This window comes from Spiroplasma endosymbiont of Megachile willughbiella (genome assembly GCF_964273395.1).
Taxonomy (GTDB): Bacteria; Bacillota_I; Bacilli_A; order Mycoplasmatales; family Mycoplasmataceae; genus Spiroplasma_A; species Spiroplasma_A apis.
This window is the reverse complement of record NZ_OZ187005.1, coordinates 57,672-115,342: the sequence shown is the minus strand read 5'-3', so window position 1 is coordinate 115,342 and position 57,671 is coordinate 57,672. Positions and strand designations below refer to the sequence as shown.

At 30.4% G+C, this 57,671-nt stretch carries 42 protein-coding genes, 1 other RNA gene, 1 pseudogene and 1 riboswitch (2 of these 45 cut by a window edge); of the genes and pseudogenes, 2 read left to right on the top strand and 42 right to left on the bottom strand.

The genetic code is table 4. The features are described from left to right. From ACI2WZ_RS00505 to ACI2WZ_RS00425, 17 genes and pseudogenes are all read right to left on the bottom strand, one after another. Nucleotides 1-1,252, bottom strand: partial view of an ATP-dependent helicase gene (locus tag ACI2WZ_RS00505; RefSeq protein WP_500244900.1) — the 5' portion only. It extends 914 nt beyond the left edge of the window; 1,252 of the gene's 2,166 nt are visible here — the first part of the coding sequence; its start codon is at nt 1,250-1,252; the stop codon falls past the left edge of the window. An 82-nt stretch (nt 1,253-1,334) separates the two neighbouring features. Further along, the gene (gene pflA, locus ACI2WZ_RS00500; RefSeq protein WP_500244899.1) at nt 1,335-2,084 is read right to left on the bottom strand and encodes a pyruvate formate-lyase-activating protein; all 750 of its coding nucleotides are present in this window, start codon (nt 2,082-2,084) and stop codon (nt 1,335-1,337) included. A 54-nt stretch (nt 2,085-2,138) separates the two neighbouring features. Further along, nucleotides 2,139-4,478: pseudogene (pflB, locus tag ACI2WZ_RS00495) on the bottom strand (formate C-acetyltransferase). An 80-nt stretch (nt 4,479-4,558) separates the two neighbouring features. After that, nucleotides 4,559-6,415 (bottom strand): serine hydrolase, encoded by a 1,857-nt coding sequence (locus tag ACI2WZ_RS00490; protein WP_500244898.1) that lies wholly within the window; start codon nt 6,413-6,415, stop codon nt 4,559-4,561. A 16-nt stretch (nt 6,416-6,431) separates the two neighbouring features. Then, nucleotides 6,432-7,397: a glycosyltransferase gene (locus tag ACI2WZ_RS00485; RefSeq protein ID WP_500244897.1), complete on the bottom strand. Its 966-nt coding sequence runs from the start codon at nt 7,395-7,397 to the stop codon at nt 6,432-6,434. 412 nt (nt 7,398-7,809) lie between these two features. Then, nucleotides 7,810-9,174, bottom strand: coding sequence for an asparagine--tRNA ligase (asnS, locus tag ACI2WZ_RS00480; protein WP_500244896.1), 1,365 nt, complete (start codon nt 9,172-9,174; stop codon nt 7,810-7,812). Nucleotides 9,175-9,225: 51 nt separating this feature from the next. Further along, complete coding sequence (locus ACI2WZ_RS00475; RefSeq protein ID WP_500244895.1) at nt 9,226-10,161, bottom strand: alpha/beta fold hydrolase; 936 nt, start codon at nt 10,159-10,161, stop codon at nt 9,226-9,228. A gap of 79 nt (nt 10,162-10,240) precedes the next feature. After that, a complete protein-coding gene (locus tag ACI2WZ_RS00470; protein ID WP_500244894.1) occupies nt 10,241-12,697 on the bottom strand; it encodes a PTS fructose transporter subunit IIABC in 2,457 nt (818 codons plus the stop codon). Between the two features lie 81 nt (nt 12,698-12,778). After that, on the bottom strand, nt 12,779-13,855 hold the full coding sequence (locus tag ACI2WZ_RS00465) for an alpha/beta hydrolase (protein ID WP_500244893.1): 1,077 nt from the start codon (nt 13,853-13,855) through the stop codon (nt 12,779-12,781). A 4-nt stretch (nt 13,856-13,859) separates the two neighbouring features. Then, entirely contained in the window at nt 13,860-14,774 is a 915-nt protein-coding gene (locus ACI2WZ_RS00460) for a type I phosphomannose isomerase catalytic subunit (RefSeq protein WP_500244892.1), read from the bottom strand. Between the two features lie 12 nt (nt 14,775-14,786). Then, nucleotides 14,787-15,572, bottom strand: a complete 786-nt coding sequence (locus ACI2WZ_RS00455; protein ID WP_023788869.1) for a MurR/RpiR family transcriptional regulator — start codon at nt 15,570-15,572, stop codon at nt 14,787-14,789. 2 nt (nt 15,573-15,574) lie between these two features. Next, nucleotides 15,575-16,543, bottom strand: a complete 969-nt coding sequence (gene tsaD / locus ACI2WZ_RS00450) for a tRNA (adenosine(37)-N6)-threonylcarbamoyltransferase complex transferase subunit TsaD (RefSeq protein WP_023788868.1) — start codon at nt 16,541-16,543, stop codon at nt 15,575-15,577. 14 nt (nt 16,544-16,557) lie between these two features. Beyond that, on the bottom strand, nt 16,558-17,268 hold the full coding sequence (gene deoD / locus ACI2WZ_RS00445) for a purine-nucleoside phosphorylase (RefSeq protein WP_023788867.1): 711 nt from the start codon (nt 17,266-17,268) through the stop codon (nt 16,558-16,560). Nucleotides 17,269-17,378: 110 nt separating this feature from the next. Then, nucleotides 17,379-18,275, bottom strand: a complete 897-nt coding sequence (locus ACI2WZ_RS00440) for an ABC transporter permease (protein WP_500222526.1) — start codon at nt 18,273-18,275, stop codon at nt 17,379-17,381. Next, on the bottom strand, nt 18,265-20,397 hold the full coding sequence (locus tag ACI2WZ_RS00435; protein ID WP_500244891.1) for an ABC transporter permease subunit: 2,133 nt from the start codon (nt 20,395-20,397) through the stop codon (nt 18,265-18,267). Before ACI2WZ_RS00435 ends, ACI2WZ_RS00440 begins: the two co-directional genes overlap by 11 nt. Nucleotide 20,398: 1 nt before the next feature. Beyond that, nucleotides 20,399-21,892 carry an ABC transporter ATP-binding protein gene (locus ACI2WZ_RS00430; RefSeq protein WP_500245174.1) on the bottom strand — a complete coding sequence of 498 codons (1,494 nt, stop codon included), beginning with the start codon at nt 21,890-21,892 and terminating at the stop codon, nt 20,399-20,401. A 96-nt stretch (nt 21,893-21,988) separates the two neighbouring features. Beyond that, entirely contained in the window at nt 21,989-23,371 is a 1,383-nt protein-coding gene (locus ACI2WZ_RS00425; protein ID WP_500244890.1) for a BMP family ABC transporter substrate-binding protein, read from the bottom strand. A gap of 106 nt (nt 23,372-23,477) precedes the next feature. Beyond that, nucleotides 23,478-23,541, bottom strand: a riboswitch (nucleoside riboswitch). A gap of 191 nt (nt 23,542-23,732) precedes the next feature. On the opposite strand from ACI2WZ_RS00425, the gene ACI2WZ_RS00420 reads away from it, so the two are divergent. Then, nucleotides 23,733-24,263, top strand: a complete 531-nt coding sequence (locus ACI2WZ_RS00420; RefSeq protein ID WP_500244889.1) for a hypothetical protein — start codon at nt 23,733-23,735, stop codon at nt 24,261-24,263. A gap of 18 nt (nt 24,264-24,281) precedes the next feature. On the opposite strand, the gene trmB is transcribed toward ACI2WZ_RS00420, so the two are convergent. The 14 genes from trmB to secG form a co-directional block, all read right to left on the bottom strand. Then, nucleotides 24,282-24,932, bottom strand: coding sequence for a tRNA (guanosine(46)-N7)-methyltransferase TrmB (gene trmB / locus ACI2WZ_RS00415; protein ID WP_500244888.1), 651 nt, complete (start codon nt 24,930-24,932; stop codon nt 24,282-24,284). A gap of 8 nt (nt 24,933-24,940) precedes the next feature. Further along, nucleotides 24,941-26,392: a magnesium transporter gene (gene mgtE / locus ACI2WZ_RS00410; RefSeq protein WP_500244887.1), complete on the bottom strand. Its 1,452-nt coding sequence runs from the start codon at nt 26,390-26,392 to the stop codon at nt 24,941-24,943. Nucleotides 26,393-26,411: 19 nt separating this feature from the next. Beyond that, nucleotides 26,412-28,358 carry an EAL domain-containing protein gene (locus tag ACI2WZ_RS00405; protein WP_500244886.1) on the bottom strand — a complete coding sequence of 649 codons (1,947 nt, stop codon included), beginning with the start codon at nt 28,356-28,358 and terminating at the stop codon, nt 26,412-26,414. Between the two features lie 43 nt (nt 28,359-28,401). After that, nucleotides 28,402-28,810, bottom strand: a transfer-messenger RNA (tmRNA) gene (gene ssrA / locus ACI2WZ_RS00400). A gap of 312 nt (nt 28,811-29,122) precedes the next feature. Further along, nucleotides 29,123-30,994: an ABC transporter ATP-binding protein gene (locus ACI2WZ_RS00395; protein WP_500244885.1), complete on the bottom strand. Its 1,872-nt coding sequence runs from the start codon at nt 30,992-30,994 to the stop codon at nt 29,123-29,125. Between the two features lie 12 nt (nt 30,995-31,006). Beyond that, complete coding sequence (locus ACI2WZ_RS00390) at nt 31,007-32,812, bottom strand: ABC transporter ATP-binding protein (RefSeq protein ID WP_500244884.1); 1,806 nt, start codon at nt 32,810-32,812, stop codon at nt 31,007-31,009. A gap of 527 nt (nt 32,813-33,339) precedes the next feature. Continuing rightward, complete coding sequence (locus ACI2WZ_RS00385) at nt 33,340-34,296, bottom strand: L-lactate dehydrogenase (protein WP_407636227.1); 957 nt, start codon at nt 34,294-34,296, stop codon at nt 33,340-33,342. Nucleotides 34,297-34,383: 87 nt separating this feature from the next. Beyond that, on the bottom strand, nt 34,384-36,582 hold the full coding sequence (locus tag ACI2WZ_RS00380) for a glycosyl hydrolase 53 family protein (protein ID WP_500244883.1): 2,199 nt from the start codon (nt 36,580-36,582) through the stop codon (nt 34,384-34,386). Then, nucleotides 36,566-36,955: a hypothetical protein gene (locus ACI2WZ_RS00375; protein ID WP_500244882.1), complete on the bottom strand. Its 390-nt coding sequence runs from the start codon at nt 36,953-36,955 to the stop codon at nt 36,566-36,568. The genes ACI2WZ_RS00380 and ACI2WZ_RS00375 overlap by 17 nt, the downstream gene beginning before the upstream one ends. 424 nt (nt 36,956-37,379) lie before the next feature. After that, complete coding sequence (locus ACI2WZ_RS00370; RefSeq protein ID WP_500244881.1) at nt 37,380-39,182, bottom strand: PTS transporter subunit EIIC; 1,803 nt, start codon at nt 39,180-39,182, stop codon at nt 37,380-37,382. A 443-nt stretch (nt 39,183-39,625) separates the two neighbouring features. Further along, the gene (locus ACI2WZ_RS00365; protein WP_023788854.1) at nt 39,626-39,874 is read right to left on the bottom strand and encodes a hypothetical protein; all 249 of its coding nucleotides are present in this window, start codon (nt 39,872-39,874) and stop codon (nt 39,626-39,628) included. 13 nt (nt 39,875-39,887) lie between these two features. Then, nucleotides 39,888-40,334, bottom strand: a complete 447-nt coding sequence (smpB, locus tag ACI2WZ_RS00360; protein WP_500244880.1) for an SsrA-binding protein SmpB — start codon at nt 40,332-40,334, stop codon at nt 39,888-39,890. A gap of 11 nt (nt 40,335-40,345) precedes the next feature. Continuing rightward, the gene (gene rnr, locus ACI2WZ_RS00355; RefSeq protein WP_500244879.1) at nt 40,346-42,442 is read right to left on the bottom strand and encodes a ribonuclease R; all 2,097 of its coding nucleotides are present in this window, start codon (nt 42,440-42,442) and stop codon (nt 40,346-40,348) included. A 33-nt stretch (nt 42,443-42,475) separates the two neighbouring features. Further along, nucleotides 42,476-42,769 carry a preprotein translocase subunit SecG gene (gene secG, locus ACI2WZ_RS00350; protein ID WP_023788851.1) on the bottom strand — a complete coding sequence of 98 codons (294 nt, stop codon included), beginning with the start codon at nt 42,767-42,769 and terminating at the stop codon, nt 42,476-42,478. Between the two features lie 213 nt (nt 42,770-42,982). Between secG and ACI2WZ_RS00345 the strand changes: the two genes are divergently transcribed. Next, entirely contained in the window at nt 42,983-43,378 is a 396-nt protein-coding gene (locus ACI2WZ_RS00345; protein WP_500244878.1) for a rhodanese-like domain-containing protein, read from the top strand. An 84-nt stretch (nt 43,379-43,462) separates the two neighbouring features. Here ACI2WZ_RS00345 and ACI2WZ_RS00340 read toward each other — a convergent pair whose 3' ends face one another. From ACI2WZ_RS00340 to secA, 11 genes are all read right to left on the bottom strand, one after another. Further along, complete coding sequence (locus tag ACI2WZ_RS00340) at nt 43,463-43,681, bottom strand: helix-turn-helix domain-containing protein (RefSeq protein ID WP_023788849.1); 219 nt, start codon at nt 43,679-43,681, stop codon at nt 43,463-43,465. A 2-nt stretch (nt 43,682-43,683) separates the two neighbouring features. Next, nucleotides 43,684-44,631, bottom strand: coding sequence for a DNA-binding protein WhiA (gene whiA / locus ACI2WZ_RS00335; protein WP_023788848.1), 948 nt, complete (start codon nt 44,629-44,631; stop codon nt 43,684-43,686). Between the two features lie 10 nt (nt 44,632-44,641). Beyond that, complete coding sequence (locus ACI2WZ_RS00330; protein WP_023788847.1) at nt 44,642-45,964, bottom strand: prolipoprotein diacylglyceryl transferase; 1,323 nt, start codon at nt 45,962-45,964, stop codon at nt 44,642-44,644. A 135-nt stretch (nt 45,965-46,099) separates the two neighbouring features. Further along, nucleotides 46,100-47,032, bottom strand: a complete 933-nt coding sequence (gene trxB / locus ACI2WZ_RS00325) for a thioredoxin-disulfide reductase (RefSeq protein WP_500244877.1) — start codon at nt 47,030-47,032, stop codon at nt 46,100-46,102. After that, nucleotides 47,016-48,386, bottom strand: a complete 1,371-nt coding sequence (locus ACI2WZ_RS00320) for a prolipoprotein diacylglyceryl transferase family protein (RefSeq protein WP_500244876.1) — start codon at nt 48,384-48,386, stop codon at nt 47,016-47,018. The genes trxB and ACI2WZ_RS00320 overlap by 17 nt, the downstream gene beginning before the upstream one ends. Continuing rightward, nucleotides 48,379-49,308, bottom strand: coding sequence for an HPr(Ser) kinase/phosphatase (gene hprK / locus ACI2WZ_RS00315; protein ID WP_023788844.1), 930 nt, complete (start codon nt 49,306-49,308; stop codon nt 48,379-48,381). Before hprK ends, ACI2WZ_RS00320 begins: the two co-directional genes overlap by 8 nt. A 63-nt stretch (nt 49,309-49,371) precedes the next feature. Beyond that, the gene (locus ACI2WZ_RS00310; protein ID WP_500222500.1) at nt 49,372-50,049 is read right to left on the bottom strand and encodes a folate family ECF transporter S component; all 678 of its coding nucleotides are present in this window, start codon (nt 50,047-50,049) and stop codon (nt 49,372-49,374) included. Then, on the bottom strand, nt 50,049-51,143 hold the full coding sequence (locus ACI2WZ_RS00305; protein ID WP_500244875.1) for a bifunctional folylpolyglutamate synthase/dihydrofolate synthase: 1,095 nt from the start codon (nt 51,141-51,143) through the stop codon (nt 50,049-50,051). The genes ACI2WZ_RS00310 and ACI2WZ_RS00305 overlap by 1 nt, the downstream gene beginning before the upstream one ends. Next, complete coding sequence (uvrA, locus tag ACI2WZ_RS00300; RefSeq protein WP_500244874.1) at nt 51,136-53,979, bottom strand: excinuclease ABC subunit UvrA; 2,844 nt, start codon at nt 53,977-53,979, stop codon at nt 51,136-51,138. The genes ACI2WZ_RS00305 and uvrA overlap by 8 nt, the downstream gene beginning before the upstream one ends. A 10-nt stretch (nt 53,980-53,989) precedes the next feature. Further along, the gene (uvrB, locus tag ACI2WZ_RS00295; RefSeq protein WP_500244873.1) at nt 53,990-55,966 is read right to left on the bottom strand and encodes an excinuclease ABC subunit UvrB; all 1,977 of its coding nucleotides are present in this window, start codon (nt 55,964-55,966) and stop codon (nt 53,990-53,992) included. A gap of 85 nt (nt 55,967-56,051) precedes the next feature. After that, on the bottom strand, nt 56,052-57,671 hold the 3' portion of the coding sequence (gene secA / locus ACI2WZ_RS00290; protein ID WP_500244872.1) for a preprotein translocase subunit SecA. The gene runs 1,302 nt beyond the window's last position; only the last 1,620 of its 2,922 coding nucleotides appear in the window; its start codon lies beyond the right edge, outside the window; its stop codon occupies nt 56,052-56,054.

Sequence of the window (57,671 nt, the reverse complement as noted above, 5' to 3'; positions counted from 1 at the left end):
CCACTTTTGGAGTGAAATCAAATATTCTTTCAAATGATAAATCATCTTTGATTGAGATCGCTTTTAATAACGCTGTTGCATCTTTTATAACTTTACGTTCCCTAAATTGATAACCACCAACTAAACTGAAAGGTATTTTAGCATTGGCAAATTCTTTTTCAATTTCTTGTGACCAAGCATTTATTCTGAAAATCACATAAATATCTTTATATTCGTATTGCTTGCCTTTAACAAGTTCTTGAATTTTCTTAGCAACAAACTTAGCTTCAAAATTTGTGGAAGACGCTTCTTTGATGGATACTCTACTACCCTCGGTTTTTAATGTATAGATTTCTTTGTCTTCACGATTTTTGTTTTTTATAATAAAATTGTTTGCTAAATCGACAATGGGTTTTGTTGATCTATAATTTTGCGTCAATAAAATTGTTCGTGCTTTTGGGTAAACTTGTTCAAAGTTCATAATAATCCTTAACTTAGCACCCCTTCAAGAATAAATTGTTTGATCAGGGTCACCAACAACTGTTAAACAGTTTCTATCACCAAGTAGTCATTGAATTAAGTTAAATTGTATGTCATTGGTGTCTTGAAACTCATCGACAAGTATATAATCAAAGCGGTTTTTTCATTTTGTACGAATTTCAGTATTTGTTCTAAAAAGAGTGTGAACTTTCAATATAAGATCATCAAAATCAAGCAAGTTTTTATTTTCAAGGTACTTTAAGTACTCTCGGTAAATAGTAGCAAAATGTTTTTCTTGATGAGTATATAAAGATTCTCTTGCCTCTTCTCAATCTATAAAATGGTTTTTTCAACCACTGATTTTTGATGCACACTTTCTTGTAAAACTTTTATCATCGATATCAATATTCAGTTCTTTGATAATGTTTCTAAAAATTTTTGCTTGGTCAGAAGTGTCTATAATCACGAAATCTTTTTTTAAGTTACAGTGTTCAAAATCTTCTCTAAGGACTCTTACACAAAATGAGTGAAACGTACTTATGAAAGGCTTGTCTGAGCCTGGACCTATCATTTTTTCTACTCTTTCTTTCATCTCGTTTGCCGCTTTGTTAGTAAAAGTCACTGCCAAAATCTTGTAAGGAGCTATATTCTCTTGTTTAACTAGATATGCAATTTTAGTTGTTACTACTCTCGTTTTACCACTACCTGGACCCGCGATAATTCTTACAGGTACGTCTGTTGTAATAACACTATCTAACTGTTGATCATTTAATATGTTTAATAAATTTTTCATATACTCACTCCTTGTAACTTTTTTATAATAACAATTATTTATAGAAAAAATCAAAAAATCAAAAAAAAGACCGAAGTCTTTCTTAACTATTGTTTTTCTTTATATCCAACATTCCTAATTTTATTATGTCACGACATTCTTTTACATATTCTTTGCTTGGTGGAATGACATCTTTTAAATGAAACTTCATTTTAAGGTTTTCATATTTTGGAATCATCAGGTTATGATAAGGTAGCATCTCAAGTCTTTCCATATTTTTTAATCTGCCGACAAATTGTCCTAACTTAAATAAATCGTCTTTGTCATCTGTCCACCCAGGAACTAGTACGTGTCTGACTCACATTTTTGCCCCGTTTTTGTCCAAAAAATTGATAGCTTCCAGAATATTAATGTTTGGTCTTGAAGTCAAATTTATGTGTTTATCATTGTCTATGTGCTTTAAGTCCGCTAAAGTTAAATCCGTATACTTCAAAAGCTCCAATCATTGCGCCTCAACTTTCGGTATGCTTTGAAAAGTACCAAAACAAGTATCTAGGCAAGTATGTATATTTCTAGACTTAGCCTGTTTGAAAAGTTCAATACAAAATTGCATCTGAGTTGTTGCTTCACCACCAGACAAAGTTATTCCTCCTTTTTCATAAAATGATCTATTTTTTTCAAAAAGTTCTAGGACTTCATCAACGGTAATAGTTTTTTCTTTGCTAAACTCAAGAGTCTCAGGGTTGTGACAATATTTACAACGAAGTAAACAGCCTTGTAGGAATATAACAAGTCTTATACCAGGACCATCAACAGCACCAAAAGTCTCTATACTATTATAATAACCAACCATATTACACCTTCCATTTAAAAAGGACTAATCTTAGTCCTTTTTTATAAATTTATATTACATTGACTGGTGAAAAGTTCTTGATATAACTTCATCTTGTTGTTGTTTTGTTAGTTTGACAAAGTTAACTGCATAACCAGATACTCTAATAGTTAATTGTGGATACTTGTCAGGATTCATTTGAGCATCCTTTAGGATATGACGATCTAAAACGTTTACATTTAGATGGAATCCTCCGTTTTTCATATAACCGTCAAGCATGTTGACTAAGTTTTCTTGTTGTTGTTTTGACATATATTTATCTCCTTTACGTCTTAATACGATTTATTTTATTTTTGCTTCTTCTGGTATTTCTCCAGATACTTTGAAATCTCCTGCTATAACTAAATCTTCGTCTTTACCTAAGGCGTTAGGTATTACAGAAAATGTATTAGAAATTCCATCTGATGCATGTTTGAATGGAATTTTAGACACTGATTTTAATGAAGCTACTGCACCAGTGCAGTCTCTTCCGTGCATAGGGTTAGCTCCTGGGGCAAAAGCTTCTGGGAACTTTCTTCCACAAGGAGTATCACCTGTTGATTTTCCATAAACAACATTTGATGTAATTGTTAGCACTGACATTGTAGGTTCAGAACCTTTATATGTTTGGTGACTTCTTACTTTATTCATAAATATTTTTACAATATCTTTGGCAATTGTATCTACTCTATCGTCATCATTTCCATATTTAGGGAAATCACCTTCTGTTTTATAGGATACAACAATACCGTCTTTATCTCTAACTGGATAAACTTTTGCATACTTAATTGCAGAAAGTGAGTCTGCTACTACGCTCAGACCTGCAATCCCTGTAGCGAAGAATTTGTGCATTTTAGTGTCGTAAAAACACATTTCGGCACTTTCATAATAATATTTATCATGCATATAATGTATTACGTTTAAAGTATTTACATATTTATCAGCAACTCAAGACATCATATTATCAAACTTGTTTCAAACTTCATCAAAGTTTAAACTTTTATCTCCTGTAGTTACTGGTTCGAATCTTGGTGAAATTTGTTCCTTAGATATTTCATCAACTCCACCGTTAATTGCGTATAATAGTGTTTTCGCTAAATTAGTTCTGGCACCAAAGAATTGCAACTGTTTACCAACCTGCATCGGACTAACACAACAAGCTATTGCATAATCATCTCCGTGAGTGGTTCTCATAATGTCATCATTCTCATATTGCATTGAAGAATACAAGATTGAATATTTAGCACAAAACTGCTTGAAATTATTTGGTAAGTTTTGAGCCCATAATATAGTTAAATTAGGCTCTGGTGAAGGCCCCATATTAGATAAGGTATGAATAAACCTATAACAATTTTTGGTTACTAGTGTTCTACCATCTAACCCCATTCCACCAATTGATTCTGTAGCTCAAACAGGGTCTCCTGAGAAAACTTCATTATAGGCGGGTGTTCTTGTAAATTTTACAATTCTTAGTTTCATTACTAAATGATCTACTAGCTCTTGAGCTTCGGTCTCGGTAAGTATTTTGTTTTTTAAATCTCTTTCCAAATAAATATCTAAGAAAGTAGCTACTCTACCAAAAGATTCGGCTGCCCCGTTGTTTTGTTTGATCGCCGCTAAATAAGCTAAATATGTGAACTGAAAAGCTTCTTTTGCATTTTTGGCAGGTTTAGTTACATCAAAACCGTAAGACTTCGACATAGTTACAATGTCATTTAATGCATTAATTTGTTCAGCAATTTCTTCTCTTAATCTAATTTTATCTTCTGTCATCTCTCCATCAATTAAAGCTGCATCACTTATTTTTTCTTGTATCAGAAAATCAGTTCCGTAAAGAGCCAACCTTCTATAGTCACCAATAACTCTACCTCTTCCGTAAGTATCAGGTAGACCTGTTACAATATGACTTCTCCTAATTTTACGCATATCTGGAGTATATGCATCAAATACTCCCTGATTATGTGTTTTTCTATATTTGGTAAAAATTTCTTTAACTCGTTCAGTTACTTCAAAACCGTAAGATTCGTTGGCTTGGACTGCCATGCTAATCCCACCCCATGGCATTAGAGCTCTTTTGAAAGGCTTATCAGTTTGAAGACCCACAATTTTTTCTAGACTTTTATCGATATAACCAGGACCGTGAGAAGTTACAGTGGATGGAACGTCATTATCAACATCCAAAACCCCACCAGCTTCTTTTTCTTTCTTAGTTAATTCCATGATTTTATCTCAAAGTATTTTGGTACCTTCTGTTGGACCCATTAAAAAGGTGTCATCCCCAATGTACGGTTCATAGTTAGCTTGAATAAATCCTCTAACATCAACCTCTTCCGTTCATTGACCTTTTTTAAAGCCCTCTCATTCTTTGTATCTCATATTTATCCTCCTCGTATCTATTATCACATATTTTGGAAAAAATACCATTTATTTAAAAATAAATGGAAATAAAAAAAGTTTTACTTAACATCTTTGTAAAATGCTTCGAAAAACTCTGTTGATATTTTTTTATTATGCCCTGGAAACGAGCTTAACATTATATTCATTGTTATATTATTTTTCTTATCTACTAATGATGCGGACCCTAAAAGACCATCTCAACCAAACTCGCCGATCTCTGTCAAAGGCGACTCGTTGTTGTCTATTCTAACCCTAACTCCGTAACCATAAGAATAATCCGCATTTAAAGTTCAAATAAAACTTTTTTTAAGTGCCCCAAGTTGGTCTTTACACATTTCATTTAATAATTTTTCTGAGATTAATTGCTGACCTTCAGAGTTTTTACCATCGAGTAAAAAAATTAAAAACTTATTGTAATCGGTCGCAGTTGTGAATAAGCCAGCTCCGCCCATAGGGGCATTAGGAACTTTGTCTATTTCTTGTGAAAGATATTTGAAGTTATTTCTTTTTCTTAAAGTGTTTCCATCTTCTCCGGTATTTCATACATTAACAAATGCTTCTCGACTCTTATCAAATAAATAGAAATCACTATCTGACATTCCTAAGTCTTTGAATAATGTATCTTTCAAATGATCTCTAAACGATTGATTAGTTATTTTTTCAATTGCAGCTGCCAATACGTCAATTTCTAAACCGTAATTTCAGTCAGTTCCTGGTTGAAATAAAAGAGGTATTTTACTTAAATTAGTGCAGAAATCATCGTAATTCCAATACTTGCCGTTTTCACCAACAACATAGTTTTTTAGGAACTCAGAAGTCAATATTTGTGTTTTATTTTTATTACCATGATATGTAAAACCGGCCGTCATTGTAAGTAAATGTTTAAAAGTTATTGGATTAGATAGAGGAACTACATTATCACTTGTTTTAGTTTGGAGTACATTAACACTTTTGAATACCGGTAAAAAATTTGAAATTTCATCGTCGATACTAACTATACCTGCATCGACTAATCTTAGAAACGCGATAACAGTAACTGGTTTAGTCATTGAATAGGCTCTAAAAATTAAATTTTCGTTCATTGGTGTGTTTTCTTTGACATCATTTATTCCAAATGACTTTAAAAAAACCTGCTCTTTGTTTTTTGACACACAAAAAACAGCACCACTAAAGTATTTCTCTTCTATCATTGTTTCTATTGCATTACAACTATTTTTAAACATATTTGCCCCTTGCATAACATTCAACTCTTCTAGGTTAATAATTCCTGGTTTTTTATTTTCCAAATGAATATGTGTCTCTTTTTTTATGTTAGGTTCATTGTACACCTTTATTGTATGCAAAACTCTTATTTTTAATTTTAAATCTATCGCAGCTATATGATCAACTTGTAAATATATGGTGATGAGTAAATACAAAAATCAGCCCACATAGAACGCATAACCAATCCTTTGCAAAATAAAGCTTGTTGTGGAGGCCATTAGGTTAGCATTTTCTTCACCATCACTTGTGAATAGTAAAAAAATAGATACGGCTGCAATTTGACATAATAACTGAAAAAGCAACGGGATATATAAAAAATAAAGTTCTCTAATAAATAAGATTTTAAATGTTATTTTTTTGTTTTCTAAATGTATAACTTTTAATCCAAACATCAACTTTGCTAAAGTTTTTCCTTTAAAAAATAAGGGTAATATGTTGAAGTAAAGAAAAATAGTTAACAAACCTGAACTCACAGCAATTAAGGCTGTTTTACTATCCACCACTCTATAAAAAATAAAAACTATTAACATCGGAACTGAACTAATCACGATATCGAAAAACCGTGCAAAAAAGACTCTTCCTAGATGAGCAGGCACTCAATTTTGTGAAGAGTCTGAATTAAAATTATCGATAGTTTTAGGTAATTTACCCATAATTTGCACCCCTGAGTTATTTAACGACTTTGTAAATCTCTTTTATATAATCATCAAAATTAACACAAATTTCAGTAAATCTTTCGTCTCTTTTTTCTAAAAAAACGGTGTTATCAGTAGTGAACTCTGCTCGTTTATCTTTAAATTTTCTTATAGCAAAATTTGTTGCTTTTTTTATCAATAACTTATTATCGTATTTTTTAATTTCTCATAGTCAAATATAAACCAAAGTTTTGTAATAACTGTAATTCAAATAATCCTTAAGATGTTTATACTTTCCGATTCTTCTATAATAGTTTAAAATGTGTGTTCACTGATTTACTTGATCAAAAACAGAGTAAGGTATTGGTTGGATGTTAGATTTTTCAATTGATTCAGAGTCAATGAATAAATAATATTCAGTTTGTCCCAAAACCTTGTAAACGAACAACATATCGTATCTTACAAAATTCCTGAATTTAAACCCAAAGTCCTTTATTAACTTTGTTCTAAAAATTTTGTTAAAAAGTAAGGGATTAGTGTACGCATAGGGATCAAAATCTTTACTAATTTCGTATACTTTTCCTTTGTCCAAATATGTTAAAATTTCACTTTCCACATTACCTGTGAATTGAATTTTATATTCAATAATATCTAACTCTTTATCTTTATTTTTTTCTAAGTTTTCGCTTATAACTTCTACAAAGTTTGGTGCTATAAAATCCCCTTCTTTAAAGAACTTTATATACTTTCCTTCGGCTAAATCCAAAGCTAAATTTCAAGAAAGTGATGAACCTTGAATAGAACTATTGAAAACTACTTTGACATTGTCTTTTTCTGCGAAAAGTTTTTTTACTAATGAATCATTATTATCGTCATGAGATGGTCTATCCATCACTATTATTATTTCATAATCTTGCAAGCTTTGATTATTGATACTATTTATTGTTTTTTCGAAGTCTTGTAACCCTTCCTGAGTAACAACCACAAATGAAAGAAGCATATTATTCCCCCTGAATCACTATATAATAATTTTACACTAAAAATCTTGACTTGATATCATAGTTTCGCAATGGTTAAAAAAACGTAATGCCCCCTTTAAATCTACCACACACTCATTTTTTAAAGTAAACAGGATAGAAATCTATATTAAGTTTCAATTAACTGGAGCTGAGTGTTATATATAAAATAAACCTTTCTCATCTGAGAAATATACCATCTTTATCGCAACTAAAATACATTTTTTCAGATTTATATATTTGATAATTTCTTATATTATAAATACTTGACTAAAAAGATTTTGAAGTCTAAGAATAAAATTGTCTCGAGTGGTTAATCGAGACAATTTTATTTATAATTCCATACTTACATTTTTACTTATAAAAGTTCAAATGATATGGTATCGAGTAATTTGATTAAAACAATAAGTTTCTTGGAGTTCTAGGAAACGGAAGAACATCTCTGATATTAGTTGCACCAGTTACATACATTATAAGTCTTTCAAACCCTAATCCAAATCCTGCTGATTTATAATAACCAAACTTTCTTAGGTCATTGTATCACCATAAATCTTCTTGTTTAATTCCCATTTCAAGGCATCTAGAGATTAGCTTATCATAATCATCTTCCCTCTGACTTCCACCAACTAATTCACCAATTCCTGGAACTAACAAGTCTACTGCAGCTACAGTTTTTTGATCATCGTTTTGTTTCATGTAAAAAGCCTTGATTTCTTTTGGGTAGTTTTTTACGAAAGTAGGACAGTTATTTACAACTTCACAAATGTATCTTTCGTGTTCTGTACCCAAGTCCATTCCGAAATCTATTCTTGAGTCTTCAAATACATGTCCGTTTTTAACGGCTTCTTTAAGTGTCTCAATGACTTCCCTGTAATCATTGATTACAAAGTTAGAATCTTTTACTTTCTGCAGTTTATCAATTAAACCTTTTTCAAGGTTTTGCTCACAAAATAATAATTCTTCTTTATTGTGCTCAAACAAATAATTGATTACATATTTAACCATTGATTCTATTAACTCTATATTATCATTTAAGTCAGCAAAAGCTACTTCAGGCTCAATCATTCAAAATTCAGCGGCATGTCTTGAAGTATTAGAGTTTTCTGCTCTAAATGTTGGACCAAAAGTATAAACTTTTTTAAATGCCTGTGCATATGCTTCTGCATTCAATTGCCCAGAGACAGTCAATGTTGCTTTTTTAGTAAAAAAGTCTTCTTCATATTTATCATCTGCTCTGTTTGTCACTATAAATGATTCTCCAGCACCTTCTGCATCATTCTCAGTGATTATTGGAGTATGCACGTAAATAAAATCGTTTTCATTAAAGAACTTATGTATTGCAAATGCGGCAGCTGACCTTATTCTAAAAATCGATTGAAAAGTTTTTGTTCTTGCTCTTAGATGCGCAATTTCCCTTAAAAATTCTGGTGAGTGTTCTTTTTTTTGTAAAGGATAGTTTTCAACTGCTTGATCTAATAATTCTATATTTGTTGCCTTAATTTCGAACTCCTGTTGTTTCCCGGGGGTTAAAGCGATTATCCCTTTTACTTCGAGAATTGCACTAACTCTTGCTTCAGAGATACTATTAATGTTTTTTAAATCGCTAGTGTAGACTACTTGAATGTCATTAATAGTAGTTCCATCATTCATCACAAGAAAATTTATATTTTTACCCTGTCTGTGACTTCTAATACGAGCTATGAAAGACACTTCCTTACCTTCATATTCCTTGTGGTTTTTATAAATAAATTTTAGATCCATGTTTTTTCCCTCTTAGACTATCTATTATTATTTTTTGTATAATTCTATTTTTTATTTTAAACTAGTATTTTTGATTTTACTTAAAAAATTATTTATATCTTCATACACTTGTTCTTTGTTCACTTCGTTTAATATTTCATGTCTCATTTTGTCGTACAATTTCATTTCAACTTTTAAAGAGTTGTTAATAAACACTTTATATGTTTTATTGACAGATTTAGTGTAGTTTCCTACTGGGTCATCCTTACCAGACAACAACAAAATAGGTAAATTTTTAGATACTTTAGAGATGTTTGTTGTATTTTGTATGAACTTTATTCCTTCAAACATATCTTTAAAAGCACTTGATGTAAATATTTGACCACATAGTGGATCATTTAAAAAGTTTGATTGTACATCTTCAACCGAGCTTAACCATTCTACACCGTTGCTGTTTGATTTACTGTAACGCTTATTTAATTTTTTATAACTTAGGTTTCAAATTTTTTTATCAATATTTTTAGAACCATACTTTTTTTGGTTACGTTTAGCCAACCTGATTGCAATATTCAAAAGAAAATTATTTTGTCAACCGGTTCCTGATAAAATTACTCCCTCCAACAGAGTGGGATATTTTATAATAAATGTTCTACTCATAAAGCTTCCCATAGAATGTCCAAACATTACGATATCTAAATTTGCATAATTACTCTTTATATAGTTATTAACATACTTTAAATCTTCTATGATTATGTTTCAACCTTCATCATCTGAGAAATAACCCAACTCATTATCTTCTACATTTGCTGTTTTGCCATGACCCCTATGATCGTTAGCTATTACAATTCATCCAATACTATTTAAATACTTTGCTAAATCATTGTAGCGAAGAGAATGTTCACAACTTCCGTGTACCAATTGTAAAACACCCTTTGGGGAAGAAACATCTTTTCAAATATATAACTGTAGATCTTTATTTTTGTAACCTTTTAAAATACAAGTTTCCATATTATCTCACCACTCTTATTATAATTGAACTCCTAATTAAACGTACAATTAAAAAAAGTATTTACATACTTTTTTTAAATTAGCAATTTTTTACAAACTTTGAAACAAAAGGTTTGCGCACATTAATCAAGTTATCTAAAAGCTCTTGACTAGCCGTATTTTTAACTTCTTCAATATTTTTAAAATAGTTTTTGTTGAAGTCTCTTTTAGCGAACTTATCCAGTGTTTTAAAACTTTCAGCTTTTGCTTTATGTAGTTTTTCAAGTTTCTCTTTTTTATTTTTAATAATCTTATTTTTAGCATCTTTAATATTATTTCTATTAGATGCTACAAATGATTTTTCCGCGTTTTCTACCTCTAAATAGGATTTATTAGTTTTTTCTTTTCTTTCTATAAATTCTGTTTTTATTGGTAGATATTGTGATCGTAAGTCCTCTATTTTAATTTTTAAAGCAAAGACTTCGTCTTCGTTATTTGCATTTTTTATAAGTTGTTTTAGGTTTTTTATTTTTCTGGTTACTTCGTACTCTTTTTGTTTTCTTTCCTCTAATAAAACTTCTATTCTTTTAACTTTTGCTTCCTTTACAGATCCTACTTTACCAAGAGAAGAAACTAATCATAATCCATATAAAGAGCTTGTTACAAAAACACCGGCAGCTACTGCTACGAAGTAAATTAAAGTTTGTTCTCCATAAGGTATAGCACCGAGGAATGCGACAATTGGTCCACCATGTCCAGCACTATCTTCTATTTTAAATGCTCCTGCTATTCCACCTGCAACCATTCCACCTAAAATATTGCAAGGAATAGCTCTTTTGGGGTCTCTTATAGCAAAGGGTATAGCTCCTTCGGAAATACCTATTGTACCCATAATTATTGCACTAGCACCCATCGCTTGTTCATCTTTAGAAAAAAATCTTTTGAATAGAACTGAGGTTAAACCCATTCCTAGAGGGGCTATTGGTATTGCAGTGGCCATAGCACCCATTGGATAGTATACTTGTTGATCAATTAACGCAACACATGTAACAAAGGCAACTTTATTAATTGGTCCACCCATATCAAATGAAGCCATTGCTCCTAATAATATACCTAATGCCATTCCTAAACCAACACCAAATGATTCTGATTTATATCCTTTTTTAATAGCTTCTCCAAATTCTCCTACAACATATCCAATTGGTCCACCAATTATATATATAAATAGTATTGAAATCCCAACACCACCAATGATTGGTATAAAGAAAATTGGCATCGTTGCTCGTAAAGCCTTTGGAACATTTCAAGTATTAACTCATCTCACAAAATACCCAACTAGTAGTCCTGCAATAATTGCTCCAATGAAACCCATTGGTGCGGAAGCTTCAGGCATTCCTGGTAAAGGCATAAAGTTTTTTGCATCATTTCCAATAAAACCACCAACTAGTGCAGGGGCAATGGCTGCCCTCCCTGCAATTGAATTAGCTATAAAAGCAGCTAGTATTGGAATCATCAATGTAAAGGCTGCACCCCCAATTTTTTCCATTATAGCCAATGGATTTCAAGGATGCTCGTTATTGAGACCAGTTGTAGATGCAGTTGGTCCTCATATTGCTTTCGCTATCCCTAGTGAGGCCGCTAGACAAATACCACCCATAATTATAATTGGTATCATATAACTTATACCAGCAAGAATATGTTTTAAAACACCTTGTTTCTCGTTGTATTGAGAACTAGCATCACCAAAACTTATTGAATCTTGTAATATCTTTCCTTTATCAAGAGCATCATTTAGAACTTTTAACGGTTCTTTAATAGCTCTTGAAACGTGTGTCTCATAAACTTTTTTACCATTGAATCTTGATTTTTCAACATTTGTATCGGCTGCAAGAATTACTATATCTGCTTTTTCTATTTCAGAGCTTGTCAAAGGAGTTCCTACCCCTTTGCTACCTTGGGTTTCCACTCTTATGTTATGTCCAGCCTTAGTAAGTGAATCTAATAACCTTTCTTCAGCCATATAAGTATGAGCAACACCTATAATACATGCCGTTACAGCTACAATATTAAGTCCCTTAAGGTCTAATTTTTGTACTCTTTCTTTGGGTTTATCTTTCTCTTTACAAAGAATACTAATAAATTTTGCGTTGGTAGTCGCTTTTTTTAAAGACTCTCTGGTGTTTTTGTTCATAAGCTTAATTGCAATACTGCTCAAAAGATTTATGTGGTCTTCATTAGCTTTATCGGGAATGATCAACGCAATTGCGATATTTGTTGGTTTTTTATCTAGTGATTCCCAGTCAACACCATTTTTTAATCTTACACAAATTATACTTGGTTCTTGAATTCCTTTGACTTTTGAATGCGGTATAGCAAAACCGTCCTCAAAGCCCGTGGATGCTTCTTTTTCTCTGCTTAGGAAGCCTAACAAAAGATCATCTTTATTACTATAAATATTTAGTTCTACAGCTTTGCTTGATATGTACTCTAAAACGTCGTTCCTTGTACTAAGTTCAACGTCCAAAAAAACATTAATATTTTCGTAAGCTTTTTCCATTTTTTTAATCTCCTCACAAAAAGATTGTAAACGAAAAAAATGGTACTTTTTTCAAATATTATAAAAAAAATGGAAATTTTATTAAAAAAGCAAGGTTGACTTTTTGTCTTTTTCCTCTTCTTCAAGTAATCTCCACTTGTCTATAAGGGATGAGTAATCTTCGTTCAAGTTTTCTACTTTAGATATAAATTCAATTATTTTGTAGTTAAATTTTTTAAAATGATTTCTAAGACTTTGGGTATGCATAGCATAATTAAATACTAAATGTTCATCTTGGTTACATATTTTACTTCTTTTTAACAACAACTCATATGTATCAGCAGGTGGTGTAACTTTATCATCTTTACTATGTATAAATAATGTTGGCACTAAATCAATATTTGACTCATCAATTAATTTAAAAATATCTGCCGCTGTTAAATTGATATCCTCATTTAACCGTTCATATTTAGTTAGGTTTTTCTGTATTAGTTTTTTAATTTTGCGTTTCGGAATTATTTTTAGATAAACATTTCTTACATGTAAAAATAAATTATAAACACTTCCATATGTGCAATCTGATATCACTGCAATTAAATTATGCATAATTAACTCGTGATAATATTTAATTGCACAAAAATTGGACACATAAGCGCCCATACTTGTTCCGTGAAGTATGAGTTTATCAATTTTTTTATTAGATTTTAACCAATCAAACGCTCCCATCAAATCATTAAATTCTATAGCGCCCATATAAGTTTCTGCTTTTTCTGAGTCTGCGTGACCTCTAAAATCATATGCTAAAATATTGTATCCCATTTCACTTAAAACTTTAGAGTGGTGTAAACTTCATAGTTTGTGGCCTGCAAATCAATGCGATGCAATCACCCACTTATTTGAAGTCTTATTCGGCTCATAAACAACACCTTTAAGAGAAATACCATCTCGAGAATTGAAGTCTATAAAGCTTAAATTATCAAGATCTAGTATTTTTAATTCTTCTCTCTTGTAATATTTTTCACATACTTTATTAGTTGTTAACAACCATGCAAACTTTTTCTCCACTTGTTTCTTTTCTTTTTTAGATGCTCTAAATGCTTTTTCAGCGCTTAAATAAAGTGCATAAAATACTCTACGAATTTTTGTTATGAAGTTTGATTTAAACTTTTTCGCTCTCATTTCTTTAACTCTCTACTCATGAAATAAGCATTTTAAATTCTCCCTCTAAAAAATATTCGCCTCCATTTTCTAGTACTAATGCAGACTCACCTTTTTTAAAGAATACGTCATTAAATAGACCTTGTCCTTCAATGACGGTTATTTGAAATCATTTTATGCTTTCCTTAATTTTAAACTTGTTTTCGACAGAAGTATCTAATAAATACAAAGAAAAAAATGAAGATTCAAATAGTAATTTAGTTTTATTTTTGATGATGACTGGTTTCGAATCAGGAATCAAAACAGTTTCAAATGATTCTATTAAATGAAGATCTCTTTTTTTACCATTGTTATCAATTCTATCATAGTCATACAGTCTGTAAGTTATATCACTTGATCTTTGTAATTCAAATACTGTTAACCCCGGTGATATTGCATGAACCTTACCTGGTTCTACATATAGAAAATCCCCTTTGTTGATAGGTACATTTACAAGTAAACTATCTCACTGATTATTCATAACCTTATTTTTAAAATCTTCCAAGGTTTTTGCTGTATGTCCATATATTAGACTACTGTTTGGTGGGCAATCGAGTACATACCAAGCCTCAGGTTTCCCTAAGGAGTTGTGTTTTTTTAAAGCATATTCATCATTAGGGTGAACTTGTACAGACAAAAAATCATTTGAAGTAATAATTTTGGTAAGTAAAGGAAACTCTCTTTCAGACAAATTAAAAAGACTTTTATATTTATCATAAAAGTCTTTTAAACTGATGCGTGAGCCATTACTTTCTAAAAAAGACATACCATTTTTATGCGCTGAAATTAATCATGCTTCTCCAATAGAATCATTTGGCAGTTCGAAACCAAAATTTTCTAATTTATTTCCTCCTCAAATTTTTTTTGAGAAGTATGGTTTTATTTTAAAAATCTTACTCATTTATTTACCTCTTTATTCATTAGAATTCAAATAGTGATAAATTAATAAATCGTTGAAATAATTAAATGGTACTGAATTTGATATGTGTCCTTTATAAATCGTTTGATCTGGGTTATCTACAATTAATGTATGAATTGAAGATAGATGCTGGGTTATGTCGCTTGATGCAATTTTACCCGATATATATATTATCTTTCGATTAGCTTCTCCAAGGTTTTCAATAAAACTATTTAGCCTTGATGAATTTCCGTATCTAGTGAAGAAAATAAATAAGTCTTGACTATTAGAAGAATTGATTCTATCTTTTAGTATTTCTTGATCACTATCTAATAATATTGCATTATATCCTTCTTTATAAAAAAAGTTTGCTAATTCTTGTACAGGACCTGACAATAAGTTTTCTCAATAACAGAAAAATATCCTAGCTCCTGTTGTGCCTTTTATTAAATTTAGCGTTTCAAATATAGACCTTTTCTCAATTAGTGCATAGTTCTGCTTAATTATATTTATATATCCAGCAACTACATTCTCATCGTTCTTGGCGATATTGATCTCTTGATTTTCCGCGTCATTAGCTAATGAAATTGCAAAGTCTCGGAAACCTTTGATATTAAGTTTTTTCAATAATCCATAGATGGCACTATAACCAGTTCCAGCCTCTTGTGCCATTCTTTCAATTTTCATATTAGTTTCAACGATTTCTTTCAAGTGAGACTTGATATATTCTACTATTTTTTTTTCTTTACTAGTTAGGTCTTTATCGTCAATAGTAGTTAGTTTACTTAGAAATGATCTCATAATTAACCCTCCGTTTTTCTACTTTTATTTGCTAGATATTCTTTACAGAGTTCTGCTATCATTGCTGCATTATCGGTACAATATTCAAGTTTCGGTAATATCAATCTATGTATATTATACAATGAACCAATGGAAATTATTCTCTTTCTTAACATTTTATTAGCAGAGACTCCCCCCGCAACAGTTAAAGTGGTTGGTTTATATGCTTTAATTGCCGATTCTAACTTGATAATTAATGCATCAATAGCCGCTTTCTGAAAGCTAGCACAAAAATTTTCCAAATTGAGAGGTTCATTATTTTGTTTTAATTTGTTTAATAAATTTAAAGAGGCTGTTTTTAGTCCTGAATAGGAGAAATCAAGCGTTTTGTCATTTTTAATTAAAGGAAGTTTATAAAAATCAGGATCTCCATTAGCCGCTATTTGATCAATGATAGGTCCTCCAGGATATCCCAAACCTAAGGCTCTAGCTACTTTATCATAACATTCACCTATAGCATCATCCTGAGTTGTACCAATGATTTCAAAATTTAGTGGACTTTTTAAGTATTGTATTTGTGTATGACCACCACTAACAACTAAGGCCAAAACAGGAAAAGTGAACTTTTCCTCTATATTAGCTCCATAAATGTGTCCCTGAATATGATCTAAACCTAAGATAGGTTTATTCAAATAAAGGGCAATAGTTTGCGCTACAAGTTTACCAATTATCAAGCTTCCAATAAGACCTGGTTTTGCTGTATATGCAATATAGTTTATATCATCAATCTTAATTTTTGCTTCCTTGATTGCTTCCTTGACTACTCACGAAAAATTTTTAACATGAAGTCTAGAGGCTAACTCTGGAACAACGCCGCCATAAACTGAGTGGTCTTTTATTTGTGATGATATTATATTTGATTTAATTGTTCCATCAACCATTATTGAGACTGAAAATTCATCACAACTTGACTCAACTGCCAATATTATCATAAATAAGTCTGCAACTAAACCGTTAGTCTTTTAGCTGTTTCTAAGGCTAACTCAATCATATTCATAAAGTTATTTTGACGTTCCTCAGGTGTTGTTGCTTTTTTAGTGATGAAACTATCAGAAATTGTTAATAGACAAGCCGCTTGTTTGTTTGTTACTAAAGCGTTAGCAAATAATGCAAAAGATTCCATTTCAACAACATCTAAATTATTTTTAGCTGCGAACTCTAAAGAGTCATCATATCTATAAAATACATCAGATGAGTGAGCTCTACCACTATGTAAACTCATTTTTCTTTCTTCTGCAACAACATTTATTAAATCATACACTTCTTTAGTAGAAGGTACTATGTTATTGTCAATATTTGCTGCTATTTTAGCATAATTACTTTCTCCTAATGCTTCTTTAACATTATATATATCATAAACATTGATATCTGCGTTATAACTTCCAGCAGAACCAACTCTTATAATACAATCTACATCATAGAACTTAAACAATTCGTAAGAATATATACCTATACTTGGACATCCCATACCACTTCCAGCAATGGTTACTTTAATCCCGTTATAAAAACCTGTATACATGAACATATTTCTTACTTCGTTTACAAGTTTATAATCTTTTAAGTAAGTTTTAGCTATTTTTTCAGCTCTTAATGGGTCTCCTGGCATAAGAACTATTTTTGCTATATCTTCTTTTTTTGCATTTATATGTGGTGTCATTTTATAATCTCCTTTAATGTACTTAAATATTTTAACATTCCAAGTACATTCTATTGTTAATAAATAAATCATATTTAAACTAAAAACAAGACTTTGTCTTGTTTTTATGATTATCTTTTAGACTTCTCAAAAGGCTTACCAATTGCTTTTGGCACTTTTGACCATTTTGAAAGTACTATCATAGTTAAAAGTGAAAGTACAAATGGTAATACTAAAAATAAATCACGATAGGTGTCTTTAATTCCACCATATAGAGGAATTAATTTTGATATTGTGAAAAATAAAGAGAACAGAGACGCTCCTAAGGCTATATACTTAACTCTTCATTGTCCAACTATCATAATTGCTAAAGCTAAAAATCCATATCCATCAGCTGTTCCATAGAAAAAGGACCCTTTTACAGTTATTGTAAAAATTCCTCCTGCAACTGAAGCGATTGCTCCCGAAACAATAACTGCTACATATCTATACTTTATGACATTAACACCTGCTGCATCTAATGCATTTGGGTTTTCCCCAGCAGAAATGTGTCTCATACCTGTTTTAGTGAAAGTAAAGTACAAACCAGTAATGGAAGTAATTAAAATTGCAATTAGAAAGTAAAATGTTAAAAAATTCTTACTCTCGAAAGAGATCGGGGTGTATTCAGCATAAATATATGTTTTCCCTGTGGTTGCAACATATAATCCGATACCTTGTGCCAATAAATTTATAGCAGTACCAGATATGATTTGGTCGGCCTTTAATTTAATAGAAGCAAATGCGTGTAACAATGAAATAGTCGCACCTGCACAGGCTGCTCCAAGCAATGCTAATATTTGAGAAATATTACCCATACTTGAATAACAATCAGCACCAACTAACGCCGTTACTAAGCCACCGATTATCATAAATCCTTCTATTCCGACATTAACAACTCCGGCTCTTTCTGAAATCATTCCCGCAATCGATGCCAAGGTGAATATTACTAAAAACATAGAGAAGTTTTCCAATAAACTAGAAATCATGAGTTTTATTAACCTCCCTTTCTTTATCAAAAGCGATTGCTTTAATTTCTTCTAAACTTTTTTTGTAGGTGTTGTTATATTTAACCATCAGAAGTTTTTTTTCTGGTTCTATCATAACATTGTTTTTGTTAGAAGCCAAAATTTTTGATTCCTTTATGGATATAACTTTACTGTCTTCTAAAATGTTAATACCATCTTTTATACTTTTTATAGCTGATCTTCTGTCATTCTTGAGCATTTTGATTTGATTATTTCTTTCATATCAAAGTTCTTTTAAAAAGACTTTTGCTCTTATTTGTTTTTCAAGACATTCACTTTTCATCTCTTTTACTTGTTGTTTAAAAGTTAAAATTTTATTTTGACTTTTTAAGTTAAGTTCTTCTTGAATATCGTTTTTTAATCTCAAGAAATCATTAGGACTATTAGTGGCTTTAAGGTTTTTAATAATTTCAATAGAATTATTTTTTTCAATTATCAATTCGTCCATTAAAAGATATCAATTAAGATTACGCATCTTTTTAAAGTCCATTGCTATACTCTTATATGAATCTTTTAAAAACTCTTGATAGCGTTCATGTCTAACCGCTTTTATTTCGTCTTGTACTCTTTTGATTTGTGCATTAGCAAAATCAAAATAATTTTCTTCGATTTTTTTCAAAGCGTTTAAAGTTGTGTGCTCTTGATCTAAAGGTTTCTCTCCATCAATATCTTTATAAGATTTAATTTTTTTGATGGATTCTTTAATAGAATTAAACTTATTTCTAATTAAGAATGATTGATCTTCTTTCTTGAGATTATAACTAGTAAATAAGTCTACCACTTCTTGTAGGTTTCTTATCAAGTCACTTTCTTTTGTTTTGCTTGAGTGTAATTTTAAAATAGATAAATTACACAACAATTTAACAGTTTTTTTGCTAACATTTAATTCTGAAATTTTACTTCGATAACTTGTAACTATTTGTTTGAGAGTAATATCTTTGAGTTGGTATATGAATTCTTTGAGTAACTCGATAGGCTTCATCTTCAAAAAGAGTATATAAATTGCAGAAACATATATTATGATTCCAAATATTAATTGTGGAACTTGTTCAGATAGACCCATAAATTCAATACCGATAGCTTGTTCACTACCCGTTTGAAGAGAAGCTCAAATAAATGCCACTGGAATTATCCCAATTAGATTATTAAAAGCTACAAGAGTAATTGGAATTGCATCAAAACCAATTGAAGGAAGTAACTCATTTACGATATTTTCATTTCTTTTAATATTCATTCAATAAAACATTGCCCCAAGACCTATAAATAGTCCTTGTAAAGCTGTTGTTAGAATAATATATTGTTTATTTTTTATACCAGCATAATGGGCTGCTTCTGGTTGTTTACCAACAACTCTGAATTTGAAACCAAAAGTTGTAAATGTAATTAATAAATACATTACTAATATAGATAAAAATGCTAATATCACACCAAGTGCTCAATTATTATCGCCAATATTTAACCAACTTGAATTTAAAGACGGTGTTGTGCCAATAATATCTTGAGGAACTATTGACTTTGTAAAATCCGCAGACAATATCCATTTTGAGAAGTATCATACTACTCAATTTAACATAACTGTTGTTACGACTTCATGAATATTAAATAAAACTTTTAATAAACCTGCGGTTAATGATACGATTACACCTGAAAAAATAAATAAAAGGAACGCAGTAAACATAAATGAAGAATTTACTTCTGAAAAAGAAATGTTATCATGTTTCGCTTTTAAACCGATTGCTAGACTTGCTAATGTTAATCCAAGAATAGCTTGACCAGAACCCCCCATATTAAAGATTCCAACTTTAAATCCAAGCGCAAGACCAAGACCCATAAACATATAAACAGCAAAATAATTCATTGTCTTGTTTATAGTTGATTCACTTATTGCATAATCAAAGCAACTAACTAAAAAGCCCAATCCATCATATCCATTAATATAAACAACTATTGCACCGATAATTAAACCAATACTTATTGCGATTATTGAAGATTTTAGATAGTTTGCTTTTTCCTTAACTTTATCACCAGCTAAAAGGGCTTTGAACTTTTGATTTCGTATTCATCTATTCAATTTAAAGTCCATATTATTCACCCTTTCCTAACATCATTTTACCTATATCTTCTTTTCTCACACCGTTACCATTAAGTGTTCCTATTAATGACCCAGAATTTATTACCATTATTTTATCAGCCAATGCCATAACTTCTGACAATTCATATGATATTAATAAAATGGCCTTACCTTTTTCTTTTGCATTTAATATTTGTTTATGTATATATTCTATAGAACCTACATCCAAACCTCTCGTAGGTTGAAAAATCACTATTAGATCACTTTCTCTTGATAGCTCCCTACCTACTATGGCTTTCTGTTGATTACCCCCAGAAAGTTGTCTTGCAATTGCAAAACCAGATTGAGCATTTCTAACATCATACATTGATAAAATTTTTTGGCCATTGGATTGAATTGAAGAGAAGTTCAAAATTCCGAACTTGCTAAATTTTTTATTTGAGATATCTTGCAAAACTAGGTTGTCTAAAAGATTAAAATCAAGAACCAAACCATGTTTATGTCTGTCCTCGGGAATATGTCTAATTTTATAAGTTTCATATCGTTTTTTGATTGAGGAGTTTGTAATATTTACACCGTTTATAAGAATTTTCCCTTTTGTTATTTTTGTCATACCAGTTATTGCGTTCACAATTTCGTGTTGCCCGTTTCCTTCAACACCCGCAATCGCCACTATTTCTCCTGCGTGTACTTTTAGATTGAAGTTTTTTAGACCAAGTACTTTGTGATTGGTGTGTTTTTTCACACTGATATCTTGCATTTCCAAAACTACCTCAGGTGATGGTTTTGTGTAATTATTTTTAACCTCAACTAATTTACGACCAACCATAGCTGTGGCAAGATCTTCTATACGAGTATCCTTGATATTAAATGTGTCTACAACCTCACCTTTTCTAATTACAGTTGCTCTGTTTGCGACTTCTCAGATTTCGGCCATTTTGTGAGTAATGAATATTATGGTTTTTCCAGCCTGTTGTAATTCCTTCATAACTTTCATAAGTTCTTCAATCTCTTGAGGTGTAAGTACAGCTGTTGGTTCATCAAAAACCAAAATATCTGCTTCTCTATAAAGAATTTTCAATATTTCTGTTCTTTGTTGCATCCCAACACTAACACTACCAGCAGGTTTATTCAAATCGATATGAAAATTATATTTTTCCATAATATTTTTGATATCTTTTTTTATTTTATTTTGTCATACGAACATATTAAAAAAAGTTTCTTCATTACCTAAAGCAATATTTCTTCATAAAGGGAAAATATCAACTAGCTTAAAGTGTTGGTGAACCATACCTATTCCTAACTTAGATGCTTTCACAGGATTGGAAATAGTTTCAACTTTACCATTAATTTTAATAAGTCCAGAAGTGGGTTCGTAAATACCGAATAAGATTGACATAAGAGTTGATTTACCGGCACCATTTTCTCCGACTAATGCATGTATTTCACCTTTTTTGACTTTAAAATTAACATTTTTATTGGCAACAATATTGCCATTAAAAACCATCGATATATTCTCCATTTCAACGGCATAATTTTGTTCCATCTTTAACTCCTTTTTTCGTAATAAAATGACCGGTTATAAGACGGTCATTATTAAATTTTATTTTGTACTTTGTTTTGCTTCTAATACTTTTTTTGAAAATTCTTGTATTGCATCTTTTGAAAGCAACTCTTTTGCACCTTTATTAGCGTATTCTTTGAAATAATTTTTAGAAGCTTCTAATAGGTTGTTTTCATCAAAAAGTTTTTTTATAGCGTCGTGTAAATCTGAAGATAAGAGATTGCTATTTCCTGAAGAGAATTTGCCACCAAATCATTTAGTGGTTCCAGCTCATGATTTCTTTTCAGTTATATTTACTTTTTCATACCCTTTATCAGCGTCCTCAGTTACACTGATATCTTTATATTTTTCATTTGCTGCATTGAAAAGATTATCATTACTAATATAACTGTCTTGATGAGACATAGCTAATACTGTTGATGAGACAATATCTTTTTCTGCAGATGTTATAAATAAACCTTTGTGGGTATCGTATACTTCTGCTTGATCTATATCTACCCCAACAACTTTAACTTTTGTAGAGTCACCTTTGTTTTTGATAACACTTAGCAAGTCATTTACCTGTGCACCAGCAACTGGCATAATAACGTCCGAACCTTCATTAATTAGTTTATCTGATATGATTCTTCCACCACCGGGATTGAAACTATTTGAAAATCAACTAGAGTCTTTGTCTCCTGTTGGGCCATCACTTTGAGAAGTTACTCTTTCTACATTAACTTCTAGCATATTTTTAATTTGGTCGTCGGTTTTATTATTATCTTTGAATAATTTCTCTATAACCGGTTTTTTAGATTCTTTCATTGTATTATAAGTATCTATAGCTGCTAAATAACCATGCATAAAGCTATCAACTGCTGTTCCATTATGTTCACCACCAAATGTAGACAAGCGTAATTTTTTGTCTTTATAATTATCATTCAAGAGTGAATAAATTATTGCTGCGAAGCCTGAATAGAATCCAGATATATCTGCTCTATAAAGTAATCCAGTTACATTTGGCAACGCTTTTTCTTGTTTCTTGTCTTTATTAGGTACATCGATTACAACAACATTTTCAACAATGCTAGCTGCTTTTTCTAAATTTTCCCCACCATGCTTATAACCTGGAAGAATTAATGTTTTTGCTCCACCGTTTTTAGCTGTTTGATAATTATTTTGAATATCACTTTCACTTTTTGACTCTATATATGAAATACCATCATAGTTACTTCCACTAGAAGTTTTAACATCTAACATTTTCATAACTTCATTACCGGCATTGTAACCACTTTCATTGAAGGCTTTGTCCATAACTTTACCTGAATCAGTAATTACATAAACTTCTGATCATCTAGTATATTTTTTTCCGCAAGACACTGCTGTCGATGCGCTTGAAGTGGCAATTGTAGCCACCATTAAACTTGTTAACAATTTTCTCATATGAGTTTCTCCTTATTTGTGTAAAAGACAAATCAAGCTCATTTTAATTATTAAAAAGGTAAAGAACAATTAATAAAATCTATTATCAATTCTCTTTACCTCCATAACTTATAGTAGCCAAATTGGTTTGACTGTAGAAACTTCAACCCTTTATGTTGAAATATATAAGCTCTAAATCATTTACAATTTAATTATAGTATTAAATATTACATTTTTTAAATATAAATTAACTTTTATACTCCCCCTAATAAAGGCTTATATTGAAAGTATTTCTGAAAAAAAGTTTAGAATTCGTAGGTACGAGTTTGAAATCTTTTTTGCTTCTACAATAATCAAAGTTATAATAAATAAGGTGAAAAAAGTGGAATTTAAAAAAATAAAGAAAGTATTAAAAAAACCAGTATTATGGATGGCAAGCATCGTGTTTACCATTTTATTGATAACAATTATAATAATTAGCTCACTTTCAATTGCGACTAGAGAAAAAATATCTTGATCGTTACAAATCAGTTTAAATTTTGTCATAATTTTATTCATAAGCAAAATCATGAATATGAGTAAGTCAACAATTTCGTTATTCTACAATGTTCAAGTCACATTTGTAGAGGAGACCAAGGCCATAGAAATTAAAAAAAGTAGGTATGTCCACTTATTTATTCATATATTTACCATAGGGTGTTTTTTTATAGAGGTTGCAAGTGGTTCAATGATTAATAAACAAAGTTGATTAACCCAAATAGAAAACTTTTGGTGGATATATTTGTTGGTATACTTATTGAATATAGTTTATTTCTATTTGTTTTTTGGAATGACATTGTTTGTGTTTAAGACGAATGAAGATTTTAAAAACGACTATTTAACATATTACGAAAATGTTAAGAAAAAAGAGTAAACAAAAATGTCCTTTTAATTAAGGACATTTTTTTAATATTAATTTATTTATGTTTTTGCCCATTTTATGGAACTTATTTTCGTATTCGGTCGGTATATTATTTGCAAGTTGTTCAAAATCATTGTATAAGTCAGTAGTGCTGTAAATTACTTCGAATTTTGAGTTTTTTGCTTGTTCGATACTAAAATTGAATAAATCATCATTGTCTGTTTTAATCTCAATAACAGCATTTTCTTTAAGTATCTTAAAATAAACTTCTAGAAAACTTTGATAAGTCAATCTTTTTTTATAGTGTCTTGACTTTGGTCAAGGGTCCGAAAAATTCAAATATATTCCCCCTAATGAGTTTTTTTCAAAGATATTTTCTAGGTTTTCGGCGTAGCTATTTAAAAAGTATAGATTATTTAACTCTTGACTATTGATTTCTAATGCTTTTTTTAAAGCCACGCCAATGACAGTTTTTTCTTTTTCCATTGCAATAAAGTTTCTATTTGGATATTTTATTGCGCTTTCAATACTAAATTGTCCTTTACCGCAGCCTATTTCTAAATAAACTTCATTCTCATTATCAAAAAGCTTTTTTAAATCTGCTTTGTGTGTAGTATCTAACATTTTGTGTTTATTCTTTTCAATATACTCATCTGTTCATCTTTTATTTCTTAATCTCATGAAAACTCCTAAACGCTAATTTGGGGCATAAAGAATATTAGACCAACTGAGAAGAATATTGCGGTAGCAAGAGCGTCCACCAATGTAGTGAGTAAGGGTGCCGCCATTATTGCAGGATCCAACTTTATTTTTTTGGCAAATATCGGTAACAAAACACCAAGAGTTTTTGAAACCATCAAAGTTAAAAACATAGCAATAGTTATTGTTGCGATAGTGTGCCATAATTCTTGTCTATTAATATTTCCTTTGTATTCGACACTATAAATAACAATCATTCTTACAAAGTTCACAAGTATAAGGATTAATCCCACAAAAAATGCGACACGCAGTTCCTTTCATAAAATCTTAAAAAAGTCCTTAGCTTCAACTTCTTTTAAAGATAATGAACGAACGACCATCGTCGATGTTTGACTGGCGGCGTTTCCAGAAGTGCCAGATATAACGGTTATCAAAGGCATAAGGAGCATTGTGACTATATAAGTTATATTTCATGTTCCATTTGCACTTGAAACTTTAGTATCTATATTATACTTTTTCATGAAAAGTATAATAACTATTTGGGTTAAGGTTGCAGACAACATTAATATTAATAATCATAAGGTTCTAGATCTCACCATTTTTCAAACACTAGTTTTGAAGTACTCATCTTCTGTTGGACTAATTCCAGCCATTTTTTGAATATCTTCAGTTGCTTCTTCTTCTATGACATCAATTATATCGTCGACAGTTATTATTCCTACAAGCTTGTTTTGACTATTTAAAATTGGTAAAGTTGTAATATCATATTTTTTAAACTTTTCTGTTACTTCTTCTTGGTCTGTTTTGGTATAAGAATAAATTATTCTATCATCCATAACATCTTTGACTAACTGTTCTGGTTTGGAGAAAAATAACTCTTTAAGTTCAACAAATCCTTTTAAATTATTAAGTTCGTCAACAACAAAAAAATCGTAGACTTCCTCAGTTTTATCTCTTTCGGCCTTGATTGTTTCAATCGCTTTTTCAACCGTCCAATTCATACGAAGTTTAGTATACTCGACATTCATGATGCTTCCTGCTGAGTATTCTTCATACTTTAAAATTTCATTAATCTGCATTCTAGATTCTCTAGAAGCAGAACGTAAAATTTTTTTAGCGATGTTAGAAGGCATTTCTTCGAGTATTTCTACAACATCATCTGTGTAGATTTCCTCAAAAAGTTCTTTTATTTGTTTTGAAGAGAATTGCTTTACAACTTCCTCTTGTATTTCAGTATCTAAGAAAGTAAATATCTCCCCACTTATTTCAGTAGAGAATAACCTTAAAGCGATCAAAATATACTTGTTTTCAAGTTCTTCCAATGCTTCGGCTATGTCCGCTGGGTAGTTGTCTTCACTTATTTCTCTTAATTTCTTTACATTATTCTCTTCTAGACAATGAAGGATATTTTTTGTTAACTCTTGTATTTTATTTTTTTCCACAATTTTTTTTACTCCTTTTTTATTTGTTTAATAAATATCTAAGTTCTGTACCAATTAATGGTGTGGGTTCACTCGAGCTTCCTATTAGGTCGCCACTAAAATATTCTACACCTTTTGATTTTAAAGTTTTATAAATCATATAAGTATCTACTCTTTGTGCAATTAATTTAGCCTTTAGTTTATTTGAAATAGCTATACAGTTTAACAATATAGCTTCATTCTCTTTTATTAAGTTGATTTTTTTTACAATGTCTCCTTCTAAAAAGATATAAGTAGGTTTATAAAATTCCAATAAGCTAAAATCTGTTCCAAGTGCTCCGAAGTTAGTTACAGCTATCTTAAGTCCTTTTTCCATGCAAAGATTAATGTTTTTTTCTAGGTAATTTTTGTTAACCACTTCTTGTGTTATATCAAAACAAATTACCAGGTTCTTTTTATTTATTTTATATAAATTAATTTTAGTTATAAAATCTTGGAAGTCAAATTCTGGACTAGTAAAGTAACCAATGTCATAACTTAAAAATAGTTTTTTCTCTTTAATTTTGTATTTAGCCAATGTTTTAATAGAATAGAGTGCAAGATATCTAGTAAATAAAGACTGAAGTCCATAATTTTCAATTATGTTTTTATTTTCTTCAAAAAGAGATGAATTTACTTCAGAACCTTCGATCATGTTATTCAAATTGTAACCAAAAAAGTCTTTTATCCCTGAGAAATAAATAGGTTCAAATAGCACAGAACAGTGATTCAATGCTACAATTTCATTTAAAGAAAGCATCTTTTTATTTCTATTTTTTTGTTTAGTTATTTGTTGTGGTTGAATCTCATTTAATACTTGCTCGTTAGCAAAGGTTATGTGACTCTGTGCTAAGTTATTATATTCAAGAAGTGTATCAAGATTGTTAGAATGTAGACCATAAAATGACATGACTGATTTGATTTTTACACTCACTCTATAATTCTCTATAAAGAAATCTGAGGTAATGCTTTTGATTATTAGCTCCACTTCCTTCGATAAGACTTCTTTTTTCTCTTTGTCAGCTAATTGGTCATGTTCCATTAAGGGAATGAAAACCCCAAAGTTTTTGTAATTTGGCTTGAAAAATATTGAGCCCGAAAACTTATTGGAGAACAAGTTGTAAGCTTGTGAAGAGATTTCAGATACTATAGTTTCTTTAATGTTCGTATTTACTTTTGTTTCAAACTTCTCAAAGTTGGATATATAATAATTTAAATAAATACCGTACCTGATTTTATTTTTTCAAATATTATTCAAAATTTGTTCGTGTGCAGATGCAGAGTTAAGATAATACTGATCTTCATACCTTACAATGTTTTGCAATTTAATTGCATGAGTGTGAACTTGATTAACAACTGTTAAGTATGCATATGCTAGATAACTTACACCCAACCATAATAATAAGGTACCAAAATTATTTAAAGCTGTTTTATCTTTTATGATCGGCATGAATGATACAAAACCACTCAATAAAATAAAGAACGTTGTAACTGATCATATCAATCCTTTTGTTATTTTTTTATAAAACAAACTTATAAAAAATAATATAAAGGTTACTGAGTATGCTAAAACCACTATTGAGATCATTGCTGCTCCTTCGATTTGTCCGAAATATTCTGGGAATATTTTTGGAAATAACAAAAGAGCTATTAAATTACAACTAAGAACCCCAATAGAAGAATAAGGAGAAATGAATAATAGACAGGTTCAAAATAAAAATATAGGTAACAAAATTGATAACTGTAAATTTTTATCCTTAGACATTAGAAGAGAAATTATAATTACACCAAACAAAGATAAAACACCAAGTGCTACGCCAAGAACTAATTCGTAGTATATTTTTATTTTTTCAAAAAGATGTTTTGAGAGTCCTCACGTGATGGTAAATATTAAAATTGTAATTATAATGTAAGAAAGACATGCGATTAGCGATGATGTAAAATTCATAGATGTCACATTCCTTTCTTATACTATAATTAAACAAAAAAAATGGTGGAGATGGCGGGAATCGAACCCGCGTCCAAAATACTCCTAACCATAACGTCTACAGTTTAGTTAACTTTTATATACACTAGAAACTACAGAAGTTAACAAAAAATCGTTTTTAGTGTTGGTGTTTAATTTCGAGTGAGTTTATCACCAAATTAGTTCACTCTATTGTACTAGGTAAGGCACTACAAAATGAAGTACAAGAACATCGAATAGTGTTGAATGCTATTAAACTATTGTTTAATTAAGCTGCTAAAGCAACTCCAGCTGATGCATTATTGATCATGAATGCTGGCATTTCAAATTCATTTTTATTTTTGTTTGCATTTTATCAAACCTAGAAGTATTAAGGTCTACCAAACCACTGCAGTTATAGCAAGGATATATCCTGTCGAAACCAGGGCACCCCCATATGTTTATTATAAATCAATCATAAAAGAAAATTCTTTTATTTTATCAAAATCTTTTTTAACAAGTGAATGTTAATTTTATAATTTTGATATATACAAATCCTTAAAAAGTTTCTTCCTAACAAATTCGAAGGTATTGAAAAGATAGTTAAATATTTTATAATGATTACATTTTTTGTTATGTCAATTTTGGGAAACTGTACTTACTATATTACTCATCTTTTCATAATTATACATTGAACTACAAACATAAAAAGCTCTACACTAGTTTATAGTGTAGAGCTTTTTATTTTAAGTTATATTGTTTGCAAATTAAATCAAGTTCTTAACTTCCTCGGTTTTCATTAATCCTGCATCATATAGTTTTTTAAAATGTCCTTCAGTATTTTTTAATTCATCGAACGTACCAATTTGGACTACACCTTTCCCTGGTGCTAGAACTATAATATGATCACAATTTTTGATTGTCGAAAGTCTGTGAGCGATAGAAACACTAGTTCTACCAATCATAAGTTTTTCTAATTCTGTTTGAATTTCTTTTTCAACAATATTGTCTAAGGCACTGGTTGCCTCATCTAAAATTAGAATTTGTGGGTTTTTTAAAAACATTCTAGCTATTACTAGTCTTTGTTTTTGTCCTCCCGACAACATAAACCCTCTTTCACCAAGAATAGTTTCGTACTTGTTTGGTCAAGACATTATTAAATTATGAAGGTCTGCTTTTTTAGCCGCTTCGATAACTTCATCATCGGTGACATTTGGAGTTGTGTATTTTATATTTTCTTTAACAGTTCCAAACATTATTTGGGGTTCTTGTTCAACATAACCAACGAGGTCAAGATATGTTTTTAAGTGTAACTCTTTTAAATCAACTTCTCCATTAATCAATATTCGTCCTTCTGTTGGGTCGTAAAATCTTAATAATAATTTGGATATTGTAGATTTACCACTACCAGTTTCCCCTACAAAAGCATAGCTTTTTCCTTTTTCAAAAACAAAGTTAAATTTTGGTAATACATTTTTTTCGGGTTTTTCTGGGTAGTTAAAAGAAACATTTTCAAATATTATGTCTTTGTCTATTTTATCTATTATTTTTCCTTGACCTGAATAAAAGTGTGGATCCATTATTGGCTTGGAATCAATAATTTGAAATACTCTTCGAGTACATTCGTTCGCCATCAAGAAACCGAATAAAGCTCTTAATAACTGAAAGATTGGAGATGTCATTGTACCTAATCCTGAGATAAACGAAGTTGTAATGATAAGTAATTTTTCAGTATCATTTTTATAAAACCCGTATGCAGTTGTAAGAATTAGTAATTGAATTGCCATAATAGAGACAAAAGCACTTGTAAGAACAAAACTTAGTCTTTTGAAGAAGGCTCTTACAGTTTCATAAAATTCGGTGTGAATTTCTCTAAATCTTTTTTTCTCGTAACTTTCTGTACCACTTGCTTTAATAAGACGAATGGTTCCAATTCTATCAGTGACATCTCCGTTAACGAATGTTATTGTTGTACGTAATTTTTTTATTCAACTTTTTACTTTTGAAAAGAATATCAGAATTGCAGACAAACCAAAAGCAACAAAAGACATTGATATTAATCCTAATCTTCAATCAACTGAGATAAGTACGACTGAAGAACCGATAAAGTTGAATATAGCGATAAGAATCATCATTGGAATATTTTGAGTTTGTTCACCAATTATTCAAGTGTCTGCACCCAACTTAGTAAGAATTTCTCCGATTTTCTTATCAGAATAGTATGAAATATCTTGTTGAATAAGTGCTCGTACAGTTTCATTTCTTAAATATATTTCGACAGCTTTACCTAACTTACCTACTGCAATATTTAATGAAAAAATACTTATTCCAAGACCACAATACATTGCTATTTGAAGTAAAACTCAATGCAATCAAGTGAAGTCTCAAATGATAAATTTTGTTGTTGGTTGAGATTGGCTCTCATCTGTCATATCAACAAGACACTTCATAATTTGTTTCATAACCAAAGGAGCAGATACTCCAATTGAGCTAGCCATTAGTGCTAGGATAAAAATTAAAAGAGCAAACAACTTATGTTTTCTTAGGTAAATAAAAATCATTTTTATATAACCTCTATGTTTGCGTTCTTTATCTATTTGTTTTAAGATACTTTCTTTTGCTTTTTCTTCGAATGCCATAAAAACCTCCTTCTATCCCATTAATCCTGCTTTATACAACTTATTAAATCTTCCTTCTTGTTCTTTTAACTCATCAAATGTTCCGATTTGTATTATTCCTTGAGCATTTTGCCCTAACACAACAATTTTGTCACAATTTTTAATTGTTGAAAGACGGTGAGCAATAACAATTGTAGTTCTTCCCACCACCAATTTATCTAATTGTGCTTGTACCTCTTTTTCGACAATATTATCTAATGCACTAGTTGCCTCATCAAGAATCAATAATTGAGGATTTTTCAAAAACATTCTAGCTATTACTAATCTTTGTTTTTGTCCTCCTGATAACATAAATCCTCTTTCCCCTAGAATAGTGTCATATTTATCAGAAAGAGTTAATATGAAGTCGTGAATCTGGGCCTTTTTAGCTGCTTCAATTACTTCTTCATCTGAAGCATCAAACTTAGCATATTTTATATTATCCATTACAGTACCATATAATATTTGCGGCTCTTGTTCAACATAACCAACTTTATCTAAATAACTAGGAAGATCTATTTCTTTTAAGTTAACCCCATTGATAAGAACACTTCCTGCTTTAGGGTCATAAAATCTAAGTAACAGTTTTGCAATTGTAGACTTACCGCTACCTGTCTCCCCAACAAAAGCATAACTTTTTCCTTTTTCAAACACTAGGTTTGTGGTTGGGAGGATTGGTTTTGAAGGTGATTCAGGGTAAGAAAATTCTACATCTTTAAACTCAATAGAGTCAATGTTATTCACAACTGTTGGTTCCTCTATGTATTTTATTAATGATTCATGAGAATATATAAAGTTTAGTCTTGTATTACAGTTTACGGTTCTTGATAAAGCTCTTAAAATAATTGGCAACAAAAATACAGCCGAGGTTAAGATTGAAACAGATGACATAAATCCAATAGCCAATGAGACAACTCTTTTTAACTCTCAAATATCTTTATACAATACAATAACCAATATAGTTGTAATTCCAGGAAGAATTCAACCAAAGAAGTTTGAAAATATAACAAGACAAGCGTTAATTTTAACAGTTTTGTTGATTTTTTTATCGTATTCCTTATTAAATTCTTTAACACGTTCTAATTCATAAAGTTCTGTTCCAGAAGACTTTATTAATCGAATATTCATCAATCGATCAGTATTATCAGTATCAAGTTTTTGTTTATAATCGATTGATGTTATAAGTGCTTTTTGGTATGCGAAAAATATTATTCAAGATATTAAAAATAATATGAAAAATAGTCCTAAACAAATGCTAGCAATTTTGACATCTAATGAGAACATAACTGTATTAACAGTGGTGAACATTACAAAACAATATATCAGGTTGACACCAAACTCATTCAAACCATCGGCTACCCCTTGTGAGTCACCAACTATTTTTGTCATTATATTTCCAATCTGGTTTTTTGAATAAAAACTAAGGTCTACATTAGTTAAGTTATCTAAACACTTCACCCTTAGAAAAATTTCAGCTTTTCTTGTAAGCAATCCACTAAGATAATTTAGTGTAAATTCCGAAAAAGCAAAACATACTATCATGACAGCACCAATTATTGCTCAATTATATCAATACATTGGTAGCCCAAAAAGAGAATTACCACCCTCTTGATTTATAACTTTTATCAGGTTCGTAATAACAATAGACATAGCAGAGAACAAAAATGTATCTATAAAAGCTATTATTATATATGAAGAAAAAAGTACAGGATATTCTTTTGCAACTTCTTTTAAAAGGATACCAAGCTTTTTGAATTTTGTTTTAGAGAAAAATTTAACTCTTTCGTCCAATGTTTGCATATTTTCACCTTTCTTTATATAAGTACTTAATAAAACATTAATATTTGATTTTCATTTTAATAAAATTAATCAACTTACACTCAATCACCAATTGTAATTGGGTATAAACAAAGACAAAAATCTAGTAAAATACAAAAGTATAAATCCGTTAAATTAATTCTTTAGTTAAGGAATCAATGAACTGTGGATATATTAATAAATTTTATATTGGAAAAGATTTATGTAAATATTGATAAATAAAAGAGTAATTTTATACGATAAACAATTTGAACACCCATTAATTATTAATCACATATCTAAATAAGTTATATGGATATAATTTTTAAATTTACCATAACTAAATATTAAGATTTTTCAAAAGAATTAAACAATCTTTGAGTTATTTAATTGACTTTTGTAATTACGCAAAATTATTTTACCACTATAAATTTCTTAATACATATATTTTAAAAAAATTAAGTCTAGAAAAATTTTGGTTTTTTAGTATAAAAAAATGACTATTAATTAAATAGTCACATAATAGATTATTATTTAATAGCTTCTTCAGCTGTTTTGAACACTTCTTCAAGTTGATTACATGATGCACCAAAACCGCTAAGTTCTTCTGAAGTAAGATCTCATTCTAAGATTTCTTCAATACCATTTCATCCAAGAATACAAGGAACACTTGTATAAACTCCGTTAATACCGTATTGTCCTGTTAACTGTGCACCAACCATTAGTTGCGCTTTTTCATCAGTCAAGATAGCTTTAGAGATTCTTGCCAAACAAGCTCCGATACCGTAGAATGTTGCTCTTTTTTTCTCAATTATTTTGTAAGCCATATGTACAGCGTCGTTTTTTACTTCTTCTAAATCCTCTTTTGTGATTTTTCCATTATCTAGGTATGCTTGTAAAGATTTACCCATAACAGTTGCATTACTTCAAGCAGCTACTGATGAATCCCCGTGTTCTCCAAATAAATATGCTTTTACAGATCTAGGAATAACATTTAACTTATCTGCCAATAATCTTTTTAATCTTGAAGAATCAAGTGTGGTTCCTGAAGAAATAACTCTATTTGAGTCAAAACCTGTAACTTTTTGATAAACTCTTGTTAAAACATCAACTGGGTTAGAAGCAATAAGTGTTACTCCTTTAAATCCTGACTTTTTGATGCTTGTTGCGATTTCTTTCATAATTTTTGCGTTATCAGCAATCATTTCAAGTCTTGTTTCACCAGGTTTTTGAGGTCTACCTGCTGTAATTACTACTAGATCTGCATCTTTACAGTCTTGGTAATCTCCTGCTTTGATTGAGTCAAATGGACTTGATAAAACTGCGTGTGTGTCTAATAAATCTAATGCGTTTCCTTCAGCTGCATCTTTAAATACATCTATTAAAACATAATGTTGTGCTAATCCTTGATTAATAGCTGAGTACACAAAACTTGTTCCTACAGCCCCACAACCAACTAATACTATTTTTTGTTCTTTTTTCATTATGAATGTCTCCTTATCCTACATTGTCATAATAACACATTTCAATTTGTAGTAATAAATTTTTATTATCTTTGTTAATTCATTATTTTCTTACGAAACGTTTACGGTGACTTTGAATGCCACTGTTGATAATTCCTTTCAATTCTCATGACCGAAAAGCTCAAAATCTACACTTTTAGTTAAATAAATTAACACTTCTTGTTTACCTTTTTTGATAGTGTCTCTTCAACTTGTTTCCTTTTTAAGAGTTTCATAATCAACAATATTTCCTTCAGACATAATATTAGAACCATTAGAGCTTATTGAAATTCAGTCTTTAAGTCATCTGGTTACTTCATACTCATCATCTCAAAAAGCCAATGAATTGTTACTAAAATAGAAATTTTTTGTGTAACCGTATTTATCCAAGATTGTATTTTTTAGTTTATCTAAAATTTTTTGACTTAGAGACGATTCCTTTTCGATATACCTGTAAATTTTTTTCAATCATTCTTTATCATTCTCTCTAATATCAATTACACCCTGATTACTTGATGAACTATTCGCACTAAAATCTAGAACGTCTAAATATTTTTCTACTATTTTGAAATTTATTTTGATTGGTTTTGATAAGAAGTAGTAAAAATTATTTTCTGATAGAGTAACTTCAATGAAACCACTTTTCAGAAGTGAATCGTATTCTAGGTGGGTAAACTTCAATTGTGATTTCATTAAAGAGGGATTACCAATCAGTATTTTTTTTATTAAGCTTTGTTCTAAATTCTCTTCGGTATTTAGTACAAACTCTTTGATTTTGAATTCGTTTTCTAAGTTTGTTTTCTCTTTTCAATTTTCACTGATTAAAAGTGAGTTTTTAAATATTGGATCATTTGCAAATCATTTTAAATAATCACCCATAAACAATTTATTTGCATCAACTGCATATTCATTAATAGAAGGTATTCTTTTAAAATTCTTTATTGCATCTAATACAGGTAATACCCTTCGATTTTTATCAAAGAATCCTCTATTTCACCAACTATTTCCCGTATTGAAGCTTTTTTGTTTTTCCTCATCGTTAGGTTCCGAATAAATAACCCCTTGTCGTGTGGCTCATCCAGATTTCCCAACTAATATTCATGCTGGTTCTCACCAATAAAATCCTGTTTTCGTTTCTGGCAATGCTTTACTAATAGTTTCCATAATAGAATTGATATGTTTAGTTTGACTTTCTGGCGAAGGATTTGCGTCGAGTTGTTCTTGATTACCAACTTGACTCGAAGCTATGTCGCCCACTAAATTTGTAGGCTCAAAAGTATGGGGTGCAGCTGTTTCGGAAATATACGAATCTAATCCGAACTTTTCCTTTATTAACCTCATAACTTTAAACAATTTTACATTGCTTCCATTTCAATCCGGATAGTAAGTTACCCCTATTTTATCAACTCAGCTTTTTGCTCCCCCCTCATTTAAATACTTGTTCAAAATATTTTCTCAATAAACTATTGAAGGAGTTCCGTCTATGTGAATGGCCTTGTTTACTTTTTTTTCATAAAACTTTTCAAACCTTTCAACCCCGTTCGCAGCTGATCTTAGATATTCAGCAGTTTGAATCAAGTTATATTTACCTGACTTAGATTTTCCTTTTTGGTTTCAAAAACTACCCGTTGTTATTTCGTTTCCTAATTGTACAGTGCTTGGGATAATTTTGGTATTATCATAAAATTTGCTGAGTGAACTATATGTATAATCCTCAATAGCTTTTTTAAGTTCTTCTGTATTTAGTTCTTCTCATGCTTTAGGCAATCATTGTCTTGCTGGGTCTGCCCAAAAATCAGAGAAATGAAAATCAAGTAATACATCTTTTATGCCAAACTTTTTTGCTTGATTAGTTATTCAAATATTTGTATCGATATCATTGTGTCCACCGCCATAAGATTTTTTGTCTTCAGTGTACGGATTATTTCACACCCTTAACCTTAATGAATTAATCCCATAATACTGTGAGAGTTCAAATAAATTTTTTTTATTTCCATTCTTATCTAGATAAATTTTTTGATCATCCTCATTTATTAAATTTAAGTCATTTTTTTTACTACTTTGTTCGATTATTTCTGCATAAGACGAGAAATCCGCTCCTTTTATAAAATTGCTTTCTTTAGGCTTAATATTTTTGAACTCGTTTTCAAATCAGTAATTGATGTTATCTTCTTTTTTTAAGCCTCAAACACCTATAACAGCGGCGAGAGTTGCTACTACAGGGATAGTTATTATCAATCCAAGACTTAATTTTTTATTTAAATTTCTCATTTTCTTCTCCTTCAAGATTTTTTCTGTTTTTATAATGTAAAAAATATACTGACAAACAAAGACCCCCCAAGATATTTAGGGTTGATGATAATACTTGTGATTTTCATTTTTTAAATATAACTTTTATAAAAGATAGGTTTATTAAACCGAATAAACTAGTTCAAAGTATATAAATATTAGCAATTGTGAATGAATATGACAAAATATATTGTCAGTCATCTTTAGCGACCACAATCAAATTTAGATCGCTTTTAAGGCCCCACCCATTATCTGTAAAATCATTAATTGTGAATGTTAGGGAATAAAGAAACAACACTATGTATACTCCAAGTAAATAATTATACGTAAATACTTTAAAGTCATTGAGTAACATATCTCGTTTTTCTTTATTTTTTCAATATAAGTATTCCCAGTACAATGAGATAACAAAGAGAATGTTATGAAATCAAAAAAAGTACTTTAAAAATTTTGGCCCAAAAAGTCTAATTCATAAGCTTGTAAAAACAGCTAATCATATGATTACGTTGATTTTTAAATATAGTTGAGTTATAAATGAATTTGATCACTTATAAACAATATTTAAAAAAACATTATAAAATAAGGCTACAAATAACGAAATTAATAAAACTATTAATGTAGAAAATAAAAATATTATTGTAGCTAAAACTTCTTTGTTGTTTATTTTAAACTGGTTTATTTTTTGTTTCAAGTTAGTACCTCTTTTTAGTATTATATATTATTCAAGAAACGTATAAAAGAAGAAAAAAAATCTATGAGAATACTCATAGATTTTTTTATTATTTAGAAGATCTTTGTTTAGCTAGGATCTCTCGCATATTTGGTTTAATTACTTCTTGTTCTCCACCATAAACTACGTGGACACTAGAACCTTTGATAATTATACCAGTTGATCCCCCGAGTGACATTATACCCTCTTTGTTAACCTTTGTGCCATCGACCACAGTTAATCTTAATCTTGAAGCACAAGAGTCTACAGCGGTAATGTTACTTTCTCCACCTAAATACTCAATTATTTTAGTAGCTTTTTCAATTTGAGCTTCGGCTTTAAGGTTTGAACCATTTCCGCTTTTAGCTTTGAAGTCAGCTTTTGTATATAATGTAGCATCACCTTCTCTACCGGGAACTTTTACGTTTGCATATTTCACTGCAAAGAAGAATGAGAAGAAATATGCCGGTGCCATTATTGCACCTATTCATAAAGCGTGATATCAATTAGTTCCTAGTTTTAAAGGTATCAGACCGAACACTATGTAATCGATGAATCCCCCAGAAACTGTCATTGATACGTGCACTTTCATCAAACCGGTTAGCATGAATGAAATTGCTGCTAATGGCATATGAACACCATAAAATAATCAAGGTGCTAAGAACAAGAATGTAAACTCAATTGGTTCAGTTATTCCTGTTAGGAAGCAAGTGAACGCTGCAGAGAAATAAATTCCCATTACTTGTTTTCTATTTTCTTTAGGAACATTCAATCACATTGCAAGAGCTGCACAAGGTAGACCGAACATCATAAATGCAAATTTACCTGATTGGAATCTTCCTAAGTTAAGTCCTAGATTTTGTAAATCAGTAAATGTTATTCCGAAATCATTACCTATAACTCTGTACATCATAGTTTGATCTCCAATTGCTTTTAGGAAATCATCACCACCAGGTTGTGAATTTATTCAATCGTAAACTTGTTGAGTTGTTCAAGGTGAACCTTCTGTATAGAATGTAGGGTTACTTCAATCAATTATTTTATCTGGATTTTCTAGTAATGCTCCACTAATTGATCCCCCTGCACTTGTTCATCACAAGGGAGCGTAGAATACGTGATGTAGTCCAAAAGGAACTAATGAACGCTCAATAATTTCATAAACTAGAGAATCTACTCCAACTGGTAGTTTACCTGAATTTGTACCAAATCATTGTAGTCCTAGACCTATTGGAGGTCATATGAATAGGAAAATGAATGATAATGGGATAACAGCAAAGAAAGTAATTATAGGTACTAACTTACTTCCAGAAAAAAAGCTTATAAATTGTGGTAGCTGTGTCTTATGAAATCTATTGTACATAAAGGCAGCGATTGCACCAACAAATATAGCTGCGAATACCCCTGTATTTAAAGAAGTTATTCCAACATTTTGTGTAACCAACCCTGTTGGAACTTCTTTATACCATAACATTTTATAACTTGTTATAGTATCAACACCGTTTGTTGTTATAAGTGCGGCTTGTATACCATTAAGAACCAAGAAACCAACAACACTTGTAATTGCGGCTACACCTGAATCTTCAGTATAAGCAATGGCAACACTTATACAAAATAGAATAGGAAGGTTACCAAATGCAACGTCTCCCATTTTATTCATTGTAGTACCTAAATATCATAGGAACGAATCTTTCGCCGCTTCATTAGCTATAGTTGCACCAACACCAAGAAAAACTCCAGCAATTGGTAGCAATGCTATAGGTAACAAAAAGGCTTTACTTAATTTTGAGAATGTTGCTGCTGTACTTGCTCTAAACCTAGACCAAGTAGTACCTGTTTTAGCATTAACATTTTCTTTTGTTATTTTTTTTGTCATATTTATATCCTTTCTAGAGGTTTAATAACCATAAATTTATTTTATTCTTTTTTTAAGAAAAAGGAATTTTTTTTGCATATTTTCATAAATTGGGAAATTTTTTGATAAGTTTAAAAAACCCTTTTATTTACAAGGTGTTTTTTAAAACCAACCACAATAAAGTTATCTTTGACTAAAGGTTTAATCTTCTAACTTTGAGAAATGTTTAATTTGGCAAACTTATCGCATATAAGTGAAGGATTCAACTAATGACAACATAAAAAAGTTTCTTTAATAAGGAAAAAGAACTTGTTAGTGTGCATATTGGTGTTTTGTGATGTGTATTGTTTCTAGATATTCGAAAAATAATACAATAAAAACAAAATGTTTAAAAAATTGTATAAAAACTTTTGCTTATAATTTGCATTCAAACAATGTTTTCAAAAAAAAAAAAAAAAACAGGTTTAGGCCTGAATCATTAAGAAGGTTGAGGCAATCGCCATTGTTAAACAAAAAACGATTGAGTATGTTAATATATGTCTTTTTGTAAAGTCCAATAACCCCGCTAATCCTCCCTTTTGAGTGTTTTTAAGTGTAACTGAAACTTCTGATCTTTTTCTAATTTTTAATATTAATCATATTATGAATAAAATTAATGTGATTGCGTAAAAAGCACATGCTGCGCTTAAATATATTATTTTATAAGTAGACATTGAGTCACCTCGACTAAATTTTTTTTATTTTATTAAGTCTTCTTTCTATATCTCTTTTTTTGATTGTTTCACGTTTATCGTAGTTTTTTTTACCTTTTGCTAAACCAATTTCTAATTTGACATAGCTGTTTTTAAAATAAAGTTTTAATGGTATTAGTGTAAGATTCTCGAGCTTTATTTTTTTGAGTAATTTATTTATTTCTGATTTATTTAGCAGTAGAACTCTTGTTCTAGTTGGTTCCTGAACTACAAAATTTGCATATTCATATTTTTTTATATTCATATTCAATAATTCTACTTGACCTTTTCTAATCAAAATGAACGCTTCGTTTATCGACACTTCATTAGCTCTTATCGATTTAATTTCGGGGCCAGTAAGCACTATACCCGCTTCTAATTTTTCGATGATTTCATAATCAAAATAAGCTCTTTTATTTTTTAATATTACAAATTCACCCATAAAAATCCCCTTTAAGCAAGAACAAAATCGATTATTCTTTTTTTAATATCTGCGTTTTTAACTCTGATTTTTATTTTTTGACCTAACCTAAATATTTTATTCTGTTTATCAACAAGGATGTTGGCTTTTTCATCAAACTTGAAATCAGGTAGTTCAGATATGTGAATTAAACCCTCTACACAATTTTCAAGTTGAACAAATAAACCAAACTTAAGTACTGCTGCTATTATTCCTTCAAACTCTTGATTGATTTTTGATTTTAAAAACTCGGCCATACAAACTTTATTAACTTCTCTTTCAGCATTAACGGCGTTTTTCTCTGTATCATTTATTATATTACAAGCCTTTAAAATAAATTTTTCATTCTGTTCTTGTTTAAAGCTTCTAACATCTTTTTCTACTAAATATTGTTTTAAAAATCTATGTACCATAAGGTCACTATATCTTCTTATTGGACTTGTAAAATGTGTATAACAATCACTGGCTAAGCCAAAATGACCGATATTTTCTAGCTCGTATTGTGCTTTTTCCATGAATTTAAGTAAAGTAACGTTTATTACATCTCGTTCGGTTTGATCTGATATTTGTTTTTCAATTTCTTTAAGAGCCTTATTGATAGTTTTAGGATTTGCTTTATCAGACTCTGTTAACTTAACGTTTATACCAAGAGCTTTTATTATGGAGTGTCATTCAATTAACTTTTCTTCTTTTGGAACACCATGATTTCTATAAATGAAAGGTAGTTCTTTTTTAAAGATGACAGTGGCCACACATTCATTTGCACTCACCATAAAATTCTCAATCAGCTTTTCACTAATTCCTCTATCTCTTGGCTTTATATCAATTACATTGCTATCTTTATCTAAGATTATTTTTGGTTCTGGTATATCAAACTCTATTACTCCTCGAACTGATCGTTCCATATCTAATAGGTCATGTAATTCCTTCGCTACTTCTAACATTTTTGCTGTTTCTTTATTATGATCTAATTTACCTGTGGCATAAAAATCATTTACTTCTTTATAAGTAAGGCGTGCTTTAGAGTTCATAATTGACTCATAGACATCTCTATTTAAAACTTTTCCATTTTTGTCAAAAGTTATTTCAGCTACTAAACAAAGTTTATCTTCATAAGGATTTAAACTACAAACGCCGTTAGATAATTTTTCAGGCAACATAGGTATTACTTTATTTGCTAAATATACCGAGTTACCTCTAAATAATGCTGTTGAGTCTAAAGGTGAAAACGGTGTAACATAATAACTCACATCAGCGATAGCTACTATTAATTTGAATCCTTCTTTTACTTTCTCTACATAAATTGCATCATCTAAATCTTTTGAGTCTGCTCCATCGATTGTAACTAAATTTTTATCTACCAAGCTTTTTGATAAGCGCCTTTTTATCTGAGGGTCATCATAGTTTAAAGGTACCGCTACTTGATCTGCATTGCTAAGAGTTTGTTTATTAAAATCTGGATGAATATTATATTCATAGGCAATTGAAATTATTCTATCGACTGCCTTATTAGCATCACCAATAATTTTTTGTATACGAGTAAATAGTTTTTTTTCTCGTACATCTAGAATTTTTACTTTTACAATTATGTCTTTTTTGAGGTGAAAATCTTTTTGGTTGACCATAACAATCCGGTAGTTTTTAAAACCAGGTTCATTAGATATAAAGTCAAGAAACCTCCCGTCTTTGCTGGGTTGTATTTCGCCAACTAAGGAAGTTTTTGTCCTAGAACTTATGTCTTCAATGTTGGCTCTAAACCTGTCATCATTTTCTTTTTCCAAAGTAAAAACAACTTCATCAGTGGAGATTGAACCATTCAAACTCATCGGAGGCACAAAATAATCATCACAAACTTCATTCATATCTTTGACAAATCCAAAACCTTTATCATTTATTTTTATCACACCAAGCTTATATTTAGCACCAATATAATAAATTACGTTTTCTTTTGTCCAACCTATTTTGTAACCTTGTTGAAGCTCCTTTAAATTACTTAAAATTTCCTCGTAATCCTTGTTTAACTTTTGTAAAAGGTTATTGATGTGAGTTTTATTATCAACTCCAATAGCCTTCATAATTAGATCTTTCATATTAACTCTTTTCTTTCTAATAAAAAAACACCATTATTTAAGAACAGTGTTTGTAATTATACCTATAACTATTGTAATAACAAATAGTGAAGCTCCCAACCCAAACATTCAAAGGGACATTGTTTTATCTGTTCCTCTTTCCTTTGAGTTAGAAAATAATTCATCATTTCCACCATTCAGTGCACTTAAGCCTGTTTGAGATGTTTTATTTTGGATAAGTCCAACCATAATCATCAAGAACGAGACCACTAAGCCTAGTATTTCAAAAACAAATATAACTTGGTTACCAAGTTGTCTTTGTGATGTGCTTGCCAATATTTCTAACACACTTTCGCCTCCAATTCAATATAATATTACTATATTTTCTCATATTTTTTCTAAAAAAGAATGTGTAAAAGTACAAAGACACAATTTATTTGTTCTTAATGAATGACATTCTTATACTAATCACTTTAAAAGGTAGTTGAAAAAAATTAATTAAAAGTTTTTCTCAGACCTCAAAAATATGAGAATGAATAGTATAATCATAACGGTGAGATTATGCAGTGATTAGATTATGTTATAAAGTTTTTCTCTAGATTTTTGAAGACAAATCATTTCAAGAAAAAATTTAGAACGAAAAGTATAAAAAAATTGATAAACATAATTGGTAACCCAAAATGACAAATTGTCGATATTAGAAATAGTCTTTCTTTTTCGGAACATCATTTAAAAGGTTCCATTAACATCCCTGTCACAACTTTTAATTATAAATATTTTAAGAAAATAAACAAAGACGCGAAAATTTTAATATTAGACAATAATTATAGAAGTCATTTAACAATTTATAAAACATTAAAATCCAAAGGATTCAAATCTTATTTATTGTACGGTAATTATGATGACATTAGAAATAACCCTTTGTTTGAAAATTTTACAGAAGTTGTTATTTACTAATTCACAAATTAATAAAAAATATAAATTAGGCAAAAAAAAACATTTTTTGAGTTTTCAAAGAATGTTTTTTTGTTTTCTAAATATTTAGAAACCTTTAAATAATTCAATAGCATTAACACCTAATCCCTCAGCAATTTTTTCAATTGCTTTAAGAGATACATTTCTTTTACCTCTTTCGGTATCTGAAATGTAGTTTCTATGTAACTTAGATTTAAACCCTAATTCTTCTTGAGTCATGTTTGCTTTTACTCTTAGTTCTTTCATATTTTGACTAAATATAAAGATTATGTTGTTTTTTTCCATATCTATTCACCAATGCTTTCTGACAACCTTTCAATAATTTTAAAAAGATTACTAATTCCCGACTTGGTAATTTTTACATTCTTCTCTTCGTTCAGAATTTCACCGAGTTCAGAGAAGGTTGCTTCCGGATTTTCCAAACGCACTTGTGCTAACACTTGTGCCTTTTTAGATAATTCGTCAAACATGTTTTTTTCCATAATGTGTGATATTTGCCTTACTTGTTTGACTCCAGCGTTATAAGTTTTTTGTTGATTATAAATTTCAATATTTAACATTCTGTTAACATTGTTATTTACATCCCGACTTATTCTAGTATTTTCAAACATTAACACGGCCTTTGCGGCGTCTACAAACTTGAGAAAATCAGATACTACAAGTGACTTTTTTGCATAACATACAAATTTCTTTTTTCTTGTAGTAACTTTAAAACCAAAATCAAATTGGTTTAAAAGATCGCAAAGATATTTAGCTGATTCCAGTTCTTTTGTTTGTAGTTCAACATGATAATTTGTTGTTTGTGGAGAGTTAACACTTCCAACAGCAATAAACACACCCGAAATATAGGCTCTCGTAAGACCATAATTTTCGGTTTCATCCGAGTTTAAATATATTTCGATATAATTTTTAGATTTTTTTATATCATAGATGTTATACTTTGCTAAAAAATTGATAACGTTAGTTGTTAATAATAATTGATAAATTTTTTTTCTCTTTAATTTTTTCGAATCAATAATGGATACTTCTATGTTACCAACATATATTTCTTTAATTAAAGCATATATCTTTCGAATAACATTATTAGAATGCGAAAAAAGTTTCAAGACTGTGTTTTCGTTTAAAGAAATAAGTTCTCCATTGTATTTTATGAAGCCCGAAAGTAGCATGATGGTTTGCTCTTTACTAAAAGTGTGTTCTAAGATTTCTTCTTTCACTTTCATTGCAAAAGACATTTAAATCACCCTACTTGCTTTTCTTTTTACTTATTACTTTTGTTAAAACTTTTTTTAATTTACTCTCTTGAGAGGTCATTTTATCAATAACCTCCTCAGTATAAAAATATTCCTTTTCATAAACATAACCAGGGGTCCTGATTAAGTTAGGAAAAATAAACTGTGACACTAACATAAAAAGTAATCCAAATAAGGAAGTCAAACCAACCGCTATATATGAAGCTGTCGGTAGATAAATTAAAAACAAGTGATCATTAGGTCTACCAAGTTCTAATACAAATCTAATTAAGTTTCACAAAAAGAAATATGCTCCAGCTTCAACACCTGCTTTAATTATTTTATAATTGTCTGGATTGTTAGCGTCAACTAACATTTTTCCTTTTTTTCATTTATTTGCAAGTGAATTAGTTCCTTGCAATTTAGTTATCTCTTCTTTATATTTTTTAATTGCTTGTTCGTTGTTATTTGAATAAAAGGCTTTTTTTCAAACTTCGAAGTATGTTTGTTTTTCAGCGTCTTTTTTTCAAGTAAAAGCGTGCTTAAACGAATATTTTAAATCGAGTTGGTAAGTTTCTGGATGTAAATTTCATGGTTTTTTACTTATTCATCTACCAATACCGGGAATGAACACCGTAATTACAATCCAAGCTAAAAATAAAGCTATAGATTCGTAAAAGAAAATTGGTTGCATTTGATAAGTATGACCATTAATCATTTCAATGCCGTTAATAAATTCACCCCCACTACCTGTGTATTTAAATTGAGTATTTACTCTTAAAAACTCAGGTAGTCAGTTTAAGGGGTTTGGACTGTGACTAGATACATCTCAGACTGGTTTTCCAAAAATTTCGTGGTTGTAAAAGTTTCCCCATCTTCCAATAGCTTGTCCGATAAGTATATTTGGTAATATACAATCCATGTAAACTAAGACAGATACTCTTTGTTTACGACCTAAAATATAGAAGATTAATATACCAACAAAACCTCCTAAAAATAATGCGCCATGAATCGACATTCCTTCTTTTCAAAATGCAAATAGTTCAAAGAAACTAGCTCCATTTGCATTTTTACCATAACCGTCGGCATTTAGTTTACCAAAGAAACTAGCTCCAAACAAACCAGCAGGTACACTCAAACAAGCTCCTATCAACAGTTCACGTAAGCTAAGCCCTTTTCGCCAAAATTTAAAGGCGGATATGGCTATAGTGACAATAACACCCAAAGTCATAGTAAATGCATAAACATGTAAGAAACCGTAGTCACCTTGAATTGTTCATTGCGGATTTATGTTGGGGTTATTTGGAAATTTGTCACCCGTCGTTCATTGTTCCATTAAAAAACACTCCTTAACCTTTAAAATTTTAACATAAATTGTATACGTTGTTATCAAGAGTATGAAAATTAAAATATAAATTTTATAAATGAACTTTTTCGTGTAATTATTTTCAATTTTATGAAAAAAACGACCTTAGTCGAGATTTTCAATATATGATACAGCGTTTTGTCCTGCTAAAGCTCCATCAGCTACCGCGGTCGCAATTTGTCTGAAAGGTGTGTTTCTAACATCTCCTGCTACAAATAAACCTTCAATCAACGTTTTCATGTTTTCGTCACTTTTTATGTGTCTTTGATCATTTAAGATTTCTTCGTGTTTAATGAAACTTGTAACGGGATATTGACCAATAAATGGGAAAATACCTTTCACTTCAAAACTTTCGGTTTTTTGTGTTTTGAGATTTTTAACATCAACACTTTCCACTTTGTTATCACCATTTATTCTTTCAACAACACTATCTAGAATAAATTTGATTTTTTCATTTTTCTTAGCTTTTTCAAGTGATTTATTATCAACTCTAAAGTTTTGACTTCTATGCACTATGTAAACTATTGAAGCAAATCTAGTTAAAAATATAGCCTCTTCAATAGCAGAATATCCTCCACCAACAACTAGAACAGGTACATCTTTATAGAAGCTACCATCACACACAGCGCAATATGAAACTCCTTTACCATAAAGTTCTTTTTCTCCTGGTACACCTAATAAATTTTCTTTAGTTCCAGTTGCTATTATTAATGATTTGCAAGTAATTTCTTTTCCATTTTCTAATTTAACAGTAAAAATATCTTGTTTTTCGAAGTCTAACAATCCTGAAAACTCAAATTTTGCACCCATGGCGGTTGCTTGATCAAAAAATTTGAAAGCTAGGTCTGGTCCATTAATAGAGTTAAATCCAGGATAATTTTCAATTTCACCAGTTTTAACAACTTTTCCACCTGGTGCTTCCTTTTCTAAAACTAGGACATTCAAGCCAGCCCTACAAGCGTAAAGCGCAGCGGTTAATCCAGCTGGACCTGCACCCGCTATAATCAAATCGTAATCTGTTTTAATATGATTTTTCATATAACCAACCTTCTTCCCTTCATTTTTTTGGCGCTATAAACTGAGCGCAAATCAACATTATGAACCCCAGAATCAATATTCCTGTTAAGGAAAGATAATTCATTACGGGATTTCATTTGAACGACAACTCATAGGTTGTTCTTGATGTGTCTAATATAAATCTAATTATAGAATAAAATATAACATATGTGGAGCACAATACACCAGAATGAATGACACAATACTTATCCTTATTATTAATATTATATAGTTCTTGTGAGTTCAAGGTTAAGAAATTTAACACTCTACTTTTCTTTCATCTTAACTCTTTCAAAATTTTTCAATAATCTTTTTTCAAACTCTTTTTACGCAATCTGAATTCTTTTTTAGATAATCGTTTTTTAAACATTTCTTTTTTGATTACGTTTATCTCATTATCTCTTTTAAGTTTAACTCCTTTATACTTATCTAAAGCTTGTAAATACGAACGCTTGTGATTGTCAATAATACTTTGAGCAGATTTCACTTCTTGACTATCTGCCTGATACACAAAATAAGCTTTTAACCATGCTTGTCTTTTTGATAACTTATATTCACCATTATCATTTACTTTGTAAATAATATTTTGATAAGTGTTGTCAAAGTCTTGAAGCAAATTTTTTGAAACTCATTTTTTACAAGGAAATGCTAAAGGATTAACATTCCAAGGTTTTTTACTAATAATTTTACCCAGATTAGTGATAAAAAATGTTATAAAAAATCAAGTCATCAATGTAGCAATCGATTCAAATAAAAATAGCGGTTCGTTATAGCTTAGGCTTGATAATTTTTGACCCGTTGAAGGGTCAATAAAATAAAACAATCTCATTCAAATTCACTCAGGTAATCATTGAAACTTTGAAATATCAGTTTGCCTTCCTAAAATCTCATGATTGAATAAATTTCCTCATCGCCCTATTGCTTGTCCTAATAATATATTTGGAACAATACAATCAGCATAAACTCATATAGAGATTCTTGTGTGATGTCTTTGATATCAAAATCAAACAAACCCCGCTGCTCCACCAGCAAATAAAGCACCAAAAATACTTAGTCCCGGTTCTCAAATAAATATAAGTTTATATATCGGAGTATTTGTACCTAACTTACCAAATATAGACCCTCCAATTACACCGGCTGGAATAACTATATAAATAGAATTCATAAACTCTTTAAGTGGTATTTTTCTTATTTTAAGTTGGATTGCAGAGGCAATAATTGTTACAAGCACCCCGCATAGTACAAGTATAGGATACATAAAAGATAAGTAATCTGATCCGTTATTTCACAGTTCATTTGACGTGTTTCTTTGATCATCGGCTAAAAAATTAATCATCTGTAAAAGCCATCACTCTTTCCGTTAATAGAGAAGCATCATCATTATAAAGTCCGCTCTGTGTTATTTTTAATTTTGAAACTGCTGTTTCTATTATATTAGGAATATTTCTTCCAGAAGAAACTGGTATTTTTATGTAGGGAACATCAACTCCTAAAATATTATAACTTTGGAAATCTTTTCCTAACCTTTCAGAATCATCAACACCATCTTTTTTAAATGCTGATAATTCAATAACCAAATCAACTGTTGATTCCTCCATAATTACTTGATAACCATTTGTTTTTGAAATATCAATTATACCGATTCCGCGAACTTCAACTAAATTTTTTAAGATTTCATGGCTTCTCCCAAATAGAGAGCCGGCTTTTTTTGTCACCACAATCCTATCATCACCAACAAATAAATGATTACTTTTAACAAGGTCCATTGCGATCTCAGATTTACCGATTCCAGACTCGCCAATGAATATAACGCCTTTCCCAAATATATTCATAAAAGAAGCATGCATTTCTATTTTAGGTGCGAAAAAATAATCCATATAATCTAGAGAGTTGTGCATAAAGTCACTTGTAGACTCAATTGAAGTTCTTAAAACAGGAACATTCAATTCCTTTGCTACATTAAAAAATACTTCATCTGTGAACTTAGATGTAATGATAACTCCCGGAATATCCTTCATCAATAATTTTCGATAACGTCCTTCACGTTCTTTCACATCGAAATTCATGATATAGTTATACTCTTTTGTTGACATTAGAACAAGCCTGTGTGATTTAGCCCCCTCTTCAAAGTAACCAGTTAACTCCAAACCTGCTCGATTAAGACCATAAACTTTTACTTGACTGTCTATTTTTTCTAAACCAGCCAATACTTCTAAATCAAACTTTTCTATTAAGTTTTTAAGTGTCAGTTTTTTCATAAGTAACCTCGCTTTAATTATTATAACGAGATTTATGGATAAAAAAAACTAGTTTTAAACTCATTAAAGTTTATCACTAGTTAAATATGAGCTATTAGGTGTGTTTTTATTTCTAAAACACCAAACATTCTCCATAGTCCATTTATTAAGTAATGGTTTTATAATTCTGAAGCTTGAATATGTCACAGATATATAAATGGGTAAAGTTATTGGTAACTTTATCAATTTACCTATCAAATCTACTCAAGCTGCTTCTCCTTTTCAAGACATCATCCATATCTGGTTAAGTAAAAGACTTTGGAGTACGTATCCGATACTATAAAGTAAAATTACTTTTAAAAGTATATGTTTTTCTTTTTTAAAAATGAATACAAGTGCACCCAGTAATCCTAAAACAGATTTGTTAAACATGTAACCCGCGTGGTATCCAAAACTATTTGGTATAACTGACCCCACAACATCTATCGAGATTCCAGACATAACACCACAAATTGGTCCGAATAGCATTCCTAAAAAGAATATAATTCAATCACCAAAAGCTAATCTAATATTTCCTAATATCGGAATATTGTAACCAAGTATATTCGTTAATACAACAGAACAAGCGCCAAAAGTTGATATGACAGTTAAGTGCTTAACACTTATTTTTTTAAATGTAAACTTTTCCATTGCTAGTGCAATTATTAAGGTGGCACAAACACCAATAATACCTATAATATTTGTCAAAATGTAAAAATTCATTATTTTCTCCTTAAAAACCACTTATATATTAATGGAATGAAATATAAACTTCCACATATAAGGATATTATTATCTTTATTTTTTCTTAAAAACTTTTTTCAGTTCTTGACCCTATTCGGATGATTAACTTTATTTATGTCCCAACTTTTGAAATGTTTGAATGTTGTAACAAAAAGTTTATCACAGCTTTTTTCTAAAACTTCTATCATTTCGTTTTGTTCTTTACCTTTTATCGCAGCGAACAAAATTGTTAGGTTTGGGATTTTTTTGCATTCTTTGGACAACTCTCTTGCCCCTGAGATATTATGACATCCATCGATTAATAGCAAGGGATTTTTATTTAAGATGGTCAATCTTCCTAAAGGAGGTTCTAGATAACTTGTAAAAGAATAACCTAAGTACTCAACAAGTTCTTTTGCCAAACCTTTATTGTACTTTTGGTATGTTTGTTCTCCTTGAAAAATCTCGCAATAATTTATATTATTCTTACAATACATCGATATTATATCTTTGTATTTTAAGTTGTCGTTGCTAATAAAAACCTTTGCATTTGGTTTGACAATCCCTATTTTTTGTTCAATTATGTTTTCAACTTTTGAGCCTAAAACTTCTGTGTGATCTAAATCAATAGTTGTAATGCAGACTGCTTTTTGATTTTGAAATACATTAGTGGAATCCAAAATACCACCAATGCCCGCTTCTATTATGGCGAATTCTACATTCATATGTGTAAAATAAATTATTGCAACGAAAGTTCAAATTTCAAAAAACGTTAACTTATAGTTCGCGAAAGTTTTTTTATATTTTTTGATGATTGCTTTTAATTGTTTATCAGTAATGAAATTTTCATTTACCTTAATTCGCTCATTATGAAATAAAAATGCTGGCGATGTAAAAAGACCGATGTTAGCTATTTTACCGACTAAGTTATCATAAATAAACTTAGCTGTTGAACCCTTCCCATTGGTGCCTACAATATTTACAACCTCAAATTTATTTTGTGGATTACCAATATCATTCAAAAGTTTACTTAGGTTATATTGTCTTTGAAAATAAGTCTTGAATGGGATAAGTTTTTTATCTACACTAATCATTTAAGTATGCCTTAAGGTATTTGGCAGTATAACTTTCCGATGACAAACAAACTTGCTCAGGGGTTCCTGTTACTAAAATGTTTCCACCTTCTGAACCTCCATCCGGTCCCAAATCAATTATATGATCAGAAACCTTGATGAAGTCTAAATTATGTTCAATAGTTAAAACTGTATTTCCTTGGTCTACTAAAATATTTAAAATCTTTATTAATCGCTTTACATCATCTATATGAAGACCCGTTGTTGGTTCATCAAGTAAGAACATTGTTTTTCCAGTTGATTTTTTTAACAAGAAAGTAGATAACTTAACTCTCTGAGCCTCTCCCCCAGACAAAGTAGTTGCATTTTGTCCGAGTTTAATGTAACCCAAACCAACGTCAAGTATTGTTTTTAGTTTAAGATTAATTTTTGGAACGTTTTCAAAAAACTCATAAGCTTCTTCTACTGTCATATTTAATACATCGTGTACATTTTTCTTTTTGTATTTAACTTGTAAAGTTTCTTCATTATATCTACGTCCGTTACAAGTTTCACAAACAACTTCCACAAAACCAAGAAACTGCATATCCACTCTAACAACTCCATCACCTTGGCAAGTGTCACATCTTCCACCTGGTACATTAAAACTAAATCTTCCTTTTTTATATCCGCGAATTTTAGCTTCTGGAACTTCTGCAAAAAGGTCTCTAATATCATCAAAAACAGATGTATATGTTGCTGGATTTGATCTAGGAGTTTTACCAATTGGGTCTTGTGAAACATAAATTATTTTGTCGATATTCTCGTGACCCTTCATTTTTTTATACTTACCAGGTCTAATTAATTCATTGTTTATTTCCTTGCGGAGACCTTTGTATATTACCTCTTCAACTAATGTTGATTTACCACTACCACTTACTCCAGTAATAGTTACAAACTTACCAAGTGGTATGGTCACATCAATTTTTTTTAAGTTGTTTTCTGTAACTTCGAGAATCTCTAACTTCTTCCCATTTCCACCTCTACGTTTTTTTGGTGTTGGTATAGATAATTTTTTAGATAAATATTGTCCAGTTATCGAGTTTTCATTTTTACAAATATCTTCGTATTTTCCTTGGGCCATAACTTCTCCACCGCGTGTCCCGGCTCCTGGGCCTATATCAACAATTCAATCAGCTTCTTTCATAGTATCTTCATCATGTTCAACAACTATAAGGGTATTCCCTAAATCTCTTAGCTTTTTCAAAGTATTGATTAATTTGTCGTTATCTCTTTGGTGCAATCCTATAGAAGGTTCATCCAAAACATATAGGACCCCCGACAGCTTCGAACCAAGTTGTTTAGCTAAACGAATTCTTTGTGCCTCTCCACCAGATAAAGTGGTTGCACTTCTAGAAAGTGTTAAATAGTTTAGACCCACTTCGTTTAAAAAACTTATTCTAGATAAAAGTTGTTGAAGGACTAGGCTTGCTATTTTTTCTTGTTGTTCAGTAAGTTTTAAATTTAATAAAAAGTTAAGTTCTTCCTCGATGGTTAAATTCACAAACTCAGCAATGTTTAATCCATTTAATTTTACACTCAATGCTATTGGGTTCAAACGTTGTCCTTGACAAGCTTTACACTCTTTTGATACCATGTATTTTCCATAATATTTTCTGTTTTCTTCAGAACTAGTTTCAATAAATCTTCTTTCAATTAAACTTCCAACTCCCTCAATATAATCGAAGGCATTATAGACATTACCGCTTGAAGTTGTTATTTTTGTTTCGATTGGTTCTTCACTACCCCATAATATGACTTTCATTTGTTTTGCAGATAAAGTGTTAATGGGTTGGTTCAAATCTATTAAGTAGTAATTACATAAAGATTTAAACTTTTGTCATTCTATGTTTTGACTGTCTACTAGATTTTTATAATAAAGAATACCTCCTGATCTGATAGATAAGTTGTCATCAGGAATAATCAGGCTCGGGTCAGCTTCTAAGTTAACTCCCAAACCAGAGCAGACTTCACAAGCTCCATTTTTTTTGTTAAAAGAAAATAGGTTTGCTTCAAGGTTTGGTATTATAAATCCACACTCACTGCAAGAATACTTAGTTGAGAATAGACGGGTTTCATCATTTCTTTTAGGATATTGTATTTTTATTAAACCATTAGAATAAGAAAGACCGACCTCAATTGCAGCATATATTCTTGATTGCAAATCTTCATCATCTTCTTGATAAATTAATCTATCTACCACAATATCTATGTTATGTCTTTTATTTTGTTCTAGTTCTATGTCTTCGTCTAAGTTTCTGATTTTGCCATTAACTAGCGCTCTAATAAACCCTTCTTTATTTAGTTTCAAGAATAAGTCTTTGTGTGTTCCCTTTTTATCTCTAACTACGGGTGCCAAAATAAAGAATTGTTCATGATCACTTGTTTCTTTTTTTAAAGTATCGATTATTTCTTTGATTGAAGAAGTTTGAATTGGACCATGACCGTTAATACAATATGGAGTTCCAACGTTTGCATAAAGTAGTCTTAAGTGATCGTGTATTTCAGTAGTTGTTCCAACTGTAGAACGCGGGTTATGACTAGTGGTTTTTTGATCAATTGAGATTGCTGGACTTAGTCCTTCTATATCATCAACATCTGGTTTTTCCACTGACTTCAAAAATTGTCTAGAGAATGAAGATAATGATTCTATATATCTTCTTTCTCCTTCTGCATAAATAGTATTAAAAGCAAGTGAAGACTTTCCACTTCCAGATAAACCGGTAAAAACTATTAATTTCTCTTTTGGTAATTTTATATCAATATTTTTAAGGTTGTGTTCCCTAGCACCTTTTATTATCAGTTTGTTATTTGCCATTTTATTTCTCCTATAAAGCTTGTAGTTCTAAGATTATATCTCTTAATTCTGCTGCTTTTTCATAATTTTGTTCTTTTGCTGCCAAAAGCATTTCTTTTCTAAGATCAGCAATAATTTTTTCTTCGGCTTTTTCTTTACTATTTTTTCCTTTAAGCTCTTTAATTTTGTTTCTTATATTTACAGAAGAACCAATATCACTTATTTTTTTTACAATTGTTTGAGGCACAATATTATTGGCCTTGTTAAAAGCGATTTGTTTATCTCTTCTTCTTTTTGTCTCTTGCATAGCCTCTTCCATGGCTTGTGAGATTTTATCTGCAAAAAATATAACTCTACCTTCTGAGTTACGTGCAGCTCTACCAACTGTTTGTATCAAACTTCTTGTGTTTCTCAAAAATCCTTGTTTGTCTGCATCTAAAATACACACAAGACTAACTTCAGGTATGTCTAATCCTTCTCTTAGTAAGTTGACACCAACAATAACATCGTAAACTCCTTTTCGAAGATCTAAAAGCACTTGATTTCTTTCTAAAGTTTTAAGTTCAGAGTGAAGATATGCCACTTTAATATTTCTATCTTGTAAAAATGAGGTGATGTCTTCGGACTGTTTTATTGTAAGAGAAGTTATGAACACTTTTTGCTTCTTAGCAGATACTTTATGTATTTCTGTAATTATATTTTCCATTTGGTTTGTGGTTGGTCAAACTTCGATGACAGGGTCTACTAGTCCCGTTGGTCTAATAATTTGTTCAGTAACTACCCCATTTGTTAATTCTAACTCATAATCACCAGGAGTAGCTGAAGTGTAAATTACGCTTTGGAGTTTTCCAGTGAACTCTTCAAAGTTCAAGGGCCTATTATCCAATGCACTTGGTAATCTAAAACCGTGATTTACTAATGTTTCTTTTCTACTTCTGTCTGTATTAAACATCCCTTTTATTTGAGGAATCATCATATGCGACTCATCTATAATGGTTAAGAAATCTTCTCCAAAATAATCTACCAAACTATACGGAGGTGTTCCTGGTGCTCTAAAGTCAATATGCGCAGAATAGTTTTCAATACCACTACACATTCCAAATTCACTAAGCAATTCTAAATCGTATCTTGTTCTTTTATCTAGGCGATCTGCTTCTAAAACTTTTCCTTGATCAAGTAACTCCTTTACACGACCTTCAAGTTCATTTTCAATGTTTTTAATGACAAGTTTCATCTTATCAAAATCTGTTACATATGACGAAGCCGGAAATACTGTGAACATTCTCAAACTTTCTTTAACAGTATTGTTTAAAACATCAAGAATATCAATTGCTTCAATTTCATTTCCAAACATTGATATTCTAATATTATAATCATCTGTCCAACTTGGAGCAATTTTAATTACATCACCTTTGGCGCTAAAACAACCCATATCTAAGTGGGTCTCATTTCTTACATAACCAGTCTGAACTAAAAATGTTAATAACTGTTTTTTAGAAATAGATTGACCAACTGCTAACTCAAAAAAAACCTCACCATACTCTTTTGGATCTTGTGTGGCATAAATTGCAGCGACAGATGCAACAACAATTGTGTCTGTTCTAAGCATTAAAGCATTCATAGTGCTTAATCGCATCATCTCTAAATCATTATTTCTTTTAGCATCCTTATCAATATATAAATCTCTTGCAGGTATGTAAGCCTCTGGTTGATAAAAGTCAAAGTTTGATACAAAATATTCTACTCTATTATTTGGAAATAACTCTTTGAACTCTATATATAACTGCATAGCTAATGTTTTATTGTGAGCTAATACTAATGTGGGTTTATTCATTTCTTTGATGATATTTGCCATTGTAAATGTTTTACCCGTTCCAGTTGCACCTAACAAAACTTGATGTTTTTTTCCTTCCTTCAAACCATTTATTAAAGCTTCTATTGCTTTTGGTTGGTCTCCACCCGGTTTGAAGTTTGTTACCAAGTCAAATTCTTTAAATGTTTTTGCCATAAATTAGACTCCTTTATAAACCTATTTTAGATTTATTTTAAAGATATTACCATTTTTAATAAAAAAAATAAAACCAATTTTGGATTTATCCAATTTTGGTTTTAGTTTGTACTTTTTCTGTATCTTCTATGTCGTCTTCTGAAATAGAACCATCCTTATTTGTTTTGAATACCTTTTTAACTTTTCCGTCCTCATCAGTAACAACAAACTCACCTGATTTTGATTGTTCTTTTAGAAGTTTTTCAAGCTGTAGTGATATAGCCATAACAATTTGTGATTCCATTAAAAGAGTAGTTCGTTCTTGCTCATCTAAACCTTCAGATAACCTTTCAAAAGCTTCTTTAACATCATTCGGAGTGAATTTTTTACCAGATAATCCAAATTTAGAAACAATTTTGTCTAATTCTTGCTGCGACAATTCTTTAGTGATTTTTTGTTGATCTTCGAACATAGAATCCAATTTATCCATAAGACCTTTTAAAATTTCATACTGAATACTCAATTTGCGAAGTGTCTGTTCGTCATCTTTAAACTCGTCATTTAACTCAGTGAACCTTTTATTAACACTATCACGAGAGAAGTTTTCTTTTGTAATACCAATTTCAGCCAGAATATCATCAATATCTGTCTCGGTAATGTTGATAACTTTCTTTTCACTTTCGTTTGGATCGAATTTAACTGACACATCTTCTTTTTGTTTGAAGAAAGAAGAATTTAGGTTTGTGATAGTTTCTTCTGCAATATCTATCTTCATCTTGTTAAATAACTTAGCAGATTCTTCAACATATTGGTGAAGTGGGTTGTTTTGAGCATATTGTTGCAAGTAAATACCACTTCTTAGTTTTTGAGCTAGGTTGATGTGTCTTGTTCAATATTTGTCAAAAGCTTGCAAAATAGTGCGACGTTCTAGTTCGGTAATTACATTCTCTGGTACATCTTTAGTTTTGAATATGTAAAACTCCATCATTTTTTTCTGAACTAACTTCGCCATTTCGTTTTTTTCAAGTCCATCGAAATCAGATTCTATTAAACTATCTTCCATAACAAAGACATTATTTAATTGATTGATAAGAGTTTTGATTCTAACTGTTTTTTCTCCACGAACGAGTTCTGAACTGCGATCTACCAATTCATATGCAATTGTGTATTGAAACTTTTCAAGAACAACTTTCAGATCTGGTTGTAAAAGAATGTCATCTCTTTGAGCATAAATGGCTTCTCTTTGTTGACTCAAAATATTATCATAATCAAGAACATTTTTTCTTTGATCAAAGTTTAATCCCTCAAGTTTTTTTTGAGCGTTAGTGATTGCTCTTGTAAACATCTTAGATTCTATGTGATCATCACCTAGTTTTAAAAACAATTGTCTAACTTTTGGTGCTGTAAAACGAACCATAAGATCGTCTTCCATCGATATATAAAACTTTGAGTCCCCAGGGTCACCTTGACGACCTGCACGCCCTCTTAACTGATTATCAATACGGCGAGCTTCATTTCTTTCTATTCCAATAACATATAAACCACCCAATTGTCTGGTTTCCTCTGTTAATTTAATATCAGTACCACGACCCGCCATGTTAGTGGCTAAGGTTATTGCTTTAAACTGTCCAGCTTTTTCGACAATTTCTGCTTCACGATGGTGATTTTTGGCATTAATCATTTCAAACTTTAGTCCAGCTTTATCAAGATAATGGGCAACTTGTTC